Raw genomic sequence first — 57,671 nt, forward strand, 5'->3', positions numbered from 1 at the left:
TAAAATATCAGGTTGTACATTTTCATGCTGTACGGCTAATAATTTTCCGGTACGTGCGATTCCCGTCTGAACCTCATCTGCAATGAACAGAACATTATGTTTTTCACACAATGCTTTGGCTTTCGCTAAATATCCTTCAGAAGGAACATAAACTCCTGCTTCTCCCTGAATTGGTTCTACTAAAAACCCTGCAATATTTTTTGACGACTCCAATGCTTTTTCAAGAGCAGCCAAATTATCGTATTCTATTTTTATAAATCCTTCTGTAAAAGGTCCGAAATTTTTGCGTGCTACTTCATCATTTGAAAACGAAATGATGGTAGTGGTTCTTCCGTGAAAGTTGTTCTCGCACACGATTACCTGTGCCTGATTTTCCGGAATTCCTTTTACTTCATAAGCCCATTTTCTACACACTTTAAGAGCCGTTTCAACTGCTTCGGCACCGGTATTCATAGGCAATACTTTATCGAAACCAAAATACTTTGTTACAAATTCCTCATAATTACCTAATTTGTCATTGTAAAAAGCACGCGAAGTCAGCGTAAGTTTTTGAGCCTGATCGACCATAGCCTTCACAATCTTTGGATGACAGTGTCCTTGATTTACGGCAGAATAAGCAGATAAAAAATCAAAGTATTTTTTTCCGTCTACATCCCATACATAAACCCCTTCTCCTCTTTCTAAAACAACAGGAAGTGGATGGTAATTATGTGCTCCGTATTTATTTTCTTTTTCAATCAAAACCTCTGATTTTGACGACAGGGCATTTTCAGTATGAATCATGATCTTATTTATTTAAAATTTTCTAAAAACCAAAAGTATTAAAAATTTCTCATTAAACCCTCCAAAAACACCAATTTTGACTTTAAAAGTCTTTTTAAAAGTCAAAAACAAAGATTTAAAAGGTTGTAAAAATCAATTTTAGTTGCTTTATAATCCCTTTCAATCCCTTGTTAATTAAAAAAAATAGTTACTTTTATGAATGCGAAATTATTGTCGCCTATTTAGAGTTTTTTTTAGAACAGCTGCAATAACAGAAGCATTAAGATTAAATACAATTTATAAGAATGGATATATTAGACGAATTTGATATTAGCATCATTAAAGAATTAGAAAAAGACGGAAGAATGGCTTTTTCAGCAATCGCTGCTAATTTAAAAATATCAAACACCATGGTGCATCAGCGTATTAACCGAATGATCGAACAAGGTGTAATTGGTGGAATCAAACCTATCATCCAGGAAAAAAACATAGGTTATGACTGGGCGTCTTTTACAGGAATAACCCTGAATAAAGATTCTGACTCAGATCGGATTATTGAAGAATTAAAAAAAATTCCGGAAATTACAGAGTGCTATTACGTGACAGGATCCTTTACGCTTTACATTAAAATCATAGCCAAAAATCACGAACACATGCGCCGAATCCTTTATGAAAAAATCGATGGTATTCCGGGTATTGCCAAAACCGATTCGATTATTGAACTGGGCTGTGCGTTCAAACGAAATATCTCTTTATAATTACTTTTAAATTTTAAACCATGATGTTACGAAAACTGCTTTTACTTACTTTGTTTTGCTGTAAGTCCATGCTGTTTTCGCAAATCGTTGTTCCCAGTCCGTCAAAAAGTGATTTCTCCCCGACACTTTCTTTCTTAGCTTCCGATTGGATGGAGGGGCGCGGAACTACACAAAAAGGAGCTTTTCTGGCCTCTGAATATATTGCTTCAATGATGGAGCTTTACCAATTAATTCCCTACAACACAAAATCAGGATACTATCAGAATTTCAAAATTGAAGAACACACCATAAAAAAGGCTGCACTTGAAATAAAAAAAAACAGTAACGAAACTTTTCCCCTTTCTCCACATACCGATTTTCAGGTTACCCCTATCGCACAATCGTTACAAAAAGAAACCGAAGTCGTTTTTGCCGGTTACGGATTAAATCTACCGAAAGAAAACTATGATGACTATAAAAACCTGAATACAAAAGATAAAATTGTTGTCGTTCTAAAAGGCTTCCCGGGACATTTGGACAGCACCTCGGTATCGTATCAAAAATTCAAAAAGTACTATCCCGAAGAAAACAACCTGGAAGAAATCAAACTTCAAACCGCTATCAGTAACGGAGCCAGTGCATTGATTATTATTGATTGTAAAAAATGGGGCAAATTTAAAAAAGAAACCGCCTTCCATTCCCTCGAAAATTCAGTCATCACTTCGATTCCCGTTTTTGAACTAAGTAAATCAGCTGCCGAAAAACTTTTTGCCGGAAGTAACATATCGTTAGAACATTTTGAAGAAAAAGCGGCGCAAAAACCATCCTTTGCTTCTGCTCTCTTGAAAAAAACAAAGATTAGTTTCGCTATAGAATTGCAATCCCAAACCTTTCCGGTTCGCAATGTTTTAGGAATGATTCCGGGAAAAGACACTACCAAAACTATTATTGTTGGCGCTCATTACGACCATTTAGGCATCCTAAACGATTCTGTTTACAATGGAGCCGACGACAATGCATCTGGAGTTTCCGGAATGCTGGCATTGGCCAAAAAATGGTCCGAAGCCAAAACAAAACCACCCTGTACTATTTTATTCGCTTCGTGGACTGCCGAAGAAATGGGACTTTTGGGAAGTGACTATTTTGTTCAGCATTTGGATTCCGAAAAGCAAAAAATACTGCTCGCTATTAATATGGACATGATTTCGAGAAGTGCTCCCGAGGACAAAACGCATCGAATGCTAAGCATTGGGACTCAAAAGGAAAACGATTATCTAAAAGAAATTGCGAATCTCAGCAATACAAAACTTTCAAAACCTTTTACACTCGATCTCTGGGAAACTAACGGTCATACCGGAAGTGATTATGCGTCTTTTACTACTAAAGGAATTCCTATTATGACATTCTTCAGTGGTTTTCACGACGATTATCATTCGACGCGTGATATCGCTTCAAAAGTAGATTTAGATAAAGTAAAAGATGTTCTCTTTATCGTCAATACCTCTCTTTTAAATTTTATAAACCAGCTGCATTAACTCCATTCAAAACGATGAAAAACCGACTTCCTTCCCATTTTTCGTATCAAAAAATCCTGATCGTTATGCTGCTTTTTACAGTGAGTCTGCTTCAGGCACAAAGTCCCAAAGGCAAACTTTTCATCATAGGCGGTGGCGATCGGTCTGATGCTTTGATGAAACAAGTTTTAAGTGTTTCTGAATTGACCAAAAAAGATTTCATCGTCGTTTTGCCCATGTCAAGTGAAGAACCGGACAGTTCCTTTATTTTTTTCAAAACACAAATGGCAAAATTAACTCCGAATCCAATTGTGATGCTTAATTTCAATAAAGAAACAGCTCAAAACAAAAAGCTGACCGATTCACTTCAAAAAGCAAAACTGATTTTTATAAGCGGTGGAGACCAGACCCGTTTTATGAATGTAGTACAAAATACTCCAATTCAAACGGCGATTCAAAAAGCCTATCAAAACGGAAGCACCATTTCCGGGACCAGCGCCGGTGCCGCTGTAATGTCTGAAAAAATGATTACCGGAAATCAGAAACTGCAAAAAGAATACTCCGGAACCTTTGATAACATCCGTTATGACAATCTTGAAACTGCTGAAGGTCTTGGACTACTCAAAACCGCTATCATCGATCAGCATTTTTTAAAGAGAAATCGTTATAACCGATTGCTTTCCGCATTAGTCGAGTTCCCTACTTTAACCGGAATCGGAATTGACGAAAGCACTGCCATCATTGTACGAAACAATCAGATTGAAGTTGCGGGTGAAAGTGAAGTGATCGTAGTGAAAAACCCAAAAGGAATTCTGAAATCTAAAAAGAATAATCTCATTTCGATTGAAAATCTACACATGAGCATTTATACTGCCGGACAAAAATTTAATATCCAATAAACATGTTTACCACCAAAACTATAAAATTAGCCTTTGTACTTTGTTGCGCAAGTCTTCCTCTTTCTGCACAAAAAATCAATTCAAAAGAAGCCGCTCGTCTCGAAAATTTAGCCCAACAGGTTAGTATTATCAGAGACAACTGGGGTATTCCGCATGTTTATGGAAAAACCGATGCTGATGCTGTTTTTGGATTATTATACACCCAATGCGAAGATGATTTTAAACGCATTGAAATGAACTATATTGAAAAATTGGGACGTCTTTCAGAAATAAAAGGACAAGCCGTTTTATACAATGATTTAGAAATTAAATTATTAATTGACACCGAAGAAGCCAAAGCCGATTATAAAAAAGCTCCCTTATGGCTCAAAAAATTATTAAACAGTTATGCCGATGCTATTAACTTTTACCTCTACAAACATCCCGAAGTAAAACCGGCACTTTTAACACATTTTGAACCCTGGTTCCCTTTGCTTTGGACCGACGGAAGTATCGGAGCCATCAGTACCGCCGATTTAACAACAGGAGAATTAAAAGCTTTTTATTCCGGTAATGGCGACAAAGTGGCGTATGTTGAAAGAGAAAAAAATGTACAGACAGGTTCTAATGGTTTTGCATTTGCACCCTCAAAAACGGCTGCCGGCAATGCTATTTTGTACATCAATCCACATACCACCTTTTATTTCAGACCCGAAGTACAAGTCACCAGCGAAGAAGGTTTAAATGTTTATGGAGCGGTAACCTGGGGGCAATTTTTCGTCTATCAGGGTTTCAATGAGCATTGCGGATGGATGCACACCTCTTCCAACGTTGATGTTGCCGATATGTATGCCGAAAAAATTGTCGATAAAAAAGGTAAATTATTTTATGAATTCGACAAAAAACTAATCCCGGTTATCGAAAAAGAAATTATAATAAATTACACCGAAAACGGGAAATTAATCCCTAAAAAATTCAAAACCTACTTCACCAATAATGGTCCGATTATGGCCAAACGTGACGGAAAATGGATCAGTTTAAAATCAAATAACCGTTCGATGACCAGTTTAATTCAGAGTTGGGTCAGAACCAAATCAACCAGTTTTGAAGATTACAAAAAAGCGATGGACTTAAAAGCCAATACTTCAAACAATACTGTTTACGCAGACAACCAAGGAAATATCGCTTATTGGCATGGAAATTTTATCCCAATCAGAGATAAAAACCTCAATTGGTCTAAAGTCATTGACGGATCGATCTCTTCTACGCAATGGAAAGGTCTGCATAATGTAAACGAAACCGTTCATTTGTATAATCCAACAAACGGATGGCTCCAAAACTGTAACTCAACACCTTACACTGTTGCGGGAGAAAACAGTCCGAAAAGAGAAAACTACCTGCCTTATATGGCGCCTGACGGAGAAAATTTTAGAGGAGTAAATGCCGTTCGAATTTTCAGCAAAGGCAATCAGTATACTTTAGACAAAGTAATTGCTGACGGATATGATACTAAATTATCGATTTTTGAAATTCTAATCCCAAGCCTGATTACGGTTTACGAAAAAAACAAAACAGCATATCCCGAATTAGACGAAGTCATTTTGATACTCAAAAACTGGGATTATTATGCCAAAGAAAATTCAGTAGCGACCACTCTGGCAGTCGAATGGGCGTACAAATTAGATCCGATTATATTGAAAGCATATGTCGATGAAGGAGAACCGGATCAGGTAGAAAATACCCGAAAATTTGCAACGAATGCGACCGCTGTTCAAATGCTCCCTCAATTACAGTTCGTTTTAAAAGAACTGAACTCTAAATGGGGAACCTGGAAAGTAGCCTGGGGAGAAATAAATCGTTTTCAACGTTCAAACGGCGACATCGATTTAAAATATGACGATGCTCAGCCGAGTTTACCGATCGCTTTTGGACCGGGCTCCTGGGGAAGTTTACCTTCCTTTAAAAGCAGTTATCAGAAAGACTCCAAAAAACGATACGGTTACAATGGCAACAGCTTTGTATGTGCTGTAGAATTTGGTCCAAAAATAAAAGCAAAATCATTGTTAGCCGGAGGTAATAGCGGAAATCCTGACTCCAAACATTTTAACGATCAAAGTGAAATGTATCGAAAAGGAAGTTTTAAAGAAGTCTTGTTTTACAAAGATGATGTGATCAAAAATGCCGAGAAAACCTATCATCCCGGTGAATGATTTTCATTGTAAGAAAATAACGTTTAAAAACCTCGGAAGAAAAACAATCCGAGGTTTTTTTGTATCGTAATATTTCTGATATTTGTTAAAAATTGTACTCTTATGAAAAATTCGGCCTTTCTCTTATTTGCTACCATATTGTTTTCCAACGCTATAAATGCGCAACTAAAAGCTGTAAAATACACTGATGGTTCTCAGGCTCTAAGTGGATTATTTGCAAAATCTGCTAAAAAAAACACTCAAAATCCGGGGATTTTATTGATTCCGGCCTGGCTTGGCATCGACAAAGCTTCTAAAGATATTGCAGAAAACTTATCCAAATTAGGCTATCATGTTTTCATTGCTGATATCTATGGCGAAGGAAACAAACCTGCAAACACCGCCGAAGCGGCAAAGCAATCCAGTTACTTCAAAAATAACTTTGAAATATATCAAAAACGCATCAATGCCGCATTACAGGAATTGATCAAATCAGGAGCCAACGCCGACAATATTGTAGCCATCGGGTACTGCTTTGGAGGAACCGGTGTTCTTGAAGCTGCACGCGGACATTTAAACCTAAAGGGAGTCGTTTCTTTTCACGGAAGTTTAGCCAGAAATGCCGCCCGCAAAATCGAACCCATTACAACTAAAGTATTAATTTGTCACGGAGCCGACGATCCCTATGAATCAAAAGAAGAAATCACAGCTTTCCAACAGGAAATGAGGGATTCAAAAGCCGATTGGCAAATGATTTATTACGCTAATGCTGTACATTCTTTCACCAATCCTGAAGCAGGAAACGACAACTCAAAAGGAGCAGCCTATAATGCCGTCGCAGCAAAAAGATCTTTTGAGCATTTACAACTTTTCCTGAACGAAGTATTGAAAAAATAAGTTTTAAAACTGCGATTTCCAAAGAATAAAACGGACTTCAACTATATGGTTTTAAAATTTGGCTGATACATGAAATTCGCGGCAAAAAAACACCTGTATTAACCCGAATAATTATTTTTAAAATTTACGGAAATTCGCGTTATTCGTGGCAAGAAAAAACAAACCAAAAAAACCAAACCAATACCATTTACAATCAATGTCACACAGTCCGATTAGAAAAGACAAAACCTGCTTAAACTGCAGACATGTTGTTGAACAAAAATACTGTCCCAATTGTGGACAGGAAAACACCGAATCCCGAAAAACATTTCATTATCTGTTCGTTCACTTTTTTGAAGATCTGACACATTATGAAAATACTTTCTGGCGTACTATCAGATACCTTTTGTTTAAACCCTCTGCATTAACCTCAGAATATTTAGCAGGAAAACGTTTATCCTATTTGGCACCTGTACGCTTATACATCTTTATCAGTTTTGTCACTTTTTTAATGATTGCTTTATTTCCCGGCCATTCAAAAGAAACCCCAACTGATTTTAATCTCGACGTAAGCCGCAAGAAAGAAGTTCCAAAAAATATTTTCACAGGAGATCTTAATGATTTAAAACCCGGAGATGGTTTTGACAAATTTACAAAAGAAGTCGATTCCGTTCAAAAATATGCTCCGGAGGAAAAAAAATTAGATTCGTTTAGTTACTGGATGATTCAAAAAGTAAAATATGTAAAAGAGCACAATACCAAAAAAGAACTCATTAGCAAGTTTACAGAGTCTTTTGTACACAACATTCCAAAAGTACTTTTCATTATAATGCCGCTATTTGCCTTCATTTTATGGCTCTTTCACGGTAAAAAAAGATGGTATTATTTTGATCATGGAATATTCACCTTACATTATTTTTCTTTTTTACTTCTCGTAACCTCCATCTTATTTATTATCCGGAGATTGGTTGGTTTATTTGGAGAAGAAAGCCCACTATCTTTTATTTCAAGTATAACTGACTTTTTTGGAGGTCTCTGGATGTTTTACTATTTTTTTCCGGCACACCACCGTTTTTATGGCGAAACAAGATGGATTTCCTTCTTTAAAAGCATCATATTGATGTTTATAAACTTTACTGTCATCTTATTTTTATTAGTTTTCTACATTTTCTATACCTTTATCAATTTACACTAAACAACATATGAAAAAAATCATAATCCTGTTATTAATTGGTACTGCATTTTCGTGTAAAAACACACAATCAGTTACCTTAAAAGACAATTCAGATCCGTCTAAATACATCGACTTTATTTCTGAAAAAGACCTAAAAACAATGCTTTATGTTGTGGCCTCTGACGAAATGGAAGGTCGGGAAACCGGATCGAAAGGACAAAAGAAAGCGGGTCTTTACATGATCGGGCAATACAAAAAACATGGAATTTCGTTTCCTAAAGGCGCAACCGATTATTACCAGCATATTCCTGCCTCATTTTTAAATGCCAGACGAAATGAAAACTTACCCGATTCAGAAAACATCTGGGCCTATATTGAAGGATCTGAAAAACCGGATGAAGTTTTGGTTATCTCAGCACATTACGATCACGTAGGAGTAAAAAATGGAGACGTTTATAATGGTGCTGATGATGATGGTTCCGGAACTGTTGCGGTAATGGAAATGGCAAAAGCATTTGCAAAAGCCAAAAAAGACGGACACGGTCCAAAACGTTCTATCCTGTTCCTGCACGTTACCGGAGAAGAACACGGTCTGCATGGTTCTCGCTATTATTCTGAAAATCCTTTATTCCCAATCGCTAATACCATTGCCGACATTAATATCGATATGATTGGCCGTCGTGATGTAGAACACGAAAAAACAAACAACTATGTGTATGTAATTGGAGCCGACAGACTCTCTACTGATTTACACAATATTGTTGTGGCACAAAACGAAAAATACACTAAAATTGACTTAGATTTTAAATTCAACGACCCGAAAGATCCAAATCATTTTTACGAGCGTTCTGATCATTATAACTTTGCAAAATTCGGAATTCCATCCGTTTTCTTCTTTAACGGAGTTCACGAAGACTACCACAGAAAAGGCGATGAACCTCAGAAAATCGAATACGATGCTTTGACTAAAAGAACAAAATTAGCTTTCTCCATTGCCTGGGAATTAGCGAATAGGTCTGATCGTCCGGTAGTTGATAAACCGATTAAATAAAGATACTAAGACACTAAGGTTCTAAGTTGCTAAGGTTCTTAGGAGTACTTAATTATAAAGCTTTTTATTTGTCTAATGGACTGAAATAAAACAAGAAATACATACAAAACCTAAATCGGTTTATTTTATAGTAGAAGGCTGTCTTTTTTAGACAGCCTTCCTTATATTATGGCACTTCTTTTTTGTATTGCTTAAAGATTATTCTTGCATCTTAGACCAACTTTTACATAAGCCATCGCAATGATTTCTTATTTAAGCGGGTACTCCTGATTTTAATTTCTGTACAATTTCCAAACATCTATTTTCAAAAATTGGCTGCTCAACTGGCACAACAACCGAGTCGAATAATTTCATCAAATCATCAGAATGTGAGGCACGTTTTATGCTCTGAATATTGTAATGAAAGAACTTAATCCACAAAATTGCTTTCAATTCTGTTTCATTTTCATTCCACATTTTCATTTCAACCAGCAGAAAATTATCGCTATACTGAACCAATTGCGACTCAATCAGTACCGTTTCCATTGTAAAAGCAGGCCGCATATAACTAATCTGGTTAGATGCTACTACCCAGCTAAGCCCTGTTTCCTTAAGATATTTAAAGATATCCAAATCGTAATGTTCTGCAATCTGATCTTCTCTTGTATTAATAAAATACTCCAGATACTTTGCGTTGTTTAAATGATTAAAAGGATCACAATCCTGAAATCTGATTTTCTTTTTTGTTTTTAATACTTTTTCCATTCTTTGAATCTATTTTATCAAATACCAATCGGTATCTGAAGGGTTAAAAAATTTTATTTCCTTATTTTATCAATTATTGTACTATCTATAAAGTCCATTGCTGTAGTTATGTAACTCTCATCATTATGCGTAAAGGCCAAAAGAGAACTTCCTTCAATTAAAGACAATAACAGCTTTGCATACTGCAGCGGATCAATATTCTCCTGAATTTCTCCACTACTAATACCTTCACTAATAATATTGGAAAGTCCGGTAATAAACCTCTGAGACAAACTCTGAGCACTCTTAAACAACAGTGGATTAATATATTTAGTATCTACCCCTACACGCAACATGGGACAACCACCTCTGTCTTTGACTACATCATAATAGCTCCTTTGATATTTCGTTATCGTGTAAAGCTTCTCTAAACTTCCTGTAGTAGAAGCCAGTATTTTGAATAAAGGTGTTATAGCTACATCTACATTCAATTGAAAAGACTTTAAAGCTAACTCTTCTTTATTGGTAAAATTGCAGTAAATAGCCCCTTTGGTAAGTCCCGTAGCCTTGGTAATATCCGTAAGACTGGTCCCCACATATCCCTGTCTGTTAAAAACAGGTGCTACTTTATCCAATATAAATTCAGAAGTATTCATTATTTTCCAGTTTTCAACCATTATCTTCCAAACAAATATAACACAAATACCGATCGGTATTTCATATAAAAGTTTTTTTTCTTCTAAACATAAAAAGAAAGGGGTGAATTCTTTGAATTCACCCCTTTATATATTTTATCATCTTAAAAGATTAGTAACCAAGAAATTCAACGGTAGTAAAAAAAACTTAGCATCTCAGCTCCTCAGAATCTCATCACCTTTTCTAGTCATTCATAGAAATCAAAAACTCTTCGTTGTTTCTGGTTTTCTTGAAGCGGTCGTTTACAAAATCCATAGATTCTACCGGATTCATATCAGACAGGTACTTACGCATGATCCACATTCTTTGTAATGTTTTCTCATCCAGTAATAAATCATCACGACGTGTACTTGACGAAGTAAGATCGATAGCCGGGAAGATACGTTTGTTAGCGATTTTACGATCCAATTGAAGCTCCATGTTACCGGTACCTTTAAATTCTTCAAAGATAACCTCATCCATTTTAGAACCTGTTTCGGTCAATGCGGTTGCAATAATACTTAATGAACCACCGTTTTCTACATTTCTGGCAGCTCCGAAGAAACGTTTTGGTTTTTGCAATGCATTAGCATCAACACCTCCACTTAAAACTTTACCTGAAGCAGGCTGAACAGTATTGTAAGCTCTCGCTAAACGAGTAATCGAATCAAGTAAAATAACCACATCGTGTCCGCATTCTACCAAACGTTTTGCTTTTTCAAGAACGATATTTGCAATCTTCACGTGTTCTTGTGGTTCTCTGTCGAAAGTTGAAGCAATAACTTCACCTCTAACACTACGCTGCATATCCGTAACCTCCTCAGGACGCTCATCAATCAAAAGAACGATAAGATAAACTTCGGGATGGTTGGCTGCGATTGCGTTTGCAATGTCTTTTAGCAACATTGTTTTCCCCGTTTTAGGCTGAGCGACAATCATACCACGCTGTCCTTTTCCTATTGGAGAAAACAAATCGATAATACGGGTTGAAACTGAACTGCCTTTTTCGGCTAATTTAAATTTTTCAGAAGGGAAAACCGGGGTAAGATGTTCGAAAGAAACTCTGTCACGAACAACTTGCGGATCATGACCATTAATTTTAAGTACACGAACTAGAGGGAAAAACTTTTCGCCTTCTTTTGGAGGACGAACTACTCCTTTTACAGTATCTCCGGTTTTAAGACCGAACAATCTGATTTGTGACGTTGATAAATAAATATCATCAGGAGAGGCTAAATAATTATAATCTGATGAACGTAAAAATCCGTAACCATCCGGCATCATTTCGAGAACACCTTCACTTTCGATAATTCCGTCAAACTCAAAGTCTGAATCTCTGAAATTACTCTTTTTATTTTTATGATTTGGATTTTGATTCCCGTTGTTTCCGTTCCCGTTTTGGTTAGAATTTGGATTCTGATTTGGGTTTTGGTTGGGATTCTGATTTTGATTTTTATTCTGGTTCGGATTAATCTTCTTGGTTTGAACCGGTGCTTCTGTTTTTTCAGCAACAGCAACTTCTGCTATAACTTCATTTTCCGGAGCTGTTTCTTTCGTAGCTTCCTTTTCTTTTTTCAAAGCAACCTTTTTCTCGTAAGCCGATTTACTAAACTTTACAATTTTTGGTCCCTTTTTCTCTATTGCTGCATCTTCAGTATTCTCAGTACTTTCAGTATTCTCAATATTTTCCTGAACTTCCGGTGTTGTTTCAACGCTTTTTACTTCTGCTGTTTCTTTTGCTGCTGCATTTCCTTTTATCTTCGGATTTGTTTTAGGATTTGCTTTAATAGCCGGAGTTTTAGTTACTGCTATCGGAGCTTCCGCTTTTTCAGGAGCTTCCTCTGCTTTATCAAATTCCAGAACCGGTGCATTCTTGTTTGCTGCTGTTTTTTTTGCCGGAACAATTCTTGCTCTTTTCGGTTTTTCATCAACTATTTCCGCTTCTGCCACAGGACTAACCGGCGGCGCTACAGTCGCTTCCTGATGTGCTAAAATCTGACTTATTAAAGTCTCTTTTTTAACGCCATTAAACTTTATAGTTTTAGCTAACTTAGCTATTTCTTGAAGCTCAGAAAGCTTCATTTCTTTTAATGCAGAAATATCAAACATGAATGTTCTATGAATTTAATTATTTTAACGGAAATATTGTAAAAAGAATAGGTAGATATTTTTTTTCGATTGACCGCAGTATGAAGTGCTTACGGTATTATGATGCAATAATACGAATAAAATTTAATCATACAATAGTATTTTAAAAAAAGAAAATATATTTTTGTAAAACAATTTTAGACCATGATACAACGAATTCAGACTGTATATTTAATTCTTACCTTTTTAATTACAGGGGTATTACTGTTTTTCACTCCGCTTTGGACACTAAACAATGGTAAGCCTTTTTACTTTATGCAGGATAAGTTTTACACGATACTATTGGGTCTAAGTACAATGCTTACTATCATTAGTATTATTTCATACAAAAAAAGACAAAATCAGTTTGTAATGGGCAGACTGAACATAATATTAAATTTAATTTTATTGGGATTATTTGTATATCGTTCTCTAAATTTATCTGGAGATACTACTACCATTGTATCAGAGAAAGGTATTGGGATGTTTCTACCTATTGTTGCTATCGTATTATTAGTTTTAGCTAATAAGGCCATCAAAAAGGATGAAGATCTTGTAAAATCTGTAGACCGTTTGAGGTAAACCTATAAACTTAAATTTTTTGTGCGAAGAGAACCCGAATTTTAAATTCGGGTTTTTTTGTGCTCCAAACTCTCTGTAATTTCCTGCGTAACAGTCAAAACAAACTTAAAAAGAAACTTTGTAAGATATTTTTTCATTTATTTGCATTTCAGTTCCCCGAATAATTATGAAAGAAAAAATAAGAATACATCTGGCAGATGATCATCAGGTACTTATTGATGGCCTTAGCAACTTACTGCAGACGGTTGAAAATTTTGAAGTTGTAGGCAAATCATACGATGGCAATACTGTTTATGAAGATATTACTATAAACAATCCCGATATCCTGATTCTGGACATTAGTATGCCTAAAAAAGACGGGATCGAAGTCGTTAAAGAACTTCAGCAAAAAAATGTACCCTGTAAAATCATCATCCTCTCCAGCTACGACGATCTCAAAATTATTAAAGAAGTAATGAAACTAGGAGTAAAAGGTTATCTCACTAAAAAATGTGCCGGAGAAAACATTATAGAAGCCGTAGAAGCCGTTTATCAGGAACAGGAATATTATTGCGATGCCGTTAGAGAAAAAATCTTTAATATTTTCTCTCATAACAATCCGAAACTCAATAAAAATATCAAAGTAGACAACCCAATTCTAAGCGCCCGCGAAATTGAAATTATCACTTTAATTGCATTAGAATACAGTGGGAAAGAAATTAGCGAACAGCTCTTTATCAGTACAAACACGGTCGAAACACACCGAAAAAACATCATGAAAAAACTACAGATAAAAGGTTCTATTGGCTTGGTAAAATATGCTCTGAAAAATAATCTGATAAATTCCTGATCATTCTAAGAAAAACACCTTTTGCTATGTCCTTTTTCAGATACTTTATATTTTTCATTCTTTTAGCCACTTTCACCAGCTATCCTACTGTTGCTCAAGAAAAAACAGTTTCAAAAAACAACACGAATGCAGTTGTCGGAAATACCAAAAAAAACAATACTTGTCTTCCTGAAAAAATAAGAAACAAACAAATTATAAGCTTATCAATCGTGATGATAATCCTCTTGTTCTTTTTGTTTTATTTTTTCTACCAAAACAACAAACTGAGACAAAAGATTAAACGGAAAGATGCCAAGCAAAAAATATTACTAAATGTGATTAATGCGGGCATTGACAGCCAGGAAGTTGAACGTAAAAAAATTGCATCGTTTTTACATGACAACATTAATTCTTTATTATCTACTGTTGGACTGCATTTAAAAACTTTCACAACACTAAACGATATAAAATCAGACGAAATTCAGAAAGCAAAATCGATTCTACAGGAAGCACACGATCTTTTGCGAGATATGTCACACGACTTGGTTCCTACGCTTCTGGTTCGTTTTGGGTTAATTTATGCTTTGGAAGATCTATGCGAAAGAAACTCAAATTCTCATATAAATTTTAAATTTTCGAGCACCATTCCAACAGAAAAAAGATACATCGAAAAATTTGAAATGAAGCTTTACTTTATTGTTTCGGAACTTTTCAATAACATTGTAAAACACAGTGATGCCCAAAAAGCCAAGATTTTCCTATCCGAAAAAAACAATCAGTTTATCATTGTAATTCAGGACAACGGAAAGGGTTTTGAAACCCAAAGACTAAACAATTTTGAAGGTTTTGGTATTAACCGAATCAGGGCGAGAATCAAAAAATACAAAGGAAGTATCTCAATCACTTCAAAGGCAAACGAAGGAACCACTGTCAAAATTAAGGTTCCGCTACCCTTTTAATTTAGCTTTACTTTTTACCAATTTCAACTATTTCCAGATCCTTTATTTTATCACCGTCAATTACAAATCGTAACATTGTTCTTACCTGATGAAATCCGCTTTTCCCTGCCGCTCCGGGATTCATATGCAGCAGATTATTCTTTTTATCGAACATAACTTTCAGTATATGTGAATGTCCACAGATAAATAATTTAGGCGGATTCGACGCCATCTCTTCTCTTATATTGGGATTATACTTTCCCGGATATCCGCCAATATGTGTAATCCACACGGAAACATCCTCACATAAAAACCGATTGTGCAAAGGAAATTCTAATCTCGCCTGTGCATCGTCAATATTACCATATACACATCGCAGAGGCTTTAACTTTTTGATTGTATCCGTAACATTCAGATCACCAATATCTCCAGCATGCCAGACTTCATCGGCCTGAGCTACATATTTTAAAATAGTATCATCAATATGACTGTGGGTATCGGAAAGGAGAAGAATTTTTTTCATTCAAAGGTGCAAAGGTTCAAAGGAGCAAAGATACAAAGGTTTTTTTTAAAAAGGTGCTAAGGTGCTGATGAACTAAGATACTAAGGTGTTAAGGTCCTAAGTTTCTTTACATTTCACATTTTACAATAAAAAAATCCGACTCGTAAAAAAACGAATCGGATTTATTAGATATTATGTGTTCCAGTAAAAAACACACTCACCTTTCAGGACTATAACTTATTATCCTTTTTTGGGTGATTTTGTTTCTTTTAAATCTTTGGTATCCATCATTTCCATGAGTTTCAACCCAAGTAAACCACTAATAGAACCATCAGAGCCGCCATTTCCGGAGATTAGTACATCTGGAATTACTTTGATATTTCCTTTACCAATTTCTTCGGTGACTTTGTATCTGGTAAAATTATCCCCACCCATCGCACTAACTTGCAATTGGTATGATTCTGCTGTCGATTTACCAACAGCCATAATTTTCTCTGCTTCGGCCAAACCGGTTTTTGAGATACGCTCTGCCTCGGCACTTGCATTCAATTTGGTCGCTTCCGCCTGTGCACCTGCTCTTGCTTTCGTTGCTTCTGCCTCAGCATTTGCCCGCATTTTAGTTGCTTCGGCTTCAGCGTTCACATTCAGTTTTAAACTGGTAGCGTCACCTTCTGCTTTCTTAACGGTCGCGTCGGCAGTACGTTGTGCAATTTCAACACTTTGCGAAGCGCGCACAATCTCTTTCTGCATATCTGCAATTGCCGTTTCTTTTTCCATTCCCTGACGCTGTTCCTGAGCCATTCTTTGGGTTTGATATGTTTTTTGTTCTTCTTCAGCCAACTTTCTGTCCGTTAAGGTTTTCATCAGCGAATCCGGCGGAACAATATCTCCAATCAATGTATCAACAGCATTAACATTATACTCGTCAAGTACTAATTTTATGTGATTCTTAGCAGATTCCTGACGTTCTTTTCTGGTACTTAAGAAAGAAATTACCTCACTGTCCTGAGCCGAGTTTCTGAAATAGTTACCAATTGTAGGCTCTAAAACCTGAGAAACCAGATTGTTCATGCTTCCAAAACGCGCAATTACTTTTGGGGCTTCATTTGCCGGTACGTGGATAATCTGCGCTACGTCAAGATTAAAAGGAAAACCGTCTTTCGAACGAACTGTAATAGTAGACAGGTTTTTATCTAAATCATGCGATTCACTACGAGCATTTGCCCAGTTTAAAACTAAATTAGTTGTTGGCACGGGCTCCAGTTTGGTCGTGTATTTGTTCAGAGCATACTTCCCCGGTCCAAAAGGCTCCATCCAAACACCTCGCTGTCCTTTTGAAACAATATTTCCATGTTTAAAAGTATCACCCGTAACATCCTGACCGTCTTCTCCAATATAAGAAATCACCACACCAACATATCCGATTGGTACATCCGTCATCGGGTTTTGTTCGATTAAGATTCCCCACGTATTAATGTAGTACGATCCTGCCAGCATTACCTGAGGCTGCAGACCACGATTTCCTCCTTTGTCCAAAAATTGATCGAAGTCCTGAAAGTTATTATGTCCTTCGACAAACTTCCCGGCGATTTGTCCCTGCGGAATAGGCTCTCCGTCAAGAGCGGTCACAATACCAATCATATTCTCATAAATCTTGATCTGATCTGCAATTATAATTTCAAACAAAAAGGTATTAATACGATACGATCCCGTTGTAATAAATGCGGTCTGACGTCCTTTTTGTCCTCCATTGTTCAAAAAAGAAGTAGCGTCCTGAAAATTATCACTGTCCACTCTTCTTGCCAGGATTCTTCCGGTTGGAATCTCCTGCCCGTCTTTACTTAAAACCAATCCAATTTTACCTTCGGGAATAACCGTAAATCCGGTCATATCAATTGAATATTGCCAGATCCACATTCCCCAGTACAAACCCGGAGCAAGTGTTTGCGCCTGATAACCGGCTTCACCTTTTGTAGCAATAATACGCCCGTCGGGAAGCGATTTATCAGCTCCGAACAAAACAAATTTCTTGGTTACCAAACCAATTTTATTTTCCGGAACCATAACCATTCCGAAAAATACACGCAAAATAAATTTGTAAAAAACAATGGCAAATAAGATTAAAATTATCCACCAATAAGAAGTAATTTCATTCATAGTTTTAATATTTTAGTATTACAAACATAGGAGAAATACTTCCTGTTAAAATGAAAAATTTTAAAATTTAACTCTTATTAATATTTACTTAAAAAACTTAAAATTCGATTTCTTCTCCATCGTTAGAATTGTCAATTTCTGACACGATTTTTAAGTCTGTTAACTGCGGTTGGTATTTTGGGTTTTAACAGTTTCTTCATAGGTCCAGAGGCGCATAGCTACAAAGGAACAGAGGTTTTTTTTAAGGGACTAAGAGGCTAAGGTACTGAGAGGCTAAGACACTTATGAGACTAAGTTATTCTAAGATTCTTTCAATTATTCTTATTTAACAAAGAAACCTCTCCCCTTTGCTCCTTTGAACCTATCAAACAAAAAACTTAGTTCCTTAGAATCTTAGCATCTTAGTATCTCAGAACCTTAACATCTTTTTTTAAAAAACCTTTGTACCTTTGTACCTTAGAGCCTTTGTCCTTTAAAAAAAACCTTTGCACCTTTACCTTGAGATATTTTATTCAATTTGCTTATAACGGAACTAATTATCATGGCTGGCAATTTCAGCCCAATGCCTCTTCTGTTCAGGAAACTTTAAACAAAGCACTTTCCATTTTATTGAACACTCCTATAAGCGTTATGGGTGCCGGAAGAACAGATACCGGAGTTCATGCGGAAGAGATGTACGGACATTTTGATATTCAAACTCCACTGGATATTTCAAATTTAATACACAAACTCAACTCCTATTTACCCAAAGACATTGCTATTTTTAATATTCTTCTGGTTCACGATGACGCTCATTGCCGATTTGATGCTACTAAAAGAACCTACGAATACCATATCAACACGGTTAAAAGCCCTTTTTTACAAGAATTAAGCTGGTATTTCAATCAAAAATTAGATGTAGATCTGATGAATGAAGCTGCAAAAATTCTACTGAACCATACCGACTTCCAATGCTTTTCCAAAGTAAATACAGATGTCAATACTTTTGATTGCACGGTTTTTGAGGCGTATTGGAAACAAGAAAACCATAAGCTTATTTTTACCATCTCGGCCAATCGTTTTCTTAGAAATATGGTTCGCTCAATTGTTGGAACACTAGTAAATATTGGCTTGCATAAAATTTCCCTAACTGATTTTGAAACGATCATCGCCAGCAAAAGCAGAGAAAAAGCCGGATTTTCGGTGCCGGCACACGGATTGTATTTAACCGAAATTGATTACGATTACTTATAGCTGTACGCTTTAAGCCGTAAGCAATAGGCTTTAACCATGAAGTGAAAGCCTATTGCCTAAAGCTTATAGCTTAAAGCATTAAAAAAAATAAATGAAAGCAAAAGCATTTGATACCGGATTATTCAAACGAATCTTAAAATATACCAAACCTTATAAATGGCGCTACTACGGCGTTATTATTTTTGCTGTATCTCTTTCTATTTTTGCAGCTCTTCGCCCCTATTTGCTAAAACAAACGGTCGACGGCTATATCAAGACACACGACAAAGAAGGTTTACTACTTTATATCATGTTAATGGGAGCGGTTCTTTTAATGGAAGTTTTCTCTCAGTTCTATTTTGTCTATTGGGCCAACTGGCTTGGACAGGATATCGTAAAAGACATTCGTACCAAACTTTTTAAACACATACTAAGCTTCAGAATGAAGTACTTTGACCTGGTTCCGGTGGGACAATTGGTTACTAGATCTGTTTCGGATATTGAATCGATTGCCCGAATTTTTAGCCAGGGCCTTTTTATGATCATTAGTGATTTAATGAAAATGCTTGTAGTCCTTATTTTCATGTTTTACATGAACTGGAAATTAACATGGATCGTAGTCGTTGCCATGCCGATTCTGGTTTACATAACCCGAATATTCCAACGTAAAATGCAAGTCGCTTTCGAAGAAGTCCGCACGCAGATTGCCAATATGAACTCTTTTGTACAGGAACGTGTTACAGGAATGAAAATCGTACAGCTTTTCAATCGCGAACAAATTGAAGCTGATAATTTTAAAGAAATCAATAACAAACACAGAGTTGCCTGGATCAAAACTATTTTATACAACTCGATATTTTTCCCTATTGCCGATATTATCTCTTCTATTACCTTAGGGGTAGTGGTCGTTTATGGTGGATTCAAAATCCTGAACGGAGATCATTTTACAACTTTCGGAGATTTATTTTCCTATACCATGTTTATCGGAATGCTGTTCAATCCATTACGGCAGATTGCAGATAAATTCAACGAGATGCAATTAGGGATGATTGCCGCCAATCGTGTTTTTGATATCATCGATACTCAGGATCATATTCAGGATACCGGAACAATTGAAGCTCCAATTTTTGAAGGAAGTATTGAATTTAAGGACGTCCGTTTCAGTTATATTCCGGAAGAAGAAGTCATAAAAGGAATTGATTTATCTGTCGCTTCAGGTCAAACTGTCGCTATTGTAGGTTCAACCGGAGCAGGAAAATCTACCATTATCAATTTACTGAATCGTTTTTACGAAATTAACAGCGGTACAATTTGCATTGACGGCCATAATATCGAAAATTATACTCTGGCCTCGCTTCGAAAACAAATTGCCGTGGTTTTGCAGGATGTTTTTTTGTTTGCCGATACGATTTATAACAATATCACTTTACACAATCCCGAAATTAGTCGTGATCAGGTTTTAGAGGCCGCTAAGAAAATTGGCGTGCACGATTTCATCATGAGTCTGCCGGATAATTATGATTTTGATGTAAAAGAACGAGGGGTTATGCTTTCGTCCGGACAGCGTCAGTTAATTGCTTTTTTAAGATCATATGTCAGTAATCCGAGTATTTTAATTCTGGATGAAGCAACGTCTTCAATAGACACCTATTCGGAAGAACTCATTCAGCGCGCTACCGAAACGATTACCAAAGGAAGAACTTCGATCATCATCGCACACCGATTGGCTACGATTGTAAATGCCGACAAAATCGTTGTGATGGATAAAGGTCTGATCGTAGAACAAGGAACGCACCAGGAATTGCTCCTTAAAACCGACGGATATTATAAAAACCTGTACGACTCTCAATTTGCTGTAGCGAACTAGATTTCAAAATGCTAAAAAAGTTCTTAAAAAAGTTAAAATAGCGTTATAAGAATCATAAATCTACTGATTCACAGTCTTTAGGATAGCACTCTTTTTTTTTGAATTATTTATCTTTGAGAGACAAAATTCAAATGCAAAAGAAAATGCCACAAAACAGATTTTATCCAAACGAAGAATTCAAAGAAATAGAAATAAACGCCTCATTACAACTTAAATATGCTATTTCAAACAAAGGCCGACTCATTAGTTTTACAGATGAAATTCAAAACGGACGTATTCTAAAAGGCGGTTTAAGCGATGGTTATCCTACTTTTAGATTTAAGGTTAAAGATGGTGACAAAATTGTCAACAAATACCTCTTTCTGTACAAATTAGTCGCTCATTATTTCATTCCGAAAGAATCAGAAGAACAAACCTATGTGCTCCATCTGGATTACAACCGCAGCAACGACGATGTAAAAAATTTATGCTGGGCAACAAAAGCCGAAATGATGGCGCACAGCCGTAAAAGTCCACATGTCATTCAGGCAAAAAAGAATCTGATCGAGCACAATTTAAAAGCCGACGGAAGAAAGTTAACGACTACCAAAGTCATGTTAATCAAAAAAATCCTCGCACGCCCGGAACAAAAAACACGTCTGAAAATGATTGCCAAACAATTTGGTGTTAGCGAAATGCAAATCAGACGTATCGCCAGCGGTGAAAATTGGGGCCATGTAAAGGTCTAATACATACAAAATCATTCTATTATTATCATTATCCGGAGCTTCTTAAAAAGAGCTCCTTTTTTTTGCACCAACGCCAACAAACAAACCTCTCATTTTTAAGCGTTTAAAATAATTTCAGAACAAAACTTTAAAATTCAGAGTCAAAAAAGGCAGAATAGTACGATTAATACTTTTATTAATTGTAAACTTGTATACCAAATTCAAGGATAATTTTATGAAGAAAAAACTACTTATCTTACTGTGTTTAATCAGTTTATCTGCTTTTGCACAAACCACTTTAATTCCTGACCAAAATTTTGAACAGAAATTAATCTCTCTCGGATTAGATACCGTTCTCGATGGAAAGGTACTAACTTCAAACATTTCATCTGTTACTTCTTTAGATGTGAGTTCCAGTTCTATTAAAAGTCTTAGAGGACTTCATGCTTTTACTAATCTTGAGACTTTGAATTGTTCCAACAATGAATTGACCGGATTAGACCTTTCTCTAAGTCGCAAACTTTCTACTTTGATTTGTCATTCCAATAAAATACAAAGTTTAGATTTTAAACAAAATCCGCTTTTGAGAAATTTGGACTGTCAATCCAATTTAATAAATTATTTGGATATATCTAAAAACGAATATTTAACTCAATTATATTGTTCTAAAAACAAGCTAACTTCTTTAAATATTACTAAAAATTTTAATCTTCAGGGGCTTTATTGCTCAGATAACGTATTATATACTTTAAACCTTACCAACAATAACGTTCTTGTTAATCTTGTTTGCAACAATAATAGACTCAAAAGTCTTGATCTTTCTAAAAATACACTCTTAGTCGATTTATATTGCGAAAACAATCGAATAACTTCTTTAGATGTTACTAGACAAAACAAACTCCGAAACGTTAATTTGAATTCAAATGAGCTTATAAATCTAAACCTAAAGAATGGCAACAATCAACTCTTAAATACTAATAATTTAAGTTTTCTACGTAATCCTCAATTAGCATGCATACAAGTCGACAATACTTTATTTTCTAATACAAACTGGCAAGATGTAAAAGATCTTGCAGCAAGTTACTCTGTCGACTGTCCTCTTTATACTTTCATACCTGATAGTAATTTTGAAAATACTCTTATTGCTTTAGGAATTGATTCGGGAACCCCTGATAGAAAAGTACTAACTTCAAACATTTCTTCAGTAACAACACTAGATTTAGGAGTTAATACAACTATTGAAGATTTAACCGGAATACAAGACTTTACAGCACTTCAAACTCTAATTTGTCATGGAAATACAGGTGAGGTAATCAACGGTGGGAACGGAAAATTAAAAATTCTTGATATTTCTAAAAACGTAAACCTGACCACTCTGGATTGCTCCTATAACCAGCTTATAAATTTAGATGTCACCAAAAATCCTTTACTGGTTTCGTTAAAATGTAACGTCAATAGATTTGATAAAATTGATGTTACTAAAAATGTTAATCTGGACTATCTTGATGTAAGCAGTAATTCTATTTTTCAACTCGACGTTTCCAAAATTCCAACTTTGCGTTACCTGAGAGCTGACAACACAAAACTTACCTATCTGGATATTTCATCTAATCCGAATATGGTTGGATTATTTTGCAACAATTCGGATTTAAGAAGTTTAAATTTAAAAAATGGAAATAACCAATTAATTTCAGCACAAGACATAAACTTCAAGGGAAACCCAAATTTAAACTGTATTCAGGTCGACAATGCCGTAAATGCTACTACAAACTGGTCTGCTGCCAAAGATGCCGCCACAAATTATTCAACCGAATGTGTAAATGATTCATTTACATTGATTCCCGACAGCAACTTTGAAAATGCACTTATAACTTTAGGAATCGATGCAGGAGTTCCGGATGGAAAAATCCTGACTTCAAAAGTTTCTTCTGTCACTAAATTAGATTTAGGAACCAATACAACCATTACAGATCTAACCGGAATACAAGATTTCAAAGCACTTGAGTGGCTGGTTTGCCAAGGAAATACTGGTCGTGCAGGCGATGGCGGAAACGGAAAACTAAAAACACTTGACGTCTCCAAGAATACAAATCTAACGATTCTTGAATGCTCTTTTAATCAACTTACCAATTTAGATGTAACGCATAACCCATTACTGCGTTCCTTAAGATGTAGTGTAAATAAATTAACAGCAATTGATGTTTCTCAAAACACAAAACTGGATGATCTTGATGTAGGCAGTAATCAAATTACTACGCTTGATGTCTCAAAAATCCCAACTTTACGTTTTCTGACTGCCGAATCTACTAAACTTACCACATTAGATCTTTCCTCTAATCCGGCATTGGTTGGATTATTTTGTAGAAGTTCGGATTTGACAAGTTTAAATCTAAGAAATGGTAAAAACCAATTAATTGTACCTCAGAGTATAACCTTTACAGGAAATCCAAATTTAACTTGTATACAGGTTGATGATGCAGCATTTTCTACTGCAAACTGGTCAGCTGCCAAAGATGCTTCTGCCATTTACTCGAACCAATGCCAGACAGGTCCATACACCCTTATTCCTGACAGCAATTTCGAAAGTGCTCTTATTTCCTTAGGAATTGATTCAGGTGTTCCGGATGGAAAAGTACTGACTTCAAACGTTTCTTCGGTGACAAAATTAGATTTAGGAACCAATGCAACCATTACTGATCTAACCGGAATTCAAGATTTTACAGCGCTTCAACGGTTAATTTGTCATGGAAATTTTGGGCATATGGACACAGGCGGAAATGGAAAACTGACTACTATTGACGTTACTAGAAATACAAAACTAATTGCTCTTGATATCTCATACAATAAAATTACAGCTTTAGATGTGTCCAAGAATCCCTTACTGATTTCACTAAAATGCAGCGTAAATAAACTAACAAAAATTGACGTTTCTCAAAATATAAAACTGGATAATCTTGACATCAGCAATAATTATATTACCCAGCTTGATATTTCGAAAATTCCAACTTTACGTTACCTAAGCGCTGATTACACAAAACTTACGGCACTGGATATTTCCTCTAATCCGGTAATGGTTGGGCTATTTTGTAACAATTCGACTTTAACAAGTTTAAATCTAAAAAATGGACAAAACCAATTGATTGCAGCGCAAAGCATAAACTTTAAAGAAAACCCTAACTTAACTTGTATTCAGGTTGATAATGCCGTAAATTCTACTGCAAATTGGTCTGCAGCTAAAGATGCTTCTGCCAATTACTCAAATGAATGTCAGACTGGTCCATATACTCTTATTCCTGACAGCAATTTCGAAAATGCTCTTATTTCCCTGGGAATTGATTCAGGTGTCCCGGACGGAAAAGTACTGACTTCAAACGTTTCTTCGGTGACAAAATTAGATTTAGGAACCAATGCAACCATTACTGATCTAACCGGAATACAAGATTTTACAGCACTACAATGGTTAATTTGTCATGGAAATTTTGGACACATGGATACAGGTGGAAATGGAAAATTGACCACTATTGATGTTTCTAAAAATACAAAACTGACTGTTCTCGATGTCTCATTCAACAAAATTACAAATCTGGATGTTACCAATAATCCATTGCTAATTTCTTTAAGCTGTAACGTTAATAAATTGACCGCAATTAATGTTTCTAAAAACACAAAACTGGATAATCTTAACATCAGCAATAATCACATTACACAGCTTGATATTTCCAAGATTCCAACTTTACGTTACCTAAGCGCTCATTATACAAAACTTACGGCACTGGATATTTCCTCTAATCCGGTAATGGTTGGGCTATTTTGTAACAATTCAACTTTAACAAGTTTAAATCTAAAAAACGGTCGCAACCAATTGATTGCAGCGCAAAGCATAGACTTTAAGGAAAACCCCTATTTAACTTGTATACAGGTTGATAATGCCGTAAATTCTACAGCAAACTGGTCTGCTGCTAAAGATGCTTCTGCCAATTACTCAAATGAATGTCAGACTGTCCTGTACACGCTTATTCCTGACAGTAATTTCGAAAAGAAACTGATTCAGCTGGGAATTGATTCAGGAACTCCAGACGGAAGAGTATTAACCTCCAGTGTTAAAACCGTAATGTCTTTAGATGTCTCTCTAAGCAACATTACAGATTTGACCGGTCTGGAAGACTTTACCTCTTTGACATCATTAAAATGTCAAGCAAATTATACTTTAAAAGCGCTGGATGTTACAAAAAATATCCATTTAACTACATTGGACTGTAGCAATAATTATCTTATAACAACTTTAGATGTATCGAAAAATACTGCTTTAGTTGATTTAAATTGTTATTACAATAAACTGAGCACTTTAGATGTAAGTGCTAATACAAACTTAACCACTTTACAATGTTCATCAAATAAATTAACAAACCTTAATGTTTCGAACAATAAAGCCTTAACTAAATTAGATCTTGGTTATAATTTAGTTTCTAATCTGGATGTGTCGCAAAACACCAAATTGACATCATTAACTTGTACCTCAAATCAAATTTCTAACTTAAACATCAGCTTAAATACAAAATTAACTGAACTATGGGCTGGAAACAATAAATATGATGTCCTAGATGTTTCAAACAATACCGCTTTGACATCTTTAATATGCAATACAAATCAGCTAACATCAATAGACATTTCCAAAAATACCGCATTGACAAGATTGTTAGTCTACCAAAATAAGATAACAAGTATAGATATTTCAAACAATCCGTTACTAAGTTCATTTGACTGTAATTCGAACTTAATCACCAATCTTAATGTTTCAAAAAATATAGATTTAAACTTCCTTTACTGTGACAATAATAAATTAACAGTTTTAGATGTTTCTGCAAACACTAAGCTTGGCACATTCGATTGTGCTAACAACCTGCTCACGAACCTGGATGTTTCTAATAACAAAAATCTAAGATCGCTTGAATGTGAATCCAACAAACTGGTAAATCTAAACCTAAAAAATGGTAATAATTATAGGTTTGATCCATTTCCAGGCTCTGATCCTAATTTTATTTTATATAGAATAGACTTTAGAAACAACCCTGATTTAACTTGTATTCAGGTTGATGATGCTTATTATTCAAACGAGAAATGGTCAACAAGAAAAGATCCAAAGGCAAAATTTAGCGAAGATTGCAACAATAGTACCTTGATAACAGATTCTAATTTTGAAGATTTTCTTATTGCTGCAGGTATTGACACTGACGGAAAAAATGGAAAAGTTGCCACCTCCAGTATTGCTAATATTAAAGTTCTGGACATTTCAAATTCAAACATCTCGGATTTAAAAGGAATTGAAAACTTCACCGCTTTAGAGAAATTTATCTGTAAAGGAAATTTAATTACTACAGTTGACATGTCGAATAACACTCAGTTAAACTATCTGGACGTCTCAAACAATCCACTGACTAGTGTTAATGTTTCTAAAAATAAATTATTAAAAGAATTTTATTGTAATGGAATACAAATTATTCTAAAAAAATCGACTTCAACCTCTAGCAGGTTAACAACTTTAGATGTGTCGAACAATACTTTGCTAACAAATCTTAACTGTTCGAACAATCAGCTTTCAAGTCTTGATTTATCAAAAAACACTAATCTGACAGAAGTAAACTGTTCTAATAACCTTCTAACCGATTTGAATTTACAAAGTGGAAACAACGGTATTTTAGTCAACTTAAATTTAAAAAACAATACTCAATTAACTTGTATAAAAGTTGACAATCCTTCTTCCTCAACTGCTACCTGGACAGATGCAAAAGATGAAATCGCAAAATACTCAGCAACTTGCCGTACTTTAGAAACAAATGAGCAGGTTTTTAACAACATCAATATTTATCCAAATCCATCTCATGGCGAGTTATACATTACAAACGTTTCAGTAACAAAAGCAACGATCTATGACAGTTTGGGTAAACTTGTAAAAGTAGTATCCTTAAAAGGAGATACTCAGGAAAATTACATCGATTTAAAAGGAATAGCCCAAGGAGTTTACTACATCTTTATCGAAAACCCTGAAGCACATACCGTTAAAAAAATCATCATTAAATAAGTATTCGCCTATTTCACTAAAAAACACATTTTATTTTTTAAAATGTGTTTTTTTTTATTACAAATTAATGATCCATCTTTCTCTACTTTGTTATTAAAAAAAAATAAAATACCAATTAAACTTTATTCTTTTCTATAACTTTTCTCAATATCTGTGTGAAAAGATCAAATTCAGCAAGGGTGAAAAGAAATTTTAAAGTATTTTTTAAAATAAATCCTTAAATTCGCAAGCACAAATAACAAAAGAATAAATCGATAAATGAGTTTCGGAATTAAACTTCATTTTCGGTAATAAATACTAAAAACCAAAAAAATGAAATACGACGTTATTGTTTTAGGAAGTGGTCCCGGTGGATATGTAACAGCAATCAGAGCTTCACAATTAGGCTTTAAAGTAGCTGTAGTTGAAAAGGAAAACTTAGGTGGTGTATGTTTAAACTGGGGATGTATCCCAACAAAAGCACTATTAAAATCAGCTCAGGTTTTTGATTATCTAAAACATGCTTCTGACTATGGATTGAAAGTTTCCGAGTTTGACAAAGATTTCCCTGCAGTGGTTCAACGTAGCCGTGGTGTTGCTGAAGGAATGAGCAAAGGAGTTCAATTCTTAATGAAAAAAAACAAAATTGACGTTATTGAAGGTTTTGGAAAACTAAAACCAGGTAAAAAACTTGACGTTACAGACAAAGACAATAAAGTTACTGAATATAGCGCTGATCATATTATCATCGCAACCGGTGCTCGCTCTCGTGAGTTACCAAACTTACCACAAGACGGCGTAAAAGTAATTGGTTACCGTCAGGCAATGACCTTACCAACTCAGCCAAAATCTATGATTATTGTAGGTTCAGGAGCAATTGGAGTTGAATTCGCTCACTTCTACAACTCAATGGGAACAGAAGTTACTATTGTAGAATTTATGCCAAATGTAGTTCCTGTAGAAGATGAAGACATCTCAAAACAGTTCGAAAGATCTTTGAAAAAAGCAGGAATTAAAGTAATGACTAACTCATCTGTTGAACGTATTGATACAACAGGTGCAGGAGTAAAAGCTTTTGTTAAAACTGCAAAAGGAGAAGAAGTTCTTGAAGCTGACATCGTACTTTCGGCAGTTGGAATCAAAACTAACATTGAAAACATCGGTTTAGAAGAAGTTGGAATCGCTGTTGACAGAGATAAAATCTTAGTAAACGCTTACAACGCAACTAATATTCCTGGATATTATGCAATTGGAGACGTTACTCCGGGACAAGCTTTGGCTCACGTAGCTTCTGCTGAAGGAATTAACTGTGTAGAAAAAATTGCAGGTTTACACGTAGACCCAATCGATTACGGAAACGTTCCGGGTTGTACGTATGCAACTCCAGAAATCGCTTCTGTAGGTTTAACGGAGAAACAAGCAAAAGAAAAAGGATACGAATTAAAAATTGGTAAATTCCCATTCTCAGCTTCAGGAAAAGCAAAAGCTGCCGGAACTCCAGACGGATTCGTAAAAGTAATTTTCGATGCTAAATACGGAGAATGGTTAGGATGCCACATGATTGGTGCAGGTGTTACCGATATGATTGCAGAAGCAGTTGTAGCCCGTAAACTTGAAACTACAGGTCATGAAATTCTTAAATCTATCCACCCTCACCCAACCATGAGCGAGGCTGTTATGGAAGCTGTTGCTGATGCTTACGGCGAAGTAATTCACTTGTAAAAATATACCGTTTTACGGTTGTCTATAATTTTCAATTTAAAAGAATCCGATTTGTGAAAGCAAGTCGGATTTTTTTATGGCGTGTCCCTCCGGGTCAGGCTGTCCGCTGTATCTTTTATGGCGGACCCCGCCATAAAAGGATGCCGCTCCCATCCTTCACGCTAAATTGTTTTCAGTATAACCAAGTTCTCCTGCAAGGTTTTCAAAACTTTAAGAATCTACAAGAGGCTTATCTGTAAAGTATGTCATCCTATGTTTTAAAACTTTAACAAACGAAAAATTGTTAAAAACTTGACACAGAAAAACATTGTAGTCGTCTTATAATTCTTATTTTTATTCCTTATAAATAAGAATTCATGAAGCTACCTTTTATAGAAATAATTGAAGCCACAACAAGTGACCCAAATTTACTGATGTGGAAATTTTATGATGAAGACAAAGAAATCAAAAACGGCGCAAAACTAACCGTTCGGGAAAGTCAGCACGTTATGCTTTTAAATGAAGGGCAGCTCGCTGATGTTTTCTCTCCTGGGCTTTACACCTTATCTACCGAAAACATCCCGGTTTTAAGCAAACTAAAAGGCTGGAAGTACGGTTTCGAAAGTCCATTTAAAGTGGATGTTTATTTTTTCAATACGCATCAGTTTATCAATAATAAATGGGGAACTCCCGCTCCTATCCTGCTCAATGACCCCCAATTTGGTCAAATTAGAATTCGCGCTTTTGGTAGTTTTGATCTTAAAATTGCAGATGTTGCCAAATTCTTCCGTCAATATGCCGGAACTTACAGCCAGCTGACCATTTTTGAACTGCAAAATCAATTACGAGATTTTGTCGCTCCAAAATTTGGTGAAGTTTTAGCAAACGAAAACATAACTGTTACGGATATTGCCGGAAACATAACGCAACTGGGCAAAAAAATAGAGCCCTATCTTAAACCTTATTTCGAGCAATTCGGAATTGAGCTGACTCAGTTCGTTATTACCAGCGTAACCTTACCGGAAGAAGTAACAGCACATTATGACAAAATCACCAACATGAATATGGTAACCGATATGGATAAATTTACCAAATTCAATACTGCAACTGCCATCGGCGATAAAGGAACAGCACTTCACGAGGCAACTCAAAATGCCTTAAGTATGGGGATTCTTTTAAATCAACTACAGCAGAATAAAGAGACTTCAAAAGAAGAAATAAAAGACGATCTGACCTCAAAACTTCAAAAACTAAAATCTTTGTTTGATGCCGGTTTAATTGATGAAGAGGAATTTAAATCGAAGAAAACAGAATTATTAAGTCAGTTGTAATGGAAGAGAAAAAAGTAAATTCATTTTTGAGCAGGCTTAAAGAAAATGCACAAAAACAAACGAATTATGGCGGAGATACAGAAATGACCGAAGCCAAAATGAATGCCAAAGACTGTCCAAATTGTGGCGCAGGAAGAGCCAAACAAGACGGATTAACGCATTGTGCCTACTGCGGATTTGAGTTTTTGAGTGTTAACCTCACAGATGGCGTTTATCTTAAAAAAGAAGACAATTCAATTTAAACCTATAAAGTAATGTTCGGATTATTTAATAAACAAAAAGACGAAGCTCTTCCGGAATGGTATTCGGAGCTTCAGCAATCACAGGAAAGATGGTTTAACTTTTTAGAAAAACTGGAAGCCAAACTGGAAGAATTTGCAACTGCTGCAATTCCGGAATTGAAAGAGATTCTTCAAAGTGATGATGATTTATACAAACGAACTTTTCACAGAGTGTATTCAGGTGTAAATGGTCAATTATCAAATATCAGAGAAAAAGCGAGACATACTTACGAAGAAAAAATTATCGACGTTTACAATCATTACAATTCTCAGATTTCCGTTTTAAGCAAACATTACAATTTAGTATCAAATTTCAGAAATGTCTGTTCAGATCGTCATAATGATTTTGAAGATCAATACGAATATTGGAGAAAACAAATCGAAAAAACACAGGAGCGTGATCTTGAAATTGAGTACCAAAAAATACTCGACGAATTTGAAGCAATCAAAAATAAATTCAACTGCACACAATGTGGAGGAAATATTGAGATCGAAAAAATCTTTTTAATCGAAACTTATATCCAGTGTCCGTATTGCAATACTCAAAATACGTTTGCTCCCAGCACACAGGCCAGAAATCTGCAAAATATCGCCAGAGGTCTGGCAGAGCAAAGAACAGCGCATCTGTACGAAGCTTTTGAAATCGAAAATAACAAAGAACGTGAATTGTACCATCAGCGTCATGAATTAAGTTTGAGTAAAATTCACGAATCTGATAAAAAAGTACTGAGTCAAATTCTGGCAAAAATGGAGGAACTTGAAGAACAAAGACAGTTTGTGATTAAAAATGCCCCAAAACTGCATCAAATCTATTTGCGTGCCATGTATGACGAATGGAATAAAATCACTCCCGATTTGAAAGAACACAATGAAAAAATGTATCAAAACCAATTACAATATTTATAGTTTATTAACCCTTAAACAAGCAGAAAAATGTTTAAAAAACTTTTTGGAGCCTTAACCGGAGACAACAAACAGGAAAATCAAAATTATGAAGCTCAAACTTCAAACAATAATTATGAAAATGATTATGAAGATAACTATCAGGAAACAGAATATGATCCCGAAACCTTACACGGCACACATTATTCTGTAGAGGATTTCGACAATGAAGTAGCTGCCAGATCTGAAGCATGGATCGCCGACGAACGCGCAAGTGGAGAAAATCTTGACGAAAAAGACGTTCAAAATATCTATTTTAATTACAGAAGAGAAGTATATACGGAATGGAACAACTGCGATTCAGACCAAATGATTCGTTTTGAGCACGCCAATTCTTTAAAATACAGTGGAGTTCAGGTTTCAGGATTTGTAAAAGTAGAGGACAATAATCCTTTTCTAGAGCCCGTACACGGAGTAGATTTAAGAACTTATACTGCAATGTGTCTTAAAATAAGCGCCGGAATAGATTATCTTGAAGTGTGCAAAGCGATGGGGTTTGAACCGGCTGTTTGGGAAGAGCTAAATACGATCTGGCCTCAGCGCATGGGCGAAGATACTTCGTTTACAGTTACTACTTTATTTGGCCAATACTATGCCGAAAATGTAACCGTACCACAATTAGAAAATCTGAAAGCCGAAACTTCGGAGGAAGGAGCCGCTAACCTTGAAAGAATCAGAACGGATCGCTACTTCTACGAAGAACTTGCCGGAGCCAGACAGGCAGCTTACGAGTACGGAATTGATGGTGCTCAGTGGATCCTGGAAAACTTCGGAATCAATCTGGCAGATTTCCAATCTGTTGCCATGCAATGGATGACGGAGCAAAATCAAAACTGGAACTCTGAAGACATTAACGAGTTCTTCAATTACCAACAAGAAAAACAAAAAGAGTATGCCGCTAAATTTGCCGCAGAACAAGGTGGAAACATCGCAGACGATGTAAATTTCTAAATTGACTTTTTTGATGATAAAAAAACCGATTTGCAAAACAAATCGGTTTTTTATTCGTTTTAAAATTTCTTAAAATTCTTTAAAAGCTATAAAATAATACACGATGGAAAACACACCTACCTTCTTTGCTGACGGAGAAAATCCAAAAATGATCGAAGCCTATCAAAAAGCACAGGAAACCTTTAAATATTTTTGGAGAGAATTATCGTGGGAATACCGCCGAATTGTTCCGGGACTTGACGTTGCCTGCGTAAAACTAGCCTTTACTCAGGAAATTGATGGTGAAACTGTAGTCGAACACATGTGGATTAACGATATCAATTTTGACGGTGATACCATTTATGGCATCTTAGTAAATCAGCCTAACGATTTAACCAATGTCAATAATGGCGATGAAGTACAAATTCCCGTAAATCAAATAAGCGATTGGCTATATGCGTCTCAGGGTAAAACCTACGGAGCCTTTACTATACATGCGATGCGTTCAGAAATGAGTGGAGAGGAAAGAGAAGATCATGACAATGCCTGGGGCTTAGAATTTGGAGATTACAACGATATTCTGGTTGTTTCAGATCAAAAAGAAAAACCGGAAAACCTCATTGAACACCCAATGAGCAAAAACATGAAAGAAAGCCTTATTGATTTTGTCAAAAATAATCCCGAAGAACTTAGCGCGACAGATGAGCTTGGTTATACTTTTTTACATCGCGAAACCATTGCAGGAAATAAAACCTCTGTGGAAGTTTTACTGGAATCGGGAGCAGACACAAAAGTTAAAACCAACAATGGCAAGACCGCCCTTGACTTTGCAAAACAACTCAACTGGGAACATTTAATTCCTTTGTTGTAGTTTTTAGTATCTAAAGTCCGATTTGTCTCAGCAAATCGGACTTTTTTTTTGAAATTTCTATGATAATAAATATTAATTTATAGTAACCATTAAGAGACCTTTTTTTAATAATAAAGCATTAATTTTGCGGCACCCAAAACAAATCTGCCATGAAAAAAATAGTGCTCGTAGTAACATTCGCTCTTCTTTTACCTGCAATGGTTATTGCGCAAACCAAAACCGAAACGCCTGATGTTTTTGCAAAATCTACTAATTATGTAAATGATTTTGAAAAAATCCTTACTTCAAGCCAAACTAAAAATCTGAGCGACTTTTTGAAAGCCGGTGAAACTAAAACTAAAACTAAAATTACTATTGTAACCCTCTCTTCAATAGCTCCATACACTAATCTTACGGATTATTCTTCAGACCTTGAACAGTATCTGGTTTCTAAACTAAAAATAGACTCCTCTATTTTAATCGTTTTAAGCAAGCAATTGAGACAAATTCATATTCAGGGTGTTAACAAACTGCGTCCAAAAATGAGCGATCAGGAAATTAAAGACATCGTATCAGCTTATGTACTTCCGGAACTAAAAAAAGGCGATTATTATAAAGCCTTACAGGAAGGTTCTATTCAGCTTATTAAAAAACTGGAGTAAAAAAAGTGCTCTTTATTGATTACTGCTTTCATCAGAAAAAAATAATAAATCCGACTTGTGAAACCAAACCGGATTTTTTTTTTGTACTCGTTTCTATAAAATTATGGATTGTCAATTTATAATATGACAACATTCTCCATAAATCAAAAGACATTTGTATTCTACAGGATATTCATTAAAAAAACATACAGATACAAGGAAAATGAAGAATTTAAGACGACTGAAAATTCATAGAAAGCATCAAGCGCGGGCTTACAGAAAAACCATAACGATTCCACAAATAATACTTGAAGGCAAATGGCTTGGCCGTCTTGGCTTCATGGCAGGACTGATGGTAAATGTAGAACAAAGGAAAAACAAATTGATAATTACTGTTCACAAGGAATGATTTTGCGAATAAAACTCTTCAATCAAATACATTTCAAAGCACTATTTTCCTTCAAAAAAAGACGGTACAAACTTGGCACTTTCCAACTTTTACACGCGATTATTTTTCATAACTTTATCACTAAATAAAAAGGGTCATGAAAGAAATATGCATTGTTGAATTTCCGTCGAATCTGGGTTTGAAAGAACCTCAACCCGGAAAAGAACCGGGCGTAAAAAACTTACCTGACTGGTTATGGAAACACCATCTTCATAAACTCATTCACCCTAAAAATAGTGTAAGACTTGATCCTCCAAAATATTCAAATAAGCGGGATCCTGAAACTCAAATTCTCAATAGCAATTCACTTATCGATTATGCCAGAGAGCAAGCTTATCTGTTAAACAATTTACTTTCTCAGAACAAATTTCCGTTTATCTTAGGCGGAGACTGCAGTATACTTTTAGGAACTGCTATAGCTTTAAAGCAAAAAGGGAATTACGGATTGTTTTATCTCGACGGACATACCGATTTTATGAATATTTCCTTGTCCGAAACCGGAGGCGTTGGCGGAATGGCAGCCTCGATAGTTACCGGAAACGGAGCAGACAAACTAACCAATATTCTAAATCTGCGTCCTTATATCAAAGAAGAAAATCTCTGGTGTGTGGGAAACCGTGAATATGATGATGCTTATGAAAATGAAATTCGCAACTCTTCTGCTACCTATGTTAGTCTGGACCACTTGCGAAACCAAGGTGTTTTGAAATGCGTACAATTGTTTCTTTCGGAAATAGAAAACAAGAATCTCGATGGTTTCTGGCTGCATATCGATGTCGATGTTTTAAATGACACTATAATGCCCTGCGTCGACAGCAGAACACCTGACGGACTTACTTATGCCGAATTTAATGAACTAACTTCAGTGCTTTTTCAGAGTAATTTATTAACCGGGCTTGAAATTACCATTTTAGATCCTGATCTCGATCCTACCGGACAATACACCAAAGAGTTTGTAAGTCACTTTTCGGCTACTTTTAATCAACATATTCATTTAGGCTCCTAAACCAAACTTATAAAAAACGTATTTTAGCTCATTACATCGATAAAACTTAAAACCTCTTATCATCATGAATACAGCCGTACAAGATTATAACAATGCACAAAGCAGCACTGATCAGGAAATCTGCAATCGGCTGGCTGCTTTAATCGACGAAAACTTTACGGATGCGGAGAATAAAATCTGGCACGCACATCCGGTTTGGTTTTTAGAGGGTAATCCTATTGTAGGCTACAGCAAACTAAAAAATGATGTTCGGTTATTATTTTGGAGCGGTCAGTCTTTTGATGAAGAACAACTTGCCAATGAAGGTTCTTTCAAAGCGGCAGAATTTCGCTATACCTCAACCGATCAGATTATCCCATCAGATGTAAAGCGCTGGCTTCAAAAAGCAAGAGAAATTCAGTGGGACTATAAAAACATTGTCAAGCGTAAGGGAGTTTTAATACGTCTGAAATAATTTAAAAAAGTATTAAATTCAATCTTTGAATTAAAAAGCAATCCTAAAAACTCTTTAAATTTTAAATGGAGAAAGAACAACTCATACAAATACTCATCTATTTTCATGCTCTGTTTGGCGGTATTGCACTTCTTTCAGGATCAATTTCGTTAGTATCTAAAAAAGGAAAAAGTATCCATAAAAAATCCGGAAAACTTTTTTACTACACTATGCTTTTGTCGGCTCTAACGGCTTTAATTATATCAAGCTTGCCTAAACATGAGAGTTCTTTTTTATTTTCAATTGGTCTGTTTAGCTCTTATTTCACTATAACAGGGTATCGGGCTTTGCAATTCAAAAACAAAAACATCAATTTAAAAACGGATAAAATTATCTCAGGAATAATGATCATCACGGGAATTTTAATGATTTTATACAATCCACTTATAAATCAAAAAATCAATATTGTCCTTACCGTGCTTGGTCTTGTCGGACTCCTTTTTTCAACCCGGGATTTTCTGCTATTCCAAAACAAAACTAATCTTCAAAAGGTCTGGCTGAAATTACATTTAGGAAAAATGATTGGCGGTTATATCTCCGCCACCACTGCTTTTATTGTAGTAAACCAATTTATTCCCAACATTTATGGATGGTTTATTCCGGGAACAATTGGCGGATTCTATATCGTTTATTGGATCAGAAAGCTCAATAAAAAACAAAATCAGGCTAAAATAAATTTAGAATGAAAATAACTCCGGCCGAAAAAACAGATTATGGCATCTTAAGAACCTTATTCCTGCAAGAAAGGCGATCTACTTTTTATTGGCTTGATCCGTCAGTATTTCAACTCAAAGATTTTGACTCCTTAACCAAAGGAGAAACAATTTTAATCGCGCGAATTGGTGAAACTGTCGTTGGATTTATTTCGATCTGGATGAAAAATTGTTTCATTCATCATTTATATGTAGATCAAGACCATCAAAGCAAAGGTATTGGAAGCGCTTTATTAAAAGCTGCCATTCAGATAACCGATTTGCCAATTACACTCAAATGCCTTGAAAACAATAGTAGAGCTGTTATTTTTTATCAGCAAAAAGGTTTCTCCATCAAAGAAAGAGGTTTATCAGAACACGGCCCCTATATTTTGTTTGAACTGACAGGGAGTATAAAATAAAACGCGAAAGAAAATATCAGCCGGGTATTTTTTGGACATCAAAAAAAAATCCGCTCTTCAAAAAGATTTGAAGAGCGGAAATAAAGCTTTTAGTTTCTTAACGAACTAGAAATAGAGCATTACTGAATAACAAAATTCCATTTTCCCAAAAACCTCTGAAAAGCGGGTTATCCATCATGTAAATTACAGTTCCATCTCCTCTTTTGTCCACAGCAAAACTTACCGTTTCGTTCAGTTTTTTTCTAATATCATTACCTACAAATCCATAGCTTAAATAATCTTTCGGAATGTACGCCACATTGATGGCCTTTTTTAGCAATGAGAATGATCTTTCGTTACTTTTAAGACTGAAATACGTATTTCCTAACCCGAAAGCCATTGGATAGGTTTTGTCGAGTTTATTTTCGATGATGGCACCGGGAATCGAACCCGAAATTTCTCTTCGCTCAGAACCTTCAAAGTCCAGAAAACGTTTTTTAAGTTCGATCTCTTTCTCTTCTTTTTCTGATTTTTCTTTATCTTCTTTACTTGCAAACAAACTCAGAGCATACCCGTCACGGTCCTGAAACAATGAAATTGCATTGGCCATGGCAATAACTTTTCCGCCATTTTTCACCCATTCATCGATTTGCTTTTTCTGATCTTCCCCCAGGTCATAGCTACCATCTGAGAGAATCAAAGTATTATAGTTGTACAATTTAACTCTGTTCAAATTTGCCGTTTCCACAATACTCACCGGATAAGCAACTGTTTCATCCAGATAGAACCATGTCGCTCCAAACTCGGTTGAAACTACTCCTTTTCCGGACAACATTAGTATTTTTGGCGCTTTAAGTAACGTAAAATTCTCCCCTCCGATATCTTTAGAATTAGTCGAAAATCCTGTACTTATAAAACTAAAATCGCTTTTGACTTTGATAATATTGCTGACTGTCTTTTCAAAATCAGTAATTTTTGGATTATCGGCTCTGCTGATAATTAATCCTCCCGGCTCGACCGTAACGGTTCCGAAAACTGCTTTTTTCATGGCCGAACGAACTTTAATTCCCGCCTGATGCAGCAAAGAAACAACCTGAGCCGACGTTCTGTTATTCCACGGAACATAAAAGGCGTAAACGGATTCCGGGATGTTTTTTTCTGCAGACTCGATTTTATTCTTTGTTTTAATCTGAACACTATTTTTAACCGCATAACCGTCAACACCATAAGCTAAAGGAAGTGCCCAGGCGGTAATGTCATACGATAAACTATCATTTAATTTCTGATTGGGTTCAAACAATACCTGTGTTAAAACCGATCTTGGCTGATCTGCTTTAATAATCAAATCATTAGTTTCAATTTTAAAACTCTCGTTCTTCTTAGTTTGATAATGAAATCCGGAGGCACTTCCGGAAGCATCCGCATAACTAAATTCAACATCATTCTTTTGAAGCAGCTCCACCAGCTGTTCCAGTTTAGGATTATTTTTCAAAACATACGTATTATAAACCCCTTTTGCTTTTTTACGGGCATTGATATGAAAATCCCTGAAACCTTTCAGCAATACTTCTTTCTGTGAAGCGGCACTTTCTACTACGGTCAAAACTGCTGCGGCATGCTGCGTCAAACGATCTTTTATGGTAACATTAGAGCCGTTTTCCATGGTTACTTCACGTCCTGCTCCTATTCCGCCTTTTTCAAGTGTAAGACCTACGGCGCCATTATAGGTTGGATACGTATCTCCGTAACTCGGATAAAACAAATCAAATCGTTCTCTGGTGTTGTACATCCAGTTTTCCTTGTCAAACTTCTGCGAGATATTTTTACCTAAAACCGTATAAAAATCCTTCTGATATTGTTCAATAAATTCATGCAGAGGTTCTGCCGCCGGTGGGAAAAAATAAGGAGAATTGTAACTCATTTCATGCACATCGGTATGTACCTGTGGCATCCATTGGTTGTACAATTTAATGCGCTGCTGCGATTCAATTTGTGTCTGCCATGCCCAGTCGCGGTTCAAATCAAAAAGATAATGATTGTATCTTCCACCCGGCCAGACTTCCATATGCTCTCTGTCATACAAACCCGGATGTGTTTTTTTTCCGGAGATTTCTCTCAGCCAGTTTCCATATCGGGAATAACCATCGGGATTGATGCACGGATCCAGAATCACAATGGTATTTTTGAGCCATTGTTTTGTGGCTTCATTTGAGGGATTCAAAAGTTCGTAGGCCACGGTTAAGGCACTTTCGGTTCCGGCAAACTCATTTCCATGAACATTAAAACTCAGCCAGACAATAATTTTATTTTCAACTCCACTCGTTTTTTTATCTGATAGTCCAATGGCGGCTAAATTATTGTTTCTGATTTGTTCCAGATTTGCCAAATTTTCGGGAGTCGAAATATAATAAACATTCAGATCCCGCTGTTCGTTAGTTGAGCCGTATTTTTGTTTTTTGATCGATTGCGATTGTTCCGTCAGGTATTTAAAATACTCTTCGACCTGATGGTAATAACTAATTTGTTTTCCATAATTCGGAATAAACTCTGAAGGTGCTTTTAATTGTGCAAAGGCAGAAAAAGAAATGGTTAACAGCAGAACTGCTACAAAGAATATTTTCTTCATAAATAATTTGGTTTTAGATGGTTGGTTAAAAATAACAATTAACTTCATCTCTTTTAGAAAATTAGGAGGAAAAGTTATGAGTTGTGAGTTATGAAATGTAAAATGCAAGCCGAAAACTCAACAATCTAATTATCTAATTGCCTAATTGTCTGATTCGCCCCTCAATTTTGTCTCTTCACACCCCTAACATACTGATAATTAAACCCTAAATTTGTGTTGTAACTTTTAAACCTTTACCAAATGAGTGCAACAAATTTCACCACAGTTATAATCGTAGACGAGTCTCCACAGAAAGTTTTTGATGCCGTTACGAATGTACGCGGTTGGTGGTCAGAAGAAATCGAAGGCAATAGTGCGAAACTAAACGATGAATTTGACTATCATTACGAAGATATCCATCTTTGTAAAGTAAAAATCACAGAAGTAATTCCGAATCAGAAAATAGTCTGGTTAGTGGAAAAAAATTACTTCAAGTTTACAGAAGATAAAACGGAATGGACGGGAACTCATCCTACTTTTGAAATTTCGGAAAAAGACGGCAAAACAGAACTTCGTTTTACTCATGTGGGTTTGGTACCGGAATATGAATGTTTTGAAATTTGCAGAGGCGCCTGGACCAATTATATCGGAAATAGTTTGCTTAAACTAATTACAATCGGAAAAGGAGAACCAAACGCAACCGGAAAACCACAAACAGAAAACGAAAAAAAACTTTCTGAAAAAGAATAAAAAACAAACCCGAAAGCATCATTTAATTACAATACCAACTATAATTTTCATACATTCGTTTTACTAAAACGATGACTATGAACCCTATTTTAAGAAATACATTAGCAGTTATAACAGGTCTTTTTGTTGGAAGTATTGTCAATATGGCTATCATATTAATGAGCAGTTCTGTCATTCCGCCTCCCCATGGTGCTGATGTCACAACTATGGAAGGACTAAAAGCAACTATGCATTTGTTTGAACCCAAACATTTTCTTTTTCCCTTTCTGGCGCACGCAATAGGTACGTTTGCAGGTGCGGGAACAACTGTTTTAATTGCAATCAGTAATAAAACAAAACTAGGACTGGTTATTGGTGCTTTCTTTTTACTTGGGGGAATTGTAAATGTGTGCTCATTGCCTTCACCGGTTTGGTTTACGATCACAGACCTTTTCTTTGCCTATATACCAACTGCTTATCTGGCAATAAAATTATTTGCAAAAAAAGATTCTAAATCGTAAAACTCCGCTTTATAAAATAATGAAGAAAATTGGGCTTGTGGGCGGAATCAGCTGGGTTTCTACCATAGATTACTACAAATTTATTAACGAAGGAGTAAATAAAAAATTAGGCGGACTTCAATTTGCGGAATGCCTGATTTATTCACTAAACTTTGGTGATGTACAGCAAAAAACATGGGCTCATTCCTATGAACTCTTATGGAATGCCTGCTTAAGTTTAAAAAACAGCGGTGTTGATGCTATCGTTTTGTGTGCAAACACGGCACATATGTTTGCCCGTGAAATCGAAAATGAAATTGGACTGCCCCTAATTCATATCGGAACGGAGACCGCAAAAGTCATTGTAAAAGAAAAAATCACAACCGTTGGACTTATAGGCACTTCATTTTCGATGGAAATGGATTTTTACAAAGATCGTCTTAAAAGTTTTGGGCTGAATGTCCTGATACCCGAAAAACAGGAAACGCGAAACTACATACAATATGTTTTAAAAGAAGAACTCGGAAGAGGAATTATCAATCCCGATTCGAGACAAAATTATATCCAAATTGCAAACGAACTTATTCAGCAAGGTGCCAAAGGTATCATTTTAGGATGTACCGAAATTCCGTTACTGTTAAATCAGTCTGATTTTTCTGTACCTGTTTTTGACACTACAAAAATACATTCTCAAGCTATCGTAGACTTTATACTATCTTAAAATTAAGCACTTAAGCCCGTTTAGTGCAATTAATTTCATAACTTAGTTAGCTCATTAAACTTAAATACCATGACTAAGAAAGAAATCGCCCGCGACTTTTTAAAACTCGCCGCAAACGGACATTCGCACGAAGCTTTTCGTCTTCATGCCGGCGAAAATTTCAAACATCACAATGCTTATTTTAAAGGAGATGCCGAAACGCTGATGTTGGCTATGGAAGAATCAACCCGAAAAAATCCCAATAAAACTTTAACTATTCATCATATTCTGGAAGATAAAGATCTGGTCGCCGTACATTCACACCTGAAACAGACTCCTTCTGACATTGGTTTTGCTGTCGTGCATATCCTTCGTTTTGAAGTGGATAAAATTGTAGAATTTTGGGATTTAGGACAATCCATTCCTACCGAAATGATTAATGAAAATGGGATGTTCTAAAAAAAACTTTATTCTTCCGAATTCAGATTCAAAAATCTAAAGATCAAAAGTAATGTCTTAAATCTGTAAAAAATGGCACAAAATAAAACTATAGAAACAGAAAACAGTGTTGCCGATTTTATCAACGCTGTCGAAGATACAACCAAAAAAAATGATGCCTTCGAACTGGTCAGGCTGATGCAGGAACAAACAGGTTTTGAAGCCAAAATGTGGGGACCAAGTATCATAGGTTTTGGAAGTTATCATTACAAATATGCCAGCGGCCGCGAAGGCGATGCCCCATTGGTGGCGTTTTCACCAAGAAAAGCCGCAATTTCACTTTATATGTACGCATCACCTGAAAAAAGAGAGGAGCTACTCTCCGAATTTGGAAAACACAAAGCCGAAAAAGGTTGTATCTATGTCAAGAAATTAAGCGATATTGACCTCGAAATTCTTAAAAAAATGATTTCCGTGTCAGTTGAGCACTTACAAGAACTATATCCCCCTCAATAAAAATGATTACACCTTTTCTAATTATAATTCTGATTTTAGGCATTACACTTTACTTCTTTCTACAGCATCCAAAGTTTGGTAAAGCACCTTCAGGAGAAAGATTGACATTGATTCAAAAATCACCTCAATTTAAAAATGGCAAATTCGAAAATCAAAACCATACACCGGAATTGGCTGAAGGTTATGGCTATCCACAAGTATTGTATGATTTTCTCCTTAAAAAAATAGACAGAAAGACTCCATCTGACGTAATCCCGTCCATCAAAACCAATTTACTGGAACTTTCGCCCGAAAAAGAGGTACTAATCTGGTTTGGACATTCTTCCTATTTCATCCAGCTTGAAGGGAAACGCTTTTTGATTGACCCCGTTTTCAGCGGTAATGCCTCCCCGATTCCCGGCACCACAAAAGCATTCAAAGGAACGGATATTTACACAGTTGATGATCTTCCGGAAATTGATTATTTACTGATCACGCACGATCACTATGACCATCTCGATTATGAAACCATTTTACAATTGAAGCCTAAAACCAAACATGTAATCTGTTCTCTTGGGGTAGGATCTCACTTTGAATTTTGGGGATTTCCAACTAAAAATATCATTGAAAAAGACTGGTTTGAAAAAATAGAACTCGATCAGAATTTAACACTTTACACTACTCCTTCAAGGCATTTTTCGGGCAGAAGTTTTAAACGATGCAACACGCTTTGGACGTCGTTTGTAGTAGAAACCAAAGATTTTAAAATGTATCTGGGTGGCGATAGTGGTTATGACACCCACTTTAAACAGATTGGCACTCAATTTGGTCCTTTTGACATCGCTCTAATTGACAACGGCCAATACAATCTCGCTTGGAAATACATTCATAATTTACCCGAAGATGTTATCAAAGCTATGAAAGATCTGAATGCCAAAAGAGTATTTCCGGTGCATTCTTCTAAGTTTTCATTGGCACCTCATTCCTGGGACGAACCTTTGAATAAAGTCACTGAATTAAATAATTTATCGGAAAATCCAGTTCCGTTGATTACTCCCATGATTGGAGAATTAGTAGAACTAAAAAATGAAAAACAGCAATTCCAACAGTGGTGGAAAGGCATAAAATAACCTGCATTCTTCAATTAATAAAATAAAAATGATTCCTTCAGCTTATACTCTGCGCAATGCCCTCCCTTCCGAATTTGAAGAAATTGGAAAATTACTCATTAGTGTTTATTCACAATTAGAAGGTTTTCCTAAAGAAAATGAGCAGCCCAACTATTATAAAATGCTGGCCAATATTGGCGATTTTACCCATCAGCCGCAAACCGACCTTTTAGTCGCTGCTGACGAAAACAATACAATTCTTGGTGCTGTAATCTATTTTAACGACATGAAAAACTACGGTTCGGGCGGAATTGCTACTCAGGAACAAAACGCAGCCGGGTTTCGATTACTGGGAGTTGCGCAAACTGCCCGCGGAAAAGGAATTGGTAAGCTTCTAACGCAGGAATGCATCCAAAAAGCGGCTAATAACAAACGTACTCAATTGATCATTCATTCGACTTTAGCCATGAAAACGGCCTGGGAAATGTATGAAAAATTGGGTTTCAAAAGATCCGAAGACTTAGACTTTATGCAAGGTGAACTCGCAGTATTTGGCTTTCGTTTACCACTTAATTCCTAAAACTAACGTGTTACTTAAAAAGTTCAAAAAATGAATACCTCTCTTTTAAATCTGCAGCCTGAAATTCTGGAAAATGATCTGGTTCAATTACTGCCGCTTCAGGAAAATGATTTTGAAAAATTATACAAAGTGGCTTCAGATCCTTTGATTTGGGAACAGCACCCGAATAAAAACCGTTATGAAAAAGAAGTTTTTCAAAATTTCTTTGAAGGTGCTATGGAAAGCAAAGGCGCTTTTCTGATCATCGATAAATCAACCGGAGAAATTGCCGGAAGCACCCGATTTTATGAATACGACCCTGAAAACAAAACTGTTTTTATTGGATATACCTTCTATGGAAGAAAATTTTGGGGCACCGGATTTAATACTCAGGTAAAAAAAATGATGCTGGATTATGCTTTTAGAGCAGTTGACAAAGTCCAGTTTCATATTGGAGCGGAAAATTACCGTTCGCAAAAAGCTATAGAAAAACTGGGTGCTATTAAAGTAGAAGAAATAAACGTTGCCTACTACAATGAACCATCGCGTCATAATTTTGTATACGAATTAAAAAAATAATGAAAAGAATAACTGTTTTCTGTGGTTCCAGTTTTGGAACCGACAAAATTTATAAAGAACAGGCAGCACTGCTTGGAAAAACTTTAGCCCAACAAAATATAGAATTGGTTTATGGCGGAGCAAATGTAGGCCTGATGGGCGCTGTGGCCGATGGTGTTCTGAACGAAGGCGGAAAAGCTATTGGTGTACTGCCAAACTTTTTAAGATCAAAAGAAATTGCCCATTTGAGTTTGACCGAATTAATCGTTGTGGAAAGCATGCACGAAAGAAAGACCAAAATGAATGATTTATGCGACGGTGTTATTGCATTACCGGGCGGTTTTGGAACTTTGGAAGAACTTTTTGAAATGCTGACCTGGGGACAATTAGGTCTGCATAAAAAACCAATCGGCATTCTGAACATCAATGGCTTTTATGATTCTCTGATTGAACTAACCAAAGTTATGGTAGAGAAAGGTTTATTAAAACCTGTCAATCAGGAAATGCTTCTGGTGAGCGATACTATTGAGGACTTATTACATCAAATGAGAAACTATGTTCCGCCAACCACCGGAAAATGGATTGATACAACACAATCCTAGTATCTGAAAAATAGTTGCGGAGAAATTCTTTTCAGACAAATCATAGTGCTTCCGGAACAAGTATCGGCTAATCAATAGTTCTAATTTTACAGTATTAACAAAAAACTAAAATCATGGATACTTTTATTGTGGATACTAAAACAATTACATTACTGTTGGCTACCTTATTTACAGGGCTTTTAGCCGGAATATTTTTAACCTGGGGCAACGCTGTAACTCCGGGAATTGGAAAACTGGATGACATCAATTATCTCAGAGCTTTTCAAAACATGAATCGCACCATACAGAATCCAGTGTTCTTTCTCGTCTTTTTTGGTTCTTTCCTGTTTTCTTTTGCAGCGGCTTATTTTAATAAATCAAATACGATTGTTTTAAGTCTGACGGTCGGTGCTGCGATTATCTATTTCACAGGTGTTATACTGGTTACTATTTTAGGAAATATTCCGCTTAACGAAATGCTTGATAAAACCGATCTGGTTCATACCTCAATTCAGGAGGCTGCCCTTTTACGAAGTAAATTTGAAGCAAAATGGAACAATCTCCACCTTTTCCGAATCGTGGCTTCCATAATTTCTTTTTTACTTTTGATCATTAGCTGTTTACTAAAAACTAAACCATAAATTTTATAAATTAGAAGTCGGGGAAAAATGAAATTGAAAGTTCTAAATTTCAGCTTTCACAAAACTCATTTCACATTTCACAATCAAAAAACATGAAAACAGAAAACAACCACTTCGCAAAAGCCGAAATGCTGATCAGAAAACCTGTCTCAGAAGTTTTTCAGGCGTTTACAGATCCGGAAATCACCAGTAAATTTTGGTTTACAAAAAGTTCAGGAAAACTAATCGCCGGAACAACAACCGAATGGACCTGGGAAATGTATGGATTCTCGTTAACGGTGACTACTCATAATTTAGAGGAAAATAAAAAAATTGTAATCGAATGGGGAGCCCCTAACGAAACCACCATAGTCGAATGGATCTTTAGTCCGTTAAACGAAAATGAAACCTTTGTCAGTATCACCAATTCAGGTTTAAAAGGAGATCCCGATAAAATCATCGATCAGGTTCGAAATTCTACCGAAGGTTTTACTTTGGTATTGGCCGGAGCCAAAGCTTATCTAGAACATAAAATCCAGCTGAATTTAGTTTTGGATCGATTCCCTAAAGGATTGGAATAAACAACCAAGAACCTGAAACCTGAAACTTTAAACAATTTAAGACCATCGCATGGAAACAAAGAAACCGGAAAACATTGATGAATATATTGGCAGTTTTCCAAATGATGTTCAGGAAATCTTAGAGAGGATTCGAATGACCATTCAGAATGCAGCTCCTGATGCCAAAGAAAAAATCAGTTATTCTATGCCGGCTTTTGAGCAAAACGGAATCGTAGTTTATTTTGCGGCTTTCAAAAATCATATTGGACTTTATGCTTTGCCCAGTGGACATGATGCTTTTAAAGAAGAACTGTCAAAATACAAATCAGGAAAAGGCTCTGTACAATTTCCTTTAAATCAGCCTATGCCCTATGATTTAATTACCGAAATTGTAAAATTCAGAGTAAAAGAAAATCTGAAAAAAGCAAAAACGAAATAATTCCGTCAAACGGCCGCCGGCTAATTTTACTTATTATAACTATCCGTGACTAATACTATGATCTTAAAATTAGCCACAGATTAGATAGATTTCCACAAATTTCTTTAGTAATTGTGCGTAAAATCAGTGCGAATCTGTAAAATCAGTGGCAAAAAATATTCTAGATAAACATTAAAGGCAGTCATATTACTTATTAAATTTCCCAAAATGCCACAAAACACCCGAAGGATCGTGTAAAAAACATTCACTTCCCCAATCCTGATGAACGATAGGTGTTAATTTTACTCCGTATTTTCCCGTTAAGTTAAGTGCTAAAAGCTGCTTGTAATAGTAATCGACATCTTCTACTTCTAAAAAAATCATGGTGTTTTCATTCCAGCTTTTATCGTAATAATCCTGAAGATAAAAGGACAAATCTCCCGCTTCAAAAACAGAAAATTTTGGATCTAAAACTCCTTCTTCAAAACCTAAATCCTGATAGAAACTTCTGGAAATCTCAAAATCTTTGGCTCCTATAAAAGGTCGGATCGATATTGCTTTGTGCTTCATAATTGCTCGTTTTAGAAGTTAAAAAAACAGGTTTCTATTTATCAAAACCCAATTGTTTTCGCAAGTCTAAATTCAGTCCGTATTGTTCCTGGACCGAAATTATTTTTCGTGAATTTTTATTAATATCGTTTCCTTCCGCCGTCCATAAAAAAGGGTAAAAGTTAAAGACTTCATCGCCTTTCAATTTTGATACTTCGGCTCTCCATCCATTCCATCTGTTGCCTTGATAGAACTTATCCAGATCATTATCAAAACAGAATCCTAAAAATTCAGAATACGTAATATCCAGCTGTTCGTACTCCAGATTATCAGGAGAGAAATAATACATTTTTCCAACATCACTTCCCAATCCTCCCCCGTTTAAAAGGTAGAAACCTCCAATAGCATCGTCGGCAACTAATAAAAAAGGCGCTGTTTCGCCAAAATCATTAAACGATTTCCCTTTGTTCCAATCCGGAAGTGTACGATTGAATTTTGCATTTCCTGAACCCAGAATTCTAATCCAGCCATCGTCGATCAAAAGACCTCCTGTATGGTACACAATAGCTCCCATTGGCGAGCGGGTGGTAACCTGAATTTTATACAAAACCTCTTTTGCTTTTAAGGCGTCAACCGGTAAAATTTCTACTTTATTTTTTGCTGTCTTAATCCATTCTTCGACCTGAGTCCATCCCGGGTCGACTTTATCTATAAGTTCTTCGGCTTTTTTCATTTTATTTTGCGCAGTTGCTGTAAGAGTTAAAAAGGTCAATACAATTAAAGGAAATTTTAGTACCATCTTAGAAAATTACAAATTATTTATTCTAGCCTTTTTTCAAAATATTACCCAAACCTCGACCAATTTGTTCTATTGCTTCCAGACCTTTTGTCAATGGTGTTGCAGTGAAATCATCGTAGGCATCCATTGCAGTCTCTTTACGGTCTTCTTGTCCATAAACCAAAATCAGGTTGTTATCACTAAATGATTTTTCAAATTTCTGCGGCAATCTGTCAAAAATCGATTGGTACGAAACGGATCCTTTTCTGGAGAAGTTAAAAACAATCAGATCTGTAGCTTTAATTTCATCTGAGATCGATTCAAAATCATCCCAGTTCAAAATACTTTTAAAAGCCAGTTTGGCATTTAATTTCAATTTAGTTGCAATTTGCACAATGGCCTCATGTGTTTTGTATTCAGCATAAATGACGATCGGAATACTTAATTCCTGAGATAATCGAGAGATCTTTTGCAGCAGCAGGTGAAATCCGACACCTCTTTCAGAAAAAGGAGGACAGATAAAAACCAGTCTTTTTTCCTCAATAAATGTTTTTTGAAACCTGCAGATGAACAAACATTTGTCTACATTATTGATGATCGAATCTACATTTTCACCGAAAATTTTATCCAAAAAACCGGTTTTTCTAGGCCATCCCACGATCACAATATCCGACATGATCTCTTTGGACGTTCTCGCAATTCCACTTGCCGGATTATGGTCGATTCTGGCAATCGTATTGATTTTTACTTCTGAAGCAGACCCCTGAATAACAAATTTATCAACAGCTTTTCGGTATTTTAAGATATTAATTTCAGCCTGATCGTTATTCGGTACAATCGTTAATAGCGTCACCGGATTAGATGATTTTTTATCTTTTATCAAAAGTGCGAAATCCAGCAAACTTTCCGTAGCCGACGTTTTGGCTAACGGAATCAGGATATGTTCGTCCAGAATCTGATCGCCATTGGCATCTTCATTTGAAACTTCTTCTTCGCAAATAGCAATCTTTTTAGCTGCTTTTTCTGTCGCGAAAGAGGCCACAATACAAGTAATCAGAATTAAAATAATTGTTCCGTTCAGGATATTTTCGTCTAAGATTTTTGCTTTAAATCCAACCAGAATAACGGCTAAAGTCGCAGCAGCATGTGCACTGCTCAATCCAAAAATAAGCTGTCTTTCGGTTTTGGTATATCTAAATACAATCTGCGTAAAAAAGGCCGCGATCCATTTTCCAAAAATAGCCACCACACTCAGAGTTCCTGCTACAATTAAAGCCGTTGGTCCGCTTAGGATCACGCTGATGTCTACCAGCATTCCCACTGAAATCAGGAAAAAAGGAATGAATAGTGAATTCCCGATAAACTCAATTCTGTTCATCAAAGCCGATGAATGCGGAATTAAAGGGTTTAATGCTAAACCGGCAACGAATGCTCCAATAATAGGCTCTACTCCCGCTACCTCTGCTAAAAACGCAGCAAAAAATACCACTGAAAGCACAAATATATAGTGGGCGTGTTTCTCACTTTCCAATTTTTTAAAGAACCACTTCGCTATCCTTGGAATAACCAAAAACATGATGGCCGAAAAAATGGCCAGTGAAACCGTCAATTTAATCCAGAAAGCCTGATTCAAACTTCCCTGACTGCTTCCCATAATCACTGCCAAAATAATCAAAACGGCAGTATCTGTTAAAATAGTTCCTCCAACTGTAATAGCCACTGCCTGATTTTTTGCGATTCCGAGTTTACTCACAATCGGGTACGCCACCAATGTGTGGGTGGCAAACATACTGGCTGTTAAAAAACTCGCATTAAAATCATATTTCAGCAGATAAAAACAAACCGGGAAACCAATCGTTAACGGAAAAATAAAGGTAAAAAAACCGAACAATAAACTCTTATTCCTATTGGCTTTAAACTCATTCATATCCAATTCCAGACCCGCAATAAACATGATATACAAAAGTCCGATTGTCGAAAACAAATCAACAGCAGAGTTCTTGGCCAGAATATTCAATCCGTGAGGTCCAATAATGACTCCTGAAATTATAAGTCCGATAATTCCCGGGATATTTATTTTTTTAAGTAAAATCGGTGACAAGAGGATGATGAAAAGGATCAAAGAAAAAATCAATACCGGATTACTGAGTGGTAATTCGAATTCTTGTAAAAAATGCCTGAAAAATTCTATCATAATGTAATTTTATCTTCTTAACAATATTTTAATTCTCCGCAGAAAAAAGCGCCAAAAGCAAAATAAAATCTCAGAAGTTATTATTTGTCGTTTCTTCGAAAAGCAGAAAAAACGGCTTCTTTAGTGATTGTTTCATTACAAAAATACCTAAAAAAATTGCGAACTTTCTACGAAAATGGCATATTAAGCAATTAATTTTGTTTCGTTGCCAAATTATTAATATTTAATATTTATTTTAACAAAACTGCAACATTAACAATAGAAAATTGAGCGGGATTGCATTATTCAATTATCTTTGTCTTAATAAAAATTGCACAATGGAAGAATGTATCTCTGTTTTTGATATGCTTAAAATTGGCGTTGGTCCCTCAAGTTCACATACTTTAGGGCCATGGAGAGCCGCTGAACGTTTTTTGGAAGAGCTGAAAAACGAATCAATTTTAGACCAGACTAAACGTGTAAAAGTCGATTTATACGGATCTCTTTCCTTAACCGGAAAAGGTCACGCTACCGATTTGTCGGTGATGCTGGGTTTAAGCGGGCAAGATCCCGAGTATATTCCGGTTGAAAACATTGCCGGAATTATTAAAAACATTGAAGAACAGCACGAAATTATTCTGGCTAACGAATATAAAATTCCGTTTTACTTTCTTCAGGACATTGTTTTCAATAAAGATTTCCTTCCTTTTCATGCTAATGGATTAAAATTTACAGCCTATAAAGCTGACGATTCTGAATATGAATCTACTTTTTATTCGATTGGAGGAGGATTTGTCGTTAAAGAAGAACGTACAAATGCTAAAATCAAAGAAGAGATCAAATGTGCCTTCCCTTTCCCGATTCAAAATGCTGTTGAGCTTTTAAATTATACAGTGACCGAAAACAAATCGATTTCTGAAATTGTTTATGAAAACGAAAAATCGATGCGTCCGGAAGCTGAAATTCACTCCGAATTAATGCGCGTTTGGCATACCATGTTAGAATGCATGTACATCGGCTGTCATTCAGAAGGAATTCTGCCGGGCGGTCTGAATGTTCGCAGACGTGCTTTTGACATGCATCAGAATTTAATCGGTTTATCTAACTACTCAGATCCGCAAAGCTGGCTGGAAGAAATCAGAAAAACGGAGGTTAAATTTCGTCAAATCCTGAAATGGGTGAGCTGTTTTGCACTTGCCGTGAATGAGGTAAATGCTTCTTTAGGCCGTGTAGTTACTGCTCCTACAAACGGAAGTGCAGGTGTAATCCCGGCTGTTTTGATGTATTATCTGGTAATTGAAAACCATAATGCAGGCGAAAAAGAAATCAAACAATTCCTAATGGTTGCCGGAGAAATTGGCAGTATCTTCAAGAAAGGATCAACCATTTCTGCCGCAATGGGAGGCTGTCAGGCCGAAATTGGTGTATCCTCATCAATGGCTGCAGCAGCACTTTGCGAATTAATGGGCGGATCTCCTGCTCAGGTTTTAATGGCTGCCGAAATTGCCATGGAACATCACTTAGGTCTTACCTGTGACCCAATTGGCGGTTTGGTTCAGATTCCGTGTATCGAAAGAAATACAATGGGAGCCATAAAAGCTATCAATGCGGCCGAACTGGCGCTTGAAACCGATTCTAAAAATGCAAAAGTGCCTTTAGACAAAGTGATCAATACCATGTGGCAAACTGCCAAAGACATGAATTCCAAATACAAAGAAACCTCTGAAGGCGGATTGGCCATTGCCGTAAACATGGCGGATTGCTAAAGAACATTTGCCACAGATTAAATGCGTTTGAATTAAGCTTATTGTAACTCTTTTTCAATCCTTTTAATCTGTGGCGAAAAAACTACTTCATGAAAAAGCACCTCTTACTTATAGCAATACTGTTTTGCTCTGCTCTGATTCATTCGCAAGAACGTTACTTTCTTAATTCTGATACTCGTCTCTATACTTCAACTACTACTGCAGGCGATTTTCTGGGTTATTTTAAATATGGAGCAGAAGTTCAGCTTCTTTCGGAAAATAAAAATGGCTGGTATAAAGTAAGATCTGATAATTTTTCTGAAGGTTATGTGCCTGAGCAATTTATTGCAAAAAGGTTAAACGCAAAAGATGTTCAAACAAAAGACCCCGAAAATCCAATCATTGAAGGTAACGACAATTACTATGGCAGCAGCCATCTTTTTGTTTTAGTCGCCGGTTTAAAAGCAAGAGCACTACCGGATAAAAACTCAAAAATCAGAGCCATTCTGTTCACCGGTGATCCTGTAGCGGTTAATTATCTTCCAAAAAACCCGGACGAATGGGTAAACATACAAGGTCATAGTGATCCTGAATACGCACAATTTACACTTGGAAAATTCCTTGGAAAAAGACCCGATTTTAATTCTTTACTCAAAGACTTTGATAAGCTGAATGTCAATGCCATCGCAGAACGCAAAACGATTGGCGAAAGAATTGTAGAATTGGCCTGGAACAGTGAAAATGCAAAACTGGCACCCGCTTATCAAAGATATTATGAAGTTGTAAAACAATTAAACGATCCAAAACTTCTGGCCGATACTGAACTCAATATCGCTATTGCCAAAGGATTAGCGAAAACCAAAAAACCGGAAGAAATTACCGCTTTCAGTAAAAAAGCTGAATTTCTTTTAAAAGGAGTAAAAACAAAATCACTCTTTTTTTCGCAAAAAGATTTAGTCAAAAACTTTGGAAAACCTACTAAAAAAGGAACGGTAAGCGACGAATGCGGTATTTACCTCAGCGAACTTTTTTACTACTATCCGGATTTTGAAGTTTCAGTAGATGAAAAACAAAATCAGGCTGAAATAACGAAGGTTTTTATCAACGAAAGCAACAAACTTGTTTTCAGTCCAACGGCTTCTCTCGATCACACTCTGACCGAAAAAGCATTTATTGAAAAATACGGGACTTATATCGGCGCTTCCATGAAAAACCCTCACCTGTACGCTATTCAACTGGAAGACAGCGAATTTAGAATAGAATTCAGAGACGGAAAATTATTTACGATTGAAATAATCTTCTATTGCTGATTTCAATCTATAATTATTCAATACTTTTACACATTCAAAAAAACTCAAAAATGTCAGTAGCAAAAAAAGATTATAAAAAGATCACCACAAAGTCATTAATCGAAATGAAAAGCAATGGAGAAAAAATCTCAATGCTTACCGCTTACGATTTTACAATGGCAAAAATTGTTGATACCGCAGGAATCGATGTTATTCTGGTAGGCGACTCTGCATCAAACGTTATGGCAGGTCATGAAACGACATTGCCTATTACTTTAGATCAAATGATTTACCATGCCTCGTCTGTAGTTCGCGCTGTAGACAGAGCCTTAGTAGTGGTGGATTTACCTTTCGGAAGTTACCAGTCAGATCCAAAAGAAGCTTTGCGCTCTGCGATCAGAATCATGAAAGAAAGCGGCGGACATGCTGTAAAACTTGAAGGAGGAAAAGAAATTAAAGAATCTATCAAAAAAATATTAAACGCAGGAATTCCGGTTATGGGACATTTGGGCTTAACACCTCAATCCATCTATAAATTCGGAACGTACAGCGTTCGTGCAAAAGAAGATGAAGAAGCCGAAAAATTAATTGAAGATGCTAAACTTCTCGAAAAAATTGGCTGTTTTGGTATTGTTTTAGAAAAAATCCCGGCACATTTAGCCGAGCAGGTTGCTAAAAGCATTTCAATTCCGGTAATCGGAATCGGAGCCGGCGGCGGTGTAGACGGGCAGGTTCTTGTAATTCATGATATGTTGGGAATGAACAACGAATTCAGCCCACGTTTCTTACGCCGTTATTTAAATTTATACGAAGAAATGACTCAGGCTATCAGCCAATATGCTGCCGACGTTAAATCTGCAGATTTTCCGAATTCGGGGGAACAATATTAATTTTTTTTTAAGATGCTAAGGCTCTGAGCTGCTAAGGTTCTAAGGCTTTTTTTTAAGATTCAAAGCTCCATAGGCTCAAAGGTTTCTTAATTCCATTAAATAAGCTATTATAATTATTTCTCGTAAAGACGTAAAGAATCAAATTTAAACTTTGCGCTTTTGCATCTTTGCGAGAAATACAAACACCACAGCTTCCAATCTAAAATCTAAGAAGTCTAAGAAAGTCCAAAAATGAAAGTCGTTTCCAACAAAAACAACCTCCAAATTCTTCACGAAGACAATCACATCATTGTGGTCAACAAACGTGTGGGTGATATTGTACAAGGAGATAAAACCGGGGATAAACCTTTATCTGATATTGTAAAAGAATATATCAAAGACAAATACAATAAACCCGGAGATGTTTTTCTGGGCGTTATTCATCGTCTGGACAGGCCTACGACGGGAATTGTTGTTTTTGCCAGAACCAGTAAAGCATTGTCACGCATGAACGAAATGTTCAGTAATCGTGAAACTCAAAAGACGTATTGGGCTGTTGTTAAAAATAAACCGCAACAAAACACTGCGAAGCTCGTTCATTACCTCAAAAGAAACGAGAAAAACAATACTTCAAAAGCACATTTAAAGGAAGTTCCGGACAGTAAACTGGCCAGTCTGGATTATACTGTTTTCAAAGAGCTTCAAAATTATGTGGCACTCGAAATCAATTTGCATACCGGTCGTCATCATCAGATTCGTGCCCAGCTGGCAGCGATTGGCTCTCCTATAAAAGGGGATTTAAAATATGGTTTTGACCGAAGTAATCCTGACGGCGGAATACATCTTCATGCCCGAAAATTAGTTTTTGTACATCCGGTTTCTAAAGAAAACCTCACGATAATCGCTCCTACTCCCGACGAGACCATTTGGAATGCACTATGATTTTATGATTTAATTGTTACAATTTCAAGTTTTATCAATTAACTTGCAGAAGCAAAAAAATCAATCGGATTATACACTATGGACTATAAAAACAACATTGCCTACAGGAAAGAAACGTTAAAGAAATTGTTGTACAACATTCAGAAAAGCGAGGATTTGATTGTAAAAGCTTTGTACGATGATTTTAAAAAACCTGAATTTGAAGCTGTTTTAACCGAAACCAATTATGTAATTTCGGATCTGAAGGATACTATTCGAAACATTAATAAATGGGCGAAACCAAAACGCGTTTTGCCATCTCTGCTCAATTTCCCTTCTACCGATTACATTTTTAAAGAACCTTACGGAAATGTTTTGGTAATTGCTCCCTGGAATTATCCGTTTCAATTGGCTTTATGTCCTTTAATTTCAGCTGTAGCCGCCGGAAACAGAGTGGTTTTAAAACCTTCAGAACTGACGCCTCACACCTCAGCAGTGATTGCTAAAATAATTGAGAAGACCTTTCACGTCAAACATGTTGAAGTTATTGAAGGAGGTGTTGAAGTTTCGAACCGATTACTGGCACAGCGCTGGGATTATATTTTCTTTACCGGAAGTGTTACTGTTGGAAAAATTGTAGCCAAAGCTGCTGCCGAAAATTTAACTCCCGTAACGTTGGAACTAGGCGGAAAAAACCCATGTATCATTGACGAAACTGCCAATTTAAAACTGGCGGCAAAACGAATCGTATGGGGGAAATTCATCAATGCCGGACAAACCTGTATTGCACCGGACTATATCCTGGTTCAGAAAAACATGAAAGTCAATTTTATTTCTTTTCTGATAGAAGAAATTCTAAAAGCTTACGGCAAAAAAATAGACAAATCTCCTGATTTTGCCCGCATCATCAACACCAAAAACTGGGTCCGACTAGACAGTATGATCGAACGCGAAAAGGTTATTTTTGGAGGAGAAACAGATGCTGAAAAAAACTATATCTCTCCTACTTTAATTGAAGAACCCGCTTTGGACAGTCCGGTCATGAAGGAAGAAATATTTGGTCCTATCCTTCCTATTCTGACTTACGAAACAGAGGCTGACATACACAACGTGATCAGTCGTTATGAAAAACCTCTTGCCTTTTATGTTTTCAGTGAAAATAAAAATTTTGCTAAAAAACTAATTACTTCCCATTCTTTTGGAGGAGGCTGTATTAATGATACTGTCGTTCATTTCTCAAACAAAAGATTACCATTCGGAGGAGTTGGTCATAGCGGTATTGGTGCTTATCACGGACAATTGAGCTTTGATATTTTTTCGCATCACAAAGCGGTCGTAAAAAAAGGAAACTGGCTTGATTTACCTATGCGTTATGCTCCTTACAAAGACAAACTGATATCCCTGAAACGTTTACTGAACTGGTTGTAATCTGTAAAAAAACAATTTCGCAATGTTTTCCAGATTTTCATATCAAATTGATTAAAAATATTATATTTACGGCGCATTAATTATTTAAAATTTCGTCGATATAAAATAATTCTACTCCAATAAAAATGAAATCTACATTCGATCAGATCAAAGACATTAAAAATCATGGGTATACCTTAGATTTTTCAACTGTTTTCAATCATGCTTTTGAAAATTACAAGAAAATAGCCGTCTATGCCGGATTAATGCTATTGGTTTTTTCAGTATTCTTTGGTGCTATTGTTTATCTCATACTAGTTGCATTTTTTGGCATCGACAAATTAACGAATGCAAACTTCCTGAACATACAGCCTCAAAATCTGTCTCAAATTTATCTAGTCCTTTATATTATTGGAACAGCCTTCGTATCGGCAATTATGAGTCCTTTTACGGCAGGTTTTTTAAAAATGGCCGATTGTGCAGAAAAAGATCAGGAATTTAATGTCTCTACAATATTTTCCTATTACAAAAGCCGCCATTTCGCACAAATTTTTGCAGCAACATTTTTGATTTCATTGTTTAGCGTTATCGTTACGACCTTTTTAGAAGTTCTAAAATTAAATGCCGTAGGATTAGTTTTCTCACTGACATTATCTTTTTTTACCTTCTTAACCATTCCACTAATCGTATTTGGAAACTTAAAAGCCATTGATGCCATTAAATCAAGTCTCATCTTGATAAGCAAACAGCCTTTAATATTATTAGGACTTATAATTACTATAGTTGGCGCTATACTAGTTGGTCTTTGTGCATTT

54 protein-coding genes (2 of these 54 cut by a window edge) are annotated in these 57,671 nt (G+C 36.0%); 44 read left to right on the plus strand and 10 right to left on the minus strand.

What is annotated here, in order from left to right; translation table 11 throughout:
* On the minus strand, positions 1-783 hold the 5' portion of the coding sequence (rocD, locus tag BHE19_RS11190; protein ID WP_017496011.1) for an ornithine--oxo-acid transaminase. The gene continues 471 nt to the left of window position 1, outside the view; the window shows 783 of its 1,254 coding nt (coding positions 1-783); the start codon lies at positions 781-783; the stop codon falls past the left edge of the window.
* 284 nt (positions 784-1,067) lie between these two features.
* Between rocD and BHE19_RS11195 the strand changes: the two genes are divergently transcribed.
* From BHE19_RS11195 to BHE19_RS11225, 7 genes are all read left to right on the plus strand, one after another.
* Positions 1,068-1,520: an Lrp/AsnC family transcriptional regulator gene (locus BHE19_RS11195; protein WP_017496012.1), complete on the plus strand. Its 453-nt coding sequence runs from the start codon at positions 1,068-1,070 to the stop codon at positions 1,518-1,520.
* Positions 1,521-1,540: 20 nt separating this feature from the next.
* On the plus strand, positions 1,541-3,034 hold the full coding sequence (locus BHE19_RS11200; protein WP_083342524.1) for a M20/M25/M40 family metallo-hydrolase: 1,494 nt from the start codon (positions 1,541-1,543) through the stop codon (positions 3,032-3,034).
* A gap of 14 nt (positions 3,035-3,048) precedes the next feature.
* Positions 3,049-3,912 (plus strand): cyanophycinase, encoded by an 864-nt coding sequence (locus BHE19_RS11205; RefSeq protein ID WP_070907194.1) that lies wholly within the window; start codon positions 3,049-3,051, stop codon positions 3,910-3,912.
* 2 nt (positions 3,913-3,914) lie between these two features.
* Positions 3,915-6,101, plus strand: coding sequence for a penicillin acylase family protein (locus BHE19_RS11210; RefSeq protein ID WP_070907195.1), 2,187 nt, complete (start codon positions 3,915-3,917; stop codon positions 6,099-6,101).
* 102 nt (positions 6,102-6,203) lie between these two features.
* A complete protein-coding gene (locus tag BHE19_RS11215; protein ID WP_070907196.1) occupies positions 6,204-6,977 on the plus strand; it encodes a dienelactone hydrolase family protein in 774 nt (257 codons plus the stop codon).
* 196 nt (positions 6,978-7,173) lie between these two features.
* Entirely contained in the window at positions 7,174-8,151 is a 978-nt protein-coding gene (locus tag BHE19_RS11220) for a DUF3667 domain-containing protein (protein ID WP_070907542.1), read from the plus strand.
* 7 nt (positions 8,152-8,158) lie between these two features.
* On the plus strand, positions 8,159-9,181 hold the full coding sequence (locus BHE19_RS11225) for a M28 family peptidase (RefSeq protein WP_070907197.1): 1,023 nt from the start codon (positions 8,159-8,161) through the stop codon (positions 9,179-9,181).
* A gap of 252 nt (positions 9,182-9,433) precedes the next feature.
* Here the strand turns inward: BHE19_RS11225 and BHE19_RS11230 are convergent, their stop codons facing one another.
* The 3 genes from BHE19_RS11230 to rho all read right to left on the minus strand — a co-directional run bounded on the left by BHE19_RS11230 (position 9,434) and on the right by rho (position 12,688).
* Positions 9,434-9,925 (minus strand): acyl-CoA thioesterase, encoded by a 492-nt coding sequence (locus tag BHE19_RS11230; protein WP_070907198.1) that lies wholly within the window; start codon positions 9,923-9,925, stop codon positions 9,434-9,436.
* 53 nt (positions 9,926-9,978) lie between these two features.
* The gene (locus tag BHE19_RS11235) at positions 9,979-10,560 is read right to left on the minus strand and encodes a TetR/AcrR family transcriptional regulator (protein ID WP_070907543.1); all 582 of its coding nucleotides are present in this window, start codon (positions 10,558-10,560) and stop codon (positions 9,979-9,981) included.
* A gap of 223 nt (positions 10,561-10,783) precedes the next feature.
* Positions 10,784-12,688: a transcription termination factor Rho gene (rho, locus tag BHE19_RS11240; RefSeq protein ID WP_070907199.1), complete on the minus strand. Its 1,905-nt coding sequence runs from the start codon at positions 12,686-12,688 to the stop codon at positions 10,784-10,786.
* A gap of 183 nt (positions 12,689-12,871) precedes the next feature.
* Between rho and BHE19_RS11245 the strand changes: the two genes are divergently transcribed.
* From BHE19_RS11245 to BHE19_RS11255, 3 genes are all read left to right on the plus strand, one after another.
* The gene (locus tag BHE19_RS11245; RefSeq protein ID WP_070907200.1) at positions 12,872-13,288 is read left to right on the plus strand and encodes a DUF4293 domain-containing protein; all 417 of its coding nucleotides are present in this window, start codon (positions 12,872-12,874) and stop codon (positions 13,286-13,288) included.
* A 166-nt stretch (positions 13,289-13,454) separates the two neighbouring features.
* Positions 13,455-14,117, plus strand: a complete 663-nt coding sequence (locus tag BHE19_RS11250) for a response regulator (protein WP_070907201.1) — start codon at positions 13,455-13,457, stop codon at positions 14,115-14,117.
* Between the two features lie 26 nt (positions 14,118-14,143).
* Positions 14,144-15,055, plus strand: coding sequence for a sensor histidine kinase (locus tag BHE19_RS11255; protein WP_070907202.1), 912 nt, complete (start codon positions 14,144-14,146; stop codon positions 15,053-15,055).
* Between the two features lie 7 nt (positions 15,056-15,062).
* Here the strand turns inward: BHE19_RS11255 and BHE19_RS11260 are convergent, their stop codons facing one another.
* Entirely contained in the window at positions 15,063-15,557 is a 495-nt protein-coding gene (locus BHE19_RS11260; RefSeq protein WP_070907203.1) for a metallophosphoesterase family protein, read from the minus strand.
* Between the two features lie 219 nt (positions 15,558-15,776).
* Positions 15,777-17,693 carry an SPFH domain-containing protein gene (locus BHE19_RS11265; RefSeq protein ID WP_070907204.1) on the minus strand — a complete coding sequence of 639 codons (1,917 nt, stop codon included), beginning with the start codon at positions 17,691-17,693 and terminating at the stop codon, positions 15,777-15,779.
* Between the two features lie 498 nt (positions 17,694-18,191).
* Here BHE19_RS11265 and truA point away from each other — a divergent pair, with 498 nt between their 5' ends.
* The 16 genes from truA to BHE19_RS11345 all read left to right on the plus strand — a co-directional run bounded on the left by truA (position 18,192) and on the right by BHE19_RS11345 (position 37,274).
* The gene (gene truA / locus BHE19_RS11270; RefSeq protein ID WP_070907205.1) at positions 18,192-18,926 is read left to right on the plus strand and encodes a tRNA pseudouridine(38-40) synthase TruA; all 735 of its coding nucleotides are present in this window, start codon (positions 18,192-18,194) and stop codon (positions 18,924-18,926) included.
* Positions 18,927-19,017: 91 nt separating this feature from the next.
* On the plus strand, positions 19,018-20,772 hold the full coding sequence (locus BHE19_RS11275) for an ABC transporter ATP-binding protein (RefSeq protein ID WP_017496027.1): 1,755 nt from the start codon (positions 19,018-19,020) through the stop codon (positions 20,770-20,772).
* Positions 20,773-20,915: 143 nt separating this feature from the next.
* Entirely contained in the window at positions 20,916-21,500 is a 585-nt protein-coding gene (locus BHE19_RS11280) for an NUMOD4 domain-containing protein (protein ID WP_026109940.1), read from the plus strand.
* A gap of 214 nt (positions 21,501-21,714) precedes the next feature.
* On the plus strand, positions 21,715-27,558 hold the full coding sequence (locus tag BHE19_RS11285) for a T9SS type A sorting domain-containing protein (protein WP_070907206.1): 5,844 nt from the start codon (positions 21,715-21,717) through the stop codon (positions 27,556-27,558).
* Positions 27,559-27,870: 312 nt separating this feature from the next.
* Positions 27,871-29,259: a dihydrolipoyl dehydrogenase gene (lpdA, locus tag BHE19_RS11290; RefSeq protein WP_070907207.1), complete on the plus strand. Its 1,389-nt coding sequence runs from the start codon at positions 27,871-27,873 to the stop codon at positions 29,257-29,259.
* A gap of 356 nt (positions 29,260-29,615) precedes the next feature.
* Positions 29,616-30,569: an SPFH domain-containing protein gene (locus tag BHE19_RS11295; protein ID WP_070907208.1), complete on the plus strand. Its 954-nt coding sequence runs from the start codon at positions 29,616-29,618 to the stop codon at positions 30,567-30,569.
* A complete protein-coding gene (locus BHE19_RS11300; protein WP_070907209.1) occupies positions 30,569-30,811 on the plus strand; it encodes an Rcat domain-containing protein in 243 nt (80 codons plus the stop codon). The genes BHE19_RS11295 and BHE19_RS11300 overlap by 1 nt, the downstream gene beginning before the upstream one ends.
* A 12-nt stretch (positions 30,812-30,823) precedes the next feature.
* Complete coding sequence (locus BHE19_RS11305; RefSeq protein WP_070907210.1) at positions 30,824-31,756, plus strand: hypothetical protein; 933 nt, start codon at positions 30,824-30,826, stop codon at positions 31,754-31,756.
* A gap of 27 nt (positions 31,757-31,783) precedes the next feature.
* On the plus strand, positions 31,784-32,743 hold the full coding sequence (locus BHE19_RS11310; protein ID WP_070907211.1) for a DUF6620 family protein: 960 nt from the start codon (positions 31,784-31,786) through the stop codon (positions 32,741-32,743).
* A gap of 103 nt (positions 32,744-32,846) precedes the next feature.
* Positions 32,847-33,593, plus strand: a complete 747-nt coding sequence (locus BHE19_RS11315) for a DUF2314 domain-containing protein (RefSeq protein WP_070907212.1) — start codon at positions 32,847-32,849, stop codon at positions 33,591-33,593.
* Positions 33,594-33,742: 149 nt separating this feature from the next.
* Positions 33,743-34,234, plus strand: a complete 492-nt coding sequence (locus tag BHE19_RS11320; protein WP_070907213.1) for a TPM domain-containing protein — start codon at positions 33,743-33,745, stop codon at positions 34,232-34,234.
* Positions 34,235-34,436: 202 nt separating this feature from the next.
* Positions 34,437-34,622 carry a SymE family type I addiction module toxin gene (locus tag BHE19_RS23080; RefSeq protein WP_026109942.1) on the plus strand — a complete coding sequence of 62 codons (186 nt, stop codon included), beginning with the start codon at positions 34,437-34,439 and terminating at the stop codon, positions 34,620-34,622.
* 136 nt (positions 34,623-34,758) lie between these two features.
* Positions 34,759-35,667, plus strand: a complete 909-nt coding sequence (locus BHE19_RS11330) for an arginase family protein (protein WP_070907214.1) — start codon at positions 34,759-34,761, stop codon at positions 35,665-35,667.
* 64 nt (positions 35,668-35,731) lie between these two features.
* On the plus strand, positions 35,732-36,121 hold the full coding sequence (locus BHE19_RS11335) for a DUF1801 domain-containing protein (RefSeq protein ID WP_070907215.1): 390 nt from the start codon (positions 35,732-35,734) through the stop codon (positions 36,119-36,121).
* Between the two features lie 65 nt (positions 36,122-36,186).
* The gene (locus tag BHE19_RS11340; RefSeq protein ID WP_070907216.1) at positions 36,187-36,846 is read left to right on the plus strand and encodes a DUF2306 domain-containing protein; all 660 of its coding nucleotides are present in this window, start codon (positions 36,187-36,189) and stop codon (positions 36,844-36,846) included.
* A complete protein-coding gene (locus tag BHE19_RS11345; protein WP_070907217.1) occupies positions 36,843-37,274 on the plus strand; it encodes a GNAT family N-acetyltransferase in 432 nt (143 codons plus the stop codon). The genes BHE19_RS11340 and BHE19_RS11345 overlap by 4 nt, the downstream gene beginning before the upstream one ends.
* Before the next feature lie 97 nt (positions 37,275-37,371).
* Here the strand turns inward: BHE19_RS11345 and BHE19_RS11350 are convergent, their stop codons facing one another.
* Positions 37,372-39,879 (minus strand): M14 family zinc carboxypeptidase, encoded by a 2,508-nt coding sequence (locus tag BHE19_RS11350; RefSeq protein WP_233431374.1) that lies wholly within the window; start codon positions 39,877-39,879, stop codon positions 37,372-37,374.
* Between the two features lie 240 nt (positions 39,880-40,119).
* Here BHE19_RS11350 and BHE19_RS11355 point away from each other — a divergent pair, with 240 nt between their 5' ends.
* From BHE19_RS11355 to BHE19_RS11410, 12 genes are all read left to right on the plus strand, one after another.
* Positions 40,120-40,608, plus strand: coding sequence for an SRPBCC family protein (locus BHE19_RS11355; RefSeq protein WP_070907219.1), 489 nt, complete (start codon positions 40,120-40,122; stop codon positions 40,606-40,608).
* Positions 40,609-40,685: 77 nt separating this feature from the next.
* Positions 40,686-41,108, plus strand: a complete 423-nt coding sequence (locus BHE19_RS11360; protein WP_070907220.1) for a hypothetical protein — start codon at positions 40,686-40,688, stop codon at positions 41,106-41,108.
* A gap of 19 nt (positions 41,109-41,127) precedes the next feature.
* Entirely contained in the window at positions 41,128-41,808 is a 681-nt protein-coding gene (locus tag BHE19_RS11365) for an aspartate/glutamate racemase family protein (protein WP_070907221.1), read from the plus strand.
* Positions 41,809-41,877: 69 nt separating this feature from the next.
* Positions 41,878-42,246, plus strand: coding sequence for a nuclear transport factor 2 family protein (locus tag BHE19_RS11370; RefSeq protein ID WP_070907222.1), 369 nt, complete (start codon positions 41,878-41,880; stop codon positions 42,244-42,246).
* A 72-nt stretch (positions 42,247-42,318) separates the two neighbouring features.
* Positions 42,319-42,741: a DUF1801 domain-containing protein gene (locus BHE19_RS11375; protein ID WP_070907223.1), complete on the plus strand. Its 423-nt coding sequence runs from the start codon at positions 42,319-42,321 to the stop codon at positions 42,739-42,741.
* A gap of 2 nt (positions 42,742-42,743) precedes the next feature.
* Entirely contained in the window at positions 42,744-43,850 is a 1,107-nt protein-coding gene (locus tag BHE19_RS11380; protein ID WP_070907224.1) for an MBL fold metallo-hydrolase, read from the plus strand.
* Between the two features lie 28 nt (positions 43,851-43,878).
* Positions 43,879-44,409 (plus strand): GNAT family N-acetyltransferase, encoded by a 531-nt coding sequence (locus BHE19_RS11385; RefSeq protein WP_070907225.1) that lies wholly within the window; start codon positions 43,879-43,881, stop codon positions 44,407-44,409.
* 30 nt (positions 44,410-44,439) lie between these two features.
* Positions 44,440-44,967 carry a GNAT family N-acetyltransferase gene (locus BHE19_RS11390; protein ID WP_070907226.1) on the plus strand — a complete coding sequence of 176 codons (528 nt, stop codon included), beginning with the start codon at positions 44,440-44,442 and terminating at the stop codon, positions 44,965-44,967.
* Positions 44,967-45,548 carry an LOG family protein gene (locus BHE19_RS11395; RefSeq protein WP_083342525.1) on the plus strand — a complete coding sequence of 194 codons (582 nt, stop codon included), beginning with the start codon at positions 44,967-44,969 and terminating at the stop codon, positions 45,546-45,548. Before BHE19_RS11390 ends, BHE19_RS11395 begins: the two co-directional genes overlap by 1 nt.
* 113 nt (positions 45,549-45,661) lie before the next feature.
* Complete coding sequence (locus BHE19_RS11400) at positions 45,662-46,168, plus strand: anthrone oxygenase family protein (protein WP_070907228.1); 507 nt, start codon at positions 45,662-45,664, stop codon at positions 46,166-46,168.
* A gap of 92 nt (positions 46,169-46,260) precedes the next feature.
* Complete coding sequence (locus BHE19_RS11405; protein WP_070907229.1) at positions 46,261-46,728, plus strand: SRPBCC family protein; 468 nt, start codon at positions 46,261-46,263, stop codon at positions 46,726-46,728.
* A 49-nt stretch (positions 46,729-46,777) separates the two neighbouring features.
* A complete protein-coding gene (locus BHE19_RS11410; RefSeq protein ID WP_070907230.1) occupies positions 46,778-47,146 on the plus strand; it encodes an iron chaperone in 369 nt (122 codons plus the stop codon).
* 186 nt (positions 47,147-47,332) lie between these two features.
* On the opposite strand, the gene BHE19_RS11415 is transcribed toward BHE19_RS11410, so the two are convergent.
* The 3 genes from BHE19_RS11415 to BHE19_RS11425 are packed head-to-tail and all read right to left on the minus strand — an operon-like array spanning position 47,333 to position 50,646.
* Entirely contained in the window at positions 47,333-47,695 is a 363-nt protein-coding gene (locus BHE19_RS11415; protein WP_070907231.1) for a VOC family protein, read from the minus strand.
* A 34-nt stretch (positions 47,696-47,729) separates the two neighbouring features.
* Complete coding sequence (locus BHE19_RS11420) at positions 47,730-48,473, minus strand: DUF2625 domain-containing protein (protein ID WP_207544118.1); 744 nt, start codon at positions 48,471-48,473, stop codon at positions 47,730-47,732.
* 25 nt (positions 48,474-48,498) lie between these two features.
* Complete coding sequence (locus BHE19_RS11425) at positions 48,499-50,646, minus strand: cation:proton antiporter (protein ID WP_070907232.1); 2,148 nt, start codon at positions 50,644-50,646, stop codon at positions 48,499-48,501.
* Between the two features lie 317 nt (positions 50,647-50,963).
* Here BHE19_RS11425 and BHE19_RS11430 point away from each other — a divergent pair, with 317 nt between their 5' ends.
* The 6 genes from BHE19_RS11430 to BHE19_RS11455 form a co-directional block, all read left to right on the plus strand.
* Complete coding sequence (locus BHE19_RS11430) at positions 50,964-52,391, plus strand: L-serine ammonia-lyase (RefSeq protein WP_070907233.1); 1,428 nt, start codon at positions 50,964-50,966, stop codon at positions 52,389-52,391.
* A gap of 89 nt (positions 52,392-52,480) precedes the next feature.
* The gene (locus tag BHE19_RS11435) at positions 52,481-53,680 is read left to right on the plus strand and encodes an SH3 domain-containing protein (protein ID WP_070907234.1); all 1,200 of its coding nucleotides are present in this window, start codon (positions 52,481-52,483) and stop codon (positions 53,678-53,680) included.
* A 50-nt stretch (positions 53,681-53,730) separates the two neighbouring features.
* On the plus strand, positions 53,731-54,549 hold the full coding sequence (panB, locus tag BHE19_RS11440) for a 3-methyl-2-oxobutanoate hydroxymethyltransferase (RefSeq protein ID WP_017496058.1): 819 nt from the start codon (positions 53,731-53,733) through the stop codon (positions 54,547-54,549).
* A gap of 231 nt (positions 54,550-54,780) precedes the next feature.
* Positions 54,781-55,470: an RluA family pseudouridine synthase gene (locus BHE19_RS11445; protein WP_070907235.1), complete on the plus strand. Its 690-nt coding sequence runs from the start codon at positions 54,781-54,783 to the stop codon at positions 55,468-55,470.
* A gap of 78 nt (positions 55,471-55,548) precedes the next feature.
* Positions 55,549-56,877, plus strand: coding sequence for an aldehyde dehydrogenase (locus BHE19_RS11450; RefSeq protein ID WP_070907236.1), 1,329 nt, complete (start codon positions 55,549-55,551; stop codon positions 56,875-56,877).
* A gap of 125 nt (positions 56,878-57,002) precedes the next feature.
* A protein-coding gene (locus tag BHE19_RS11455) for a hypothetical protein (RefSeq protein WP_070907237.1) crosses the window boundary here: on the plus strand, positions 57,003-57,671 show its 5' portion. Its footprint extends 120 nt past the window's final position; the window shows 669 of its 789 coding nt (coding positions 1-669); the start codon lies at positions 57,003-57,005; the stop codon falls past the right edge of the window.

The organism is Flavobacterium tructae (assembly GCF_001853485.1).
GTDB classification, from domain to species: domain Bacteria; phylum Bacteroidota; class Bacteroidia; order Flavobacteriales; family Flavobacteriaceae; genus Flavobacterium; species Flavobacterium tructae.

What these genes read in the sequence shown, in the direction of transcription:
- BHE19_RS11195 (WP_017496012.1), top strand. Translation starts at nt 1,068, where the DNA reads ATGGATATATTAGACGAATTTGATATTAGCATCATTAAAGAATTAGAA.
- BHE19_RS11200 (WP_083342524.1), top strand. Translation starts at nt 1,541, where the DNA reads ATGATGTTACGAAAACTGCTTTTACTTACTTTGTTTTGCTGTAAGTCC.
- BHE19_RS11205 (WP_070907194.1), top strand. Translation starts at nt 3,049, where the DNA reads ATGAAAAACCGACTTCCTTCCCATTTTTCGTATCAAAAAATCCTGATC.
- BHE19_RS11210 (WP_070907195.1), top strand. Translation starts at nt 3,915, where the DNA reads ATGTTTACCACCAAAACTATAAAATTAGCCTTTGTACTTTGTTGCGCA.
- BHE19_RS11215 (WP_070907196.1), top strand. Translation starts at nt 6,204, where the DNA reads ATGAAAAATTCGGCCTTTCTCTTATTTGCTACCATATTGTTTTCCAAC.
- BHE19_RS11220 (WP_070907542.1), top strand. Translation starts at nt 7,174, where the DNA reads ATGTCACACAGTCCGATTAGAAAAGACAAAACCTGCTTAAACTGCAGA.
- BHE19_RS11225 (WP_070907197.1), top strand. Translation starts at nt 8,159, where the DNA reads ATGAAAAAAATCATAATCCTGTTATTAATTGGTACTGCATTTTCGTGT.
- BHE19_RS11230 (WP_070907198.1), bottom strand. Translation starts at nt 9,925, where the DNA reads ATGGAAAAAGTATTAAAAACAAAAAAGAAAATCAGATTTCAGGATTGT.
- BHE19_RS11235 (WP_070907543.1), bottom strand. Translation starts at nt 10,560, where the DNA reads ATGAATACTTCTGAATTTATATTGGATAAAGTAGCACCTGTTTTTAAC.
- rho (WP_070907199.1), bottom strand. Translation starts at nt 12,688, where the DNA reads ATGTTTGATATTTCTGCATTAAAAGAAATGAAGCTTTCTGAGCTTCAA.
- BHE19_RS11245 (WP_070907200.1), top strand. Translation starts at nt 12,872, where the DNA reads ATGATACAACGAATTCAGACTGTATATTTAATTCTTACCTTTTTAATT.
- BHE19_RS11250 (WP_070907201.1), top strand. Translation starts at nt 13,455, where the DNA reads ATGAAAGAAAAAATAAGAATACATCTGGCAGATGATCATCAGGTACTT.
- BHE19_RS11255 (WP_070907202.1), top strand. Translation starts at nt 14,144, where the DNA reads ATGTCCTTTTTCAGATACTTTATATTTTTCATTCTTTTAGCCACTTTC.
- BHE19_RS11260 (WP_070907203.1), bottom strand. Translation starts at nt 15,557, where the DNA reads ATGAAAAAAATTCTTCTCCTTTCCGATACCCACAGTCATATTGATGAT.
- BHE19_RS11265 (WP_070907204.1), bottom strand. Translation starts at nt 17,693, where the DNA reads ATGAATGAAATTACTTCTTATTGGTGGATAATTTTAATCTTATTTGCC.
- BHE19_RS11275 (WP_017496027.1), top strand. Translation starts at nt 19,018, where the DNA reads ATGAAAGCAAAAGCATTTGATACCGGATTATTCAAACGAATCTTAAAA.
- BHE19_RS11280 (WP_026109940.1), top strand. Translation starts at nt 20,916, where the DNA reads ATGCCACAAAACAGATTTTATCCAAACGAAGAATTCAAAGAAATAGAA.
- BHE19_RS11285 (WP_070907206.1), top strand. Translation starts at nt 21,715, where the DNA reads ATGAAGAAAAAACTACTTATCTTACTGTGTTTAATCAGTTTATCTGCT.
- lpdA (WP_070907207.1), top strand. Translation starts at nt 27,871, where the DNA reads ATGAAATACGACGTTATTGTTTTAGGAAGTGGTCCCGGTGGATATGTA.
- BHE19_RS11295 (WP_070907208.1), top strand. Translation starts at nt 29,616, where the DNA reads ATGAAGCTACCTTTTATAGAAATAATTGAAGCCACAACAAGTGACCCA.
- BHE19_RS11300 (WP_070907209.1), top strand. Translation starts at nt 30,569, where the DNA reads ATGGAAGAGAAAAAAGTAAATTCATTTTTGAGCAGGCTTAAAGAAAAT.
- BHE19_RS11305 (WP_070907210.1), top strand. Translation starts at nt 30,824, where the DNA reads ATGTTCGGATTATTTAATAAACAAAAAGACGAAGCTCTTCCGGAATGG.
- BHE19_RS11310 (WP_070907211.1), top strand. Translation starts at nt 31,784, where the DNA reads ATGTTTAAAAAACTTTTTGGAGCCTTAACCGGAGACAACAAACAGGAA.
- BHE19_RS11315 (WP_070907212.1), top strand. Translation starts at nt 32,847, where the DNA reads ATGGAAAACACACCTACCTTCTTTGCTGACGGAGAAAATCCAAAAATG.
- BHE19_RS11320 (WP_070907213.1), top strand. Translation starts at nt 33,743, where the DNA reads ATGAAAAAAATAGTGCTCGTAGTAACATTCGCTCTTCTTTTACCTGCA.
- BHE19_RS23080 (WP_026109942.1), top strand. Translation starts at nt 34,437, where the DNA reads ATGAAGAATTTAAGACGACTGAAAATTCATAGAAAGCATCAAGCGCGG.
- BHE19_RS11330 (WP_070907214.1), top strand. Translation starts at nt 34,759, where the DNA reads ATGAAAGAAATATGCATTGTTGAATTTCCGTCGAATCTGGGTTTGAAA.
- BHE19_RS11335 (WP_070907215.1), top strand. Translation starts at nt 35,732, where the DNA reads ATGAATACAGCCGTACAAGATTATAACAATGCACAAAGCAGCACTGAT.
- BHE19_RS11340 (WP_070907216.1), top strand. Translation starts at nt 36,187, where the DNA reads ATGGAGAAAGAACAACTCATACAAATACTCATCTATTTTCATGCTCTG.
- BHE19_RS11345 (WP_070907217.1), top strand. Translation starts at nt 36,843, where the DNA reads ATGAAAATAACTCCGGCCGAAAAAACAGATTATGGCATCTTAAGAACC.
- BHE19_RS11350 (WP_233431374.1), bottom strand. Translation starts at nt 39,879, where the DNA reads ATGAAGAAAATATTCTTTGTAGCAGTTCTGCTGTTAACCATTTCTTTT.
- BHE19_RS11355 (WP_070907219.1), top strand. Translation starts at nt 40,120, where the DNA reads ATGAGTGCAACAAATTTCACCACAGTTATAATCGTAGACGAGTCTCCA.
- BHE19_RS11360 (WP_070907220.1), top strand. Translation starts at nt 40,686, where the DNA reads ATGAACCCTATTTTAAGAAATACATTAGCAGTTATAACAGGTCTTTTT.
- BHE19_RS11365 (WP_070907221.1), top strand. Translation starts at nt 41,128, where the DNA reads ATGAAGAAAATTGGGCTTGTGGGCGGAATCAGCTGGGTTTCTACCATA.
- BHE19_RS11370 (WP_070907222.1), top strand. Translation starts at nt 41,878, where the DNA reads ATGACTAAGAAAGAAATCGCCCGCGACTTTTTAAAACTCGCCGCAAAC.
- BHE19_RS11375 (WP_070907223.1), top strand. Translation starts at nt 42,319, where the DNA reads ATGGCACAAAATAAAACTATAGAAACAGAAAACAGTGTTGCCGATTTT.
- BHE19_RS11380 (WP_070907224.1), top strand. Translation starts at nt 42,744, where the DNA reads ATGATTACACCTTTTCTAATTATAATTCTGATTTTAGGCATTACACTT.
- BHE19_RS11385 (WP_070907225.1), top strand. Translation starts at nt 43,879, where the DNA reads ATGATTCCTTCAGCTTATACTCTGCGCAATGCCCTCCCTTCCGAATTT.
- BHE19_RS11390 (WP_070907226.1), top strand. Translation starts at nt 44,440, where the DNA reads ATGAATACCTCTCTTTTAAATCTGCAGCCTGAAATTCTGGAAAATGAT.
- BHE19_RS11395 (WP_083342525.1), top strand. Translation starts at nt 44,967, where the DNA reads ATGAAAAGAATAACTGTTTTCTGTGGTTCCAGTTTTGGAACCGACAAA.
- BHE19_RS11400 (WP_070907228.1), top strand. Translation starts at nt 45,662, where the DNA reads ATGGATACTTTTATTGTGGATACTAAAACAATTACATTACTGTTGGCT.
- BHE19_RS11405 (WP_070907229.1), top strand. Translation starts at nt 46,261, where the DNA reads ATGAAAACAGAAAACAACCACTTCGCAAAAGCCGAAATGCTGATCAGA.
- BHE19_RS11410 (WP_070907230.1), top strand. Translation starts at nt 46,778, where the DNA reads ATGGAAACAAAGAAACCGGAAAACATTGATGAATATATTGGCAGTTTT.
- BHE19_RS11415 (WP_070907231.1), bottom strand. Translation starts at nt 47,695, where the DNA reads ATGAAGCACAAAGCAATATCGATCCGACCTTTTATAGGAGCCAAAGAT.
- BHE19_RS11420 (WP_207544118.1), bottom strand. Translation starts at nt 48,473, where the DNA reads ATGGTACTAAAATTTCCTTTAATTGTATTGACCTTTTTAACTCTTACA.
- BHE19_RS11425 (WP_070907232.1), bottom strand. Translation starts at nt 50,646, where the DNA reads ATGATAGAATTTTTCAGGCATTTTTTACAAGAATTCGAATTACCACTC.
- BHE19_RS11430 (WP_070907233.1), top strand. Translation starts at nt 50,964, where the DNA reads ATGGAAGAATGTATCTCTGTTTTTGATATGCTTAAAATTGGCGTTGGT.
- BHE19_RS11435 (WP_070907234.1), top strand. Translation starts at nt 52,481, where the DNA reads ATGAAAAAGCACCTCTTACTTATAGCAATACTGTTTTGCTCTGCTCTG.
- panB (WP_017496058.1), top strand. Translation starts at nt 53,731, where the DNA reads ATGTCAGTAGCAAAAAAAGATTATAAAAAGATCACCACAAAGTCATTA.
- BHE19_RS11445 (WP_070907235.1), top strand. Translation starts at nt 54,781, where the DNA reads ATGAAAGTCGTTTCCAACAAAAACAACCTCCAAATTCTTCACGAAGAC.
- BHE19_RS11450 (WP_070907236.1), top strand. Translation starts at nt 55,549, where the DNA reads ATGGACTATAAAAACAACATTGCCTACAGGAAAGAAACGTTAAAGAAA.